Annotated in this window: 42 protein-coding genes (2 of these 42 running past the window's edge); 23 read left to right on the top strand and 19 right to left on the bottom strand. The window is 71.8% G+C overall.

Annotated elements, in window-relative coordinates:
• From RFN52_RS05060 to RFN52_RS05035, 6 genes are all read left to right on the top strand, one after another.
• Positions 1-409, top strand: the 3' end of a protein-coding gene (locus RFN52_RS05060; protein ID WP_184842918.1) for a SpoIIE family protein phosphatase. 2,654 nt of this gene lie to the left of the window's left edge; 409 of the gene's 3,063 nt are visible here — the last part of the coding sequence; its start codon lies beyond the left edge, outside the window; the stop codon is at positions 407-409.
• 165 nt (positions 410-574) lie between these two features.
• Positions 575-2,125, top strand: coding sequence for a sugar ABC transporter ATP-binding protein (locus RFN52_RS05055; protein WP_184842915.1), 1,551 nt, complete (start codon positions 575-577; stop codon positions 2,123-2,125).
• Positions 2,122-3,177, top strand: coding sequence for an ABC transporter permease (locus RFN52_RS05050; protein ID WP_184842912.1), 1,056 nt, complete (start codon positions 2,122-2,124; stop codon positions 3,175-3,177). The genes RFN52_RS05055 and RFN52_RS05050 overlap by 4 nt, the downstream gene beginning before the upstream one ends.
• Positions 3,178-3,224: 47 nt before the next feature.
• The gene (locus tag RFN52_RS05045) at positions 3,225-4,388 is read left to right on the top strand and encodes a substrate-binding domain-containing protein (protein WP_184842909.1); all 1,164 of its coding nucleotides are present in this window, start codon (positions 3,225-3,227) and stop codon (positions 4,386-4,388) included.
• 166 nt (positions 4,389-4,554) lie between these two features.
• Positions 4,555-5,661 (top strand): NAD(P)/FAD-dependent oxidoreductase, encoded by a 1,107-nt coding sequence (locus tag RFN52_RS05040; protein WP_184842907.1) that lies wholly within the window; start codon positions 4,555-4,557, stop codon positions 5,659-5,661.
• A gap of 133 nt (positions 5,662-5,794) precedes the next feature.
• Complete coding sequence (locus tag RFN52_RS05035; RefSeq protein WP_184842904.1) at positions 5,795-7,198, top strand: cytochrome P450; 1,404 nt, start codon at positions 5,795-5,797, stop codon at positions 7,196-7,198.
• Positions 7,199-7,461: 263 nt separating this feature from the next.
• On the opposite strand, the gene RFN52_RS05030 is transcribed toward RFN52_RS05035, so the two are convergent.
• The gene (locus tag RFN52_RS05030; protein ID WP_311240897.1) at positions 7,462-8,067 is read right to left on the bottom strand and encodes a response regulator transcription factor; all 606 of its coding nucleotides are present in this window, start codon (positions 8,065-8,067) and stop codon (positions 7,462-7,464) included.
• Between the two features lie 219 nt (positions 8,068-8,286).
• On the opposite strand from RFN52_RS05030, the gene RFN52_RS05025 reads away from it, so the two are divergent.
• Positions 8,287-9,768, top strand: coding sequence for an MFS transporter (locus RFN52_RS05025; RefSeq protein WP_184853795.1), 1,482 nt, complete (start codon positions 8,287-8,289; stop codon positions 9,766-9,768).
• A gap of 18 nt (positions 9,769-9,786) precedes the next feature.
• Here RFN52_RS05025 and RFN52_RS05020 read toward each other — a convergent pair whose 3' ends face one another.
• The 5 genes from RFN52_RS05020 to RFN52_RS05000 form a co-directional block, all read right to left on the bottom strand.
• Positions 9,787-11,775 (bottom strand): GDSL-type esterase/lipase family protein, encoded by a 1,989-nt coding sequence (locus tag RFN52_RS05020; RefSeq protein WP_184842902.1) that lies wholly within the window; start codon positions 11,773-11,775, stop codon positions 9,787-9,789.
• Positions 11,776-11,933: 158 nt separating this feature from the next.
• Positions 11,934-14,843 (bottom strand): ATP-binding protein, encoded by a 2,910-nt coding sequence (locus RFN52_RS05015; protein ID WP_184842899.1) that lies wholly within the window; start codon positions 14,841-14,843, stop codon positions 11,934-11,936.
• 193 nt (positions 14,844-15,036) lie between these two features.
• A complete protein-coding gene (locus RFN52_RS05010; protein ID WP_229856841.1) occupies positions 15,037-16,041 on the bottom strand; it encodes a (-)-alpha-amorphene synthase in 1,005 nt (334 codons plus the stop codon).
• Complete coding sequence (locus RFN52_RS05005; protein WP_184842896.1) at positions 16,025-17,500, bottom strand: cytochrome P450; 1,476 nt, start codon at positions 17,498-17,500, stop codon at positions 16,025-16,027. The genes RFN52_RS05010 and RFN52_RS05005 overlap by 17 nt, the downstream gene beginning before the upstream one ends.
• 374 nt (positions 17,501-17,874) lie before the next feature.
• Positions 17,875-18,333, bottom strand: coding sequence for a carboxymuconolactone decarboxylase family protein (locus RFN52_RS05000; protein ID WP_184842892.1), 459 nt, complete (start codon positions 18,331-18,333; stop codon positions 17,875-17,877).
• Between the two features lie 83 nt (positions 18,334-18,416).
• On the opposite strand from RFN52_RS05000, the gene RFN52_RS04995 reads away from it, so the two are divergent.
• Positions 18,417-19,292: a sigma-70 family RNA polymerase sigma factor gene (locus tag RFN52_RS04995; protein WP_184842889.1), complete on the top strand. Its 876-nt coding sequence runs from the start codon at positions 18,417-18,419 to the stop codon at positions 19,290-19,292.
• 157 nt (positions 19,293-19,449) lie between these two features.
• On the opposite strand, the gene RFN52_RS04990 is transcribed toward RFN52_RS04995, so the two are convergent.
• Positions 19,450-22,311 (bottom strand): glycosyl hydrolase 115 family protein, encoded by a 2,862-nt coding sequence (locus RFN52_RS04990; protein ID WP_184842887.1) that lies wholly within the window; start codon positions 22,309-22,311, stop codon positions 19,450-19,452.
• Between the two features lie 351 nt (positions 22,312-22,662).
• On the opposite strand from RFN52_RS04990, the gene RFN52_RS04985 reads away from it, so the two are divergent.
• Positions 22,663-23,289, top strand: coding sequence for a chorismate mutase (locus tag RFN52_RS04985; protein ID WP_184842885.1), 627 nt, complete (start codon positions 22,663-22,665; stop codon positions 23,287-23,289).
• A 10-nt stretch (positions 23,290-23,299) separates the two neighbouring features.
• On the opposite strand, the gene RFN52_RS04980 is transcribed toward RFN52_RS04985, so the two are convergent.
• From RFN52_RS04980 to RFN52_RS04965, 4 genes are all read right to left on the bottom strand, one after another.
• Positions 23,300-23,770 (bottom strand): SRPBCC domain-containing protein, encoded by a 471-nt coding sequence (locus RFN52_RS04980; RefSeq protein ID WP_184842882.1) that lies wholly within the window; start codon positions 23,768-23,770, stop codon positions 23,300-23,302.
• 9 nt (positions 23,771-23,779) lie between these two features.
• Positions 23,780-24,184 (bottom strand): DUF779 domain-containing protein, encoded by a 405-nt coding sequence (locus RFN52_RS04975; protein WP_184842880.1) that lies wholly within the window; start codon positions 24,182-24,184, stop codon positions 23,780-23,782.
• 177 nt (positions 24,185-24,361) lie between these two features.
• Positions 24,362-26,401 carry a CocE/NonD family hydrolase gene (locus RFN52_RS04970; RefSeq protein ID WP_184842877.1) on the bottom strand — a complete coding sequence of 680 codons (2,040 nt, stop codon included), beginning with the start codon at positions 26,399-26,401 and terminating at the stop codon, positions 24,362-24,364.
• 16 nt (positions 26,402-26,417) lie between these two features.
• Positions 26,418-27,731 carry an ATP-grasp domain-containing protein gene (locus RFN52_RS04965; RefSeq protein WP_184842874.1) on the bottom strand — a complete coding sequence of 438 codons (1,314 nt, stop codon included), beginning with the start codon at positions 27,729-27,731 and terminating at the stop codon, positions 26,418-26,420.
• A 270-nt stretch (positions 27,732-28,001) separates the two neighbouring features.
• Between RFN52_RS04965 and RFN52_RS04960 the strand changes: the two genes are divergently transcribed.
• Complete coding sequence (locus RFN52_RS04960) at positions 28,002-28,133, top strand: hypothetical protein (RefSeq protein ID WP_311240896.1); 132 nt, start codon at positions 28,002-28,004, stop codon at positions 28,131-28,133.
• A gap of 6 nt (positions 28,134-28,139) precedes the next feature.
• On the opposite strand, the gene RFN52_RS04955 is transcribed toward RFN52_RS04960, so the two are convergent.
• Positions 28,140-30,545 carry a SpoIIE family protein phosphatase gene (locus tag RFN52_RS04955; protein ID WP_184842868.1) on the bottom strand — a complete coding sequence of 802 codons (2,406 nt, stop codon included), beginning with the start codon at positions 30,543-30,545 and terminating at the stop codon, positions 28,140-28,142.
• Between the two features lie 161 nt (positions 30,546-30,706).
• Positions 30,707-31,333, bottom strand: a complete 627-nt coding sequence (locus RFN52_RS04950; RefSeq protein WP_184842865.1) for a LysE family translocator — start codon at positions 31,331-31,333, stop codon at positions 30,707-30,709.
• Positions 31,334-31,444: 111 nt separating this feature from the next.
• Here RFN52_RS04950 and RFN52_RS04945 point away from each other — a divergent pair, with 111 nt between their 5' ends.
• A complete protein-coding gene (locus tag RFN52_RS04945; RefSeq protein WP_161369706.1) occupies positions 31,445-31,897 on the top strand; it encodes an Lrp/AsnC family transcriptional regulator in 453 nt (150 codons plus the stop codon).
• A 21-nt stretch (positions 31,898-31,918) separates the two neighbouring features.
• On the opposite strand, the gene RFN52_RS04940 is transcribed toward RFN52_RS04945, so the two are convergent.
• Entirely contained in the window at positions 31,919-32,857 is a 939-nt protein-coding gene (locus RFN52_RS04940; protein WP_229856851.1) for an aminoglycoside phosphotransferase family protein, read from the bottom strand.
• 182 nt (positions 32,858-33,039) lie between these two features.
• Here RFN52_RS04940 and RFN52_RS04935 point away from each other — a divergent pair, with 182 nt between their 5' ends.
• The 3 genes from RFN52_RS04935 to RFN52_RS04925 all read left to right on the top strand — a co-directional run bounded on the left by RFN52_RS04935 (position 33,040) and on the right by RFN52_RS04925 (position 35,753).
• Positions 33,040-33,876, top strand: a complete 837-nt coding sequence (locus RFN52_RS04935) for an alpha/beta fold hydrolase (RefSeq protein ID WP_184842858.1) — start codon at positions 33,040-33,042, stop codon at positions 33,874-33,876.
• 147 nt (positions 33,877-34,023) lie between these two features.
• Positions 34,024-35,037 (top strand): helix-turn-helix domain-containing protein, encoded by a 1,014-nt coding sequence (locus tag RFN52_RS04930; RefSeq protein WP_184842855.1) that lies wholly within the window; start codon positions 34,024-34,026, stop codon positions 35,035-35,037.
• A gap of 47 nt (positions 35,038-35,084) precedes the next feature.
• Complete coding sequence (locus RFN52_RS04925) at positions 35,085-35,753, top strand: DUF5701 family protein (RefSeq protein WP_184842852.1); 669 nt, start codon at positions 35,085-35,087, stop codon at positions 35,751-35,753.
• Between the two features lie 6 nt (positions 35,754-35,759).
• Here RFN52_RS04925 and RFN52_RS04920 read toward each other — a convergent pair whose 3' ends face one another.
• Complete coding sequence (locus RFN52_RS04920) at positions 35,760-38,084, bottom strand: helix-turn-helix domain-containing protein (protein ID WP_184842849.1); 2,325 nt, start codon at positions 38,082-38,084, stop codon at positions 35,760-35,762.
• A 74-nt stretch (positions 38,085-38,158) separates the two neighbouring features.
• Between RFN52_RS04920 and RFN52_RS04915 the strand changes: the two genes are divergently transcribed.
• Positions 38,159-38,626: a MarR family winged helix-turn-helix transcriptional regulator gene (locus RFN52_RS04915; protein WP_184842846.1), complete on the top strand. Its 468-nt coding sequence runs from the start codon at positions 38,159-38,161 to the stop codon at positions 38,624-38,626.
• A gap of 57 nt (positions 38,627-38,683) precedes the next feature.
• Here the strand turns inward: RFN52_RS04915 and RFN52_RS04910 are convergent, their stop codons facing one another.
• Complete coding sequence (locus RFN52_RS04910; RefSeq protein WP_311240895.1) at positions 38,684-39,178, bottom strand: carboxymuconolactone decarboxylase family protein; 495 nt, start codon at positions 39,176-39,178, stop codon at positions 38,684-38,686.
• A gap of 86 nt (positions 39,179-39,264) precedes the next feature.
• Between RFN52_RS04910 and RFN52_RS04905 the strand changes: the two genes are divergently transcribed.
• Together RFN52_RS04905 and RFN52_RS04900 are read left to right on the top strand one after the other, a co-directional pair.
• Positions 39,265-40,251, top strand: a complete 987-nt coding sequence (locus tag RFN52_RS04905) for a pirin family protein (protein WP_184842840.1) — start codon at positions 39,265-39,267, stop codon at positions 40,249-40,251.
• Between the two features lie 65 nt (positions 40,252-40,316).
• Complete coding sequence (locus RFN52_RS04900) at positions 40,317-40,655, top strand: GNAT family N-acetyltransferase (RefSeq protein WP_184842837.1); 339 nt, start codon at positions 40,317-40,319, stop codon at positions 40,653-40,655.
• A gap of 48 nt (positions 40,656-40,703) precedes the next feature.
• On the opposite strand, the gene RFN52_RS04895 is transcribed toward RFN52_RS04900, so the two are convergent.
• The 3 genes from RFN52_RS04895 to RFN52_RS04885 all read right to left on the bottom strand — a co-directional run bounded on the left by RFN52_RS04895 (position 40,704) and on the right by RFN52_RS04885 (position 43,153).
• Positions 40,704-41,825 (bottom strand): AI-2E family transporter, encoded by a 1,122-nt coding sequence (locus RFN52_RS04895; protein ID WP_229856856.1) that lies wholly within the window; start codon positions 41,823-41,825, stop codon positions 40,704-40,706.
• A gap of 142 nt (positions 41,826-41,967) precedes the next feature.
• Positions 41,968-42,747, bottom strand: coding sequence for a polysaccharide deacetylase family protein (locus RFN52_RS04890; protein WP_184842835.1), 780 nt, complete (start codon positions 42,745-42,747; stop codon positions 41,968-41,970).
• Positions 42,748-42,937: 190 nt separating this feature from the next.
• Entirely contained in the window at positions 42,938-43,153 is a 216-nt protein-coding gene (locus tag RFN52_RS04885; RefSeq protein ID WP_184842832.1) for a hypothetical protein, read from the bottom strand.
• A 204-nt stretch (positions 43,154-43,357) separates the two neighbouring features.
• Here RFN52_RS04885 and RFN52_RS04880 point away from each other — a divergent pair, with 204 nt between their 5' ends.
• The 6 genes from RFN52_RS04880 to RFN52_RS04850 form a co-directional block, all read left to right on the top strand.
• The gene (locus RFN52_RS04880) at positions 43,358-44,143 is read left to right on the top strand and encodes a class I SAM-dependent methyltransferase (RefSeq protein WP_184842829.1); all 786 of its coding nucleotides are present in this window, start codon (positions 43,358-43,360) and stop codon (positions 44,141-44,143) included.
• A gap of 276 nt (positions 44,144-44,419) precedes the next feature.
• Positions 44,420-49,645: a family 43 glycosylhydrolase gene (locus RFN52_RS04875; RefSeq protein ID WP_184842826.1), complete on the top strand. Its 5,226-nt coding sequence runs from the start codon at positions 44,420-44,422 to the stop codon at positions 49,643-49,645.
• Between the two features lie 611 nt (positions 49,646-50,256).
• On the top strand, positions 50,257-50,580 hold the full coding sequence (locus RFN52_RS04865) for a hypothetical protein (protein ID WP_311241267.1): 324 nt from the start codon (positions 50,257-50,259) through the stop codon (positions 50,578-50,580).
• Between the two features lie 166 nt (positions 50,581-50,746).
• Positions 50,747-52,168, top strand: a complete 1,422-nt coding sequence (locus RFN52_RS04860; protein WP_184842822.1) for a DEAD/DEAH box helicase — start codon at positions 50,747-50,749, stop codon at positions 52,166-52,168.
• A 489-nt stretch (positions 52,169-52,657) separates the two neighbouring features.
• Positions 52,658-55,975: a putative bifunctional diguanylate cyclase/phosphodiesterase gene (locus RFN52_RS04855; RefSeq protein WP_184842819.1), complete on the top strand. Its 3,318-nt coding sequence runs from the start codon at positions 52,658-52,660 to the stop codon at positions 55,973-55,975.
• A 123-nt stretch (positions 55,976-56,098) separates the two neighbouring features.
• Positions 56,099-57,671, top strand: the 5' end (the start) of a protein-coding gene (locus RFN52_RS04850) for an amino acid adenylation domain-containing protein (RefSeq protein WP_184842816.1). 1,658 nt of this gene lie beyond the right edge of the window; the window shows 1,573 of its 3,231 coding nt (coding positions 1-1,573); its start codon is at positions 56,099-56,101; the stop codon falls past the right edge of the window.

The following is a 57,671-nucleotide window of genomic DNA, read 5'->3' as shown; positions in this document are numbered from 1 at the left end:
CCTGCTCGTCGCCCGCGTCCACGCCATGGACCCCGGCCGGATCGCCAACTGGGAGCTGTCCGCCGACCCGGCCCGCGTCGGCGAGGTCCGGGCGTCCGCCATGCGGTGGCTGTCCGACCGGGGACTCGACGAGACCGGGTTCGCCGCGGAGCTGATCCTCAGCGAGCTGATCACCAACGCCATCCGGCACGGAGCCGCGCCGATCCGGGTGCGGCTGCTCTACGGCAGGACGCTGATCTGCGAGGTCTCCGACGCCAGCAACACCGCACCGCATCTGCGCCGGGCGGCCAGTACGGACGAGGGCGGACGCGGTCTGTTCCTCGTCGCCCAGCTCTCGCAGAGCTGGGGCACCCGCTACCTGCCCGAGGGCAAGGTCATCTGGGCCGAATGCGATCTCGACGCGGCATGAGGCTGCGTGAGGCGGCGTGACGTGGGGTGAGGCGGCGTGAGGCGGCGCGACGTGTCCACCGGCCCGGTCCGGCTGCCCGCCGCTCCCGCGCCGGCCGCCCGGAGGGCGCGTCTCATTGGCGTCGCAGCGAGCCGAAAAATGCCCGAAATGCTGTAATTTGATCGAGTGCGCGACGCTCCCGACACGCCCCCGGAGGCGGCTTCACCCCCCGGGCCGGAACCCCTGGTCCGGATCCGCGGACTCAGCAAGCGGTTCGGCGGAACCGTCGCGCTGGCCGGGGCCGACCTCGACGTCCGCCCCGGCAGTGTCCTCGCCCTACTCGGGCCCAACGGCGCAGGGAAGTCCACGCTCATCAAGATCCTCGCCGGAGTCCATCCCGCCGACGCGGGGCGGATCACCGTCGCCGGGGAACCCCTCGGCAGCCCCACCGCCACCCGGACCATGTCGTTCATCCACCAGGACCTCGGTCTCGTGGAGTGGATGACCGTCGCCGAGAACATCGCCCTGACCATCGGGTACGGGCGCCGGACCGGGCTGATCTCCTGGCGGCGCACCCGTGCGCGCTGTGTCGAGGCCCTGGGGATCGTCGCCGCCCACCTCGACCCGGACACGCCGGTTTCCGGCCTCGCACCGGCCGACCGCTCGCTGGTCGCCATCGCCCGCGCCCTCGCGGCACGCGCGCGGCTCATCGTCCTGGACGAGCCGACCGCCCGCCTGCCCGCCGCGGACTGCGCCCGGCTCTTCCGCGTCCTGCACGACCTGCGCGACCGCGGGCACGCCGTCCTCTACGTCAGCCACCGCCTGGACGAGGTGTACCGGGTCGCCGACCTCTTCGCCGTCCTGCGGGACGGCCGGGTCGTCAGCCACGGACGGCTCGCCGGCCACAGCCCGGCGCGTCTGGTCCGCGACATCGTCGGCGAGGCGGACGAGCCGCCCGTCCACCGCCCCGCCAGGACCCCGGCCGGCGCAGCGCCCGTCCTGACCCTCGACGGTGTGCGCACCGCCCGGGCCGGACCCGTCCGTTTCGAGCTCGCGGCCGGGGAGGTCCTCGGCCTGGTCGGCCTCTCCGGCGCCGGGCACATGGACCTCGGCCGCGCCCTCGCCGGCGCCCGGCCCCTCCTGGACGGGCGGGTCCTCCTGCACGGGCGGCCGTACCGGCCCCGCACGGTCGCGGAGGCCGTCGCCCTCGGGGTCGGCCTGGTGCCGGGCGACCGGCTGCGGGAGGGCTGCCTCGCCGAGCTGACCGTACGGGAGAACCTCCTGGCGAACCCCCGCGCGGGCGGCGCGGCGGCTGCACGCTGGATCGGCCCCCGCGGTGAACGGGCCCGGGCCGCCGCCCTGATGGACCGCTTCTCGGTGCGGCCCCGCGACAGCGAGACCCCCATCGCCACGCTGTCCGGCGGGAACCAGCAGAAGGTCATGATCGGCCGCTGGCTGCGGACGGACCTGCGGCTGCTGATCCTGGAGGAGCCGACCGCGAGCGTCGACGTCGGCGCCAAGGCCGCCGTCCACCGCCTCCTGAACGAGGCGCTGGAGGCGGGCCTCGCGGTACTGCTGCTGTCCACCGACTTCGAGGAGGTGGCGAGCGTGTGCCGGCGCACGCTGGTCTTCGTGCGCGGAACGGTGACGGCCGAACTCAGCGGCCCCGCCCTCACCGTCGCCGGACTGACCCGGGCGGCCTCGGCCATGCCCCCGTCCACAGCCGGTCACCCGTGACGCCGCGCCGGCCGCGCCACCGCCCCGGCGGCCACCACGTCGGCGCCTACGGCCTGCTCGCCCTCACCGCCCTGCTCTACCTGGTCTTCTCCCTCGCCCTGCCGGACACCTTCCCCACGCTGGACACCGTCGACTCGATCCTGTCCACCCAGTCGATCCCGGCCGTCCTCGCGCTCGCCGCCATGGTGCCCGTCGTCACCGGCGCGTTCGACCTCTCCATCGGCTACGGCCTCGGCCTGGCCCATGTGATGGTGCTCCAGCTCGTCGTCAACGCGGGGTGGCCCTGGCCGCTCGCCTGCCTGGCCGTGCTCTCCGGAGGGCTGGTGGTGGGCGTCCTCAACGGCGTCATCGTCGAGTTCGGCCGGATCGACTCCTTCATCGCCACCCTCGGCACCGGCAGCATGATGTACGCCGTGACCGGCTGGATCACCGACGGCGGCCGGATCGTCCCGGGCCCTCAGGGCCTGCCGCCCGCGTTCACCGACCTGTACGACTCCTCGTTCCTCGGCCTGCCGGTCCCCGCCTTCTACGTGCTCGCCCTCGCGGCCGTCCTCTGGCTGGTGCTGGAACGGCTGCCGCTGGGCCGGTACCTGTACGTCGTCGGGTCGAACCCACGCGCGGCCGACCTCGTGGGCATCCCGACCCGCAGGTACACCGTCTACGCGTTCGCCGCCTCGGGCCTGATCGTCGGTTTCGCCGGCGTGCTGCTCGCCGCCCAGCAGCAGATCGGCAACCCGAGCGTCGGCCTCGACTACCTGCTGCCCGCCTTCGTCGGCGCCCTCCTCGGCTCCACGGCGATCAAGCCCGGGCGGCCCAACGCCCTCGGCACGGTCGTCGCCGTCGCCGTGCTCGCCGTCGGCCTCACCGGCATCGCCCAGCTGGGCGCCGAGTTCTGGACGGTCCCGCTGTTCAACGGCGGGACCCTGCTCATCGCCGTGGGCCTGGCCGGATACGCCGCCCGCCGCCGGCTGCGCGGCGGCGCGGCCCGCGACGCGCCCGCCGCGCAGCCGCCGTCCTCCCCGGCGGGGGCGGACGGCACGGCCCCGCCCTGACCCCTCTCGGCACGCCCCGCCGCGTCGATCCCCTCACTGGAGTCCCCGTGCACCGAACCCGCAAGGCCGCCCCCGCAGTCCGCACCGCGCGGCTCGCCTCCTGCGCCCTGCTGGCCACGGCCGCCGCCCTCACCGGCTGCGAACGCGGTTCATCCGACGGCGCTGACGAGACCGCAACGGGCCCGAGCGGCTGCCCCACCGTCCAGGCCCGGGCCCGGGAGGCCGTCACCCGGGCCGAGCGGGCCGACATCCCCTGGGGAGGACCCACCAGCGGCCCCGAGGCGGTGTCCGGCAAGAGCATCGTCTACGTCGCCCAGACCATGACCAATCCCGGTGTCGCGGGCGCCGCGAACGGGGTACGGGAGGCCGCGCGGGCCATCGGCTGGAACGTCCGGGTGATCGACGGCGGCGGCACCCCGGCCGGCATCCAGGCCGCCATGAGCGAAGCCGTCTCCCTGCGGCCCTCGGGCATCGTCATCGGCGGGTTCGACCCCGACTCGACGGCCCAGCAGGCCGCCCGGGCCAACGCGCAGCGCATCCCGCTCATTGGCTGGCACGCCGTCCCCGACCCCGGCCCCAGCCGGCAGCCCGACCTCTTCACCAACGTCACCACCCGCGTCGAGGACGTGGCCCGCATCAGCGCGCAGTGGATCATCTCCGACTCCGACGGCCGCGCCGGGGTCGTGCTCATCACCGACGCGTCGATCCCCTTCGCCCGCAACAAGTCCGACCTGATCCGCAAGGAGCTGACGAGCTGCCAGGGGGTGCGGCTGCTCTCGGTGGAGAACATCCCGATCCCCGACGCCAGCACCCGCACCCCCCGGGAGATCTCCTCCCTGCTCTCCCGCTTCCAGGACCGCTGGACCCACTCCGTGGCCATCAACGACCTGTACTTCGCCGATGCGGCCCCCGCCTTCCGCGCCGCCGGCGAAGAGGGCTCCGGACCGCCGTTCAACATCGGGGCCGGAGACGGCGACCCGTCCGCCTTCCAGCGCGTCAACAGCAGGCAGTACCAGGCCGCCACCGTGCCCGAGCCGCTGTCCCTGCAGGGCTGGCAGATCGTCGACGAGTTCAACCGCGCCTTCGCCGGCCGTCCCGACAGCGGATACGTGGCCCCCGTGCACATCGCCACGGCAGGCAACAGCGAGGGCGCCACCAGCTGGGACCCGTCGGGCTACCGCGAGGCCTACCGGACGATCTGGGGGAGATGACGGCCGGTCAGGCGCCGATCCCTTCACGGAACATGCACGGAACCTCAGGATCTCTTTAACTTTCAAGGGCTACTCTCGCGTCAGTCGAGTGGCCGCCGGGGGTCGACCCGAGCGGGGCCCGTCCGCGGCGGCCCTCGCTACCCCCACCAGCACAGGAGACCCTGTTGTGTACGACGGCGACGTAGTGGTGATCGGCGGTGGCTACGCCGGTGTCCGGCTGGCCAGACGGCTGGACGACACGGCCCGGGTCACGCTGGTGGACCGTAAGGAGGTCTTCTTCCACCGCATCGCCTCCCTGCGCGCGGGAGTGCGCCCCGAGTGGACCCACACGCCCTTCATCCCCTACGACCGGCTGCTGCGCCACGGCCGGGTGGCCACCGGCAAGGCCGTCCGCATCGACACCGCCGAGCGGCAGGTCGTCCTCGCCACCGGCGAGCGGCTGCCGTACGACGTGGTCGTGATCGCCTCCGGCGCCGACTACCCCGACCCGGCCCGCTTCACCGGCACCACGACCGAGGAAGCGGCCAAGTCCTTCGCCGAGCACCAGCGCAACGTCGCCACGGCCGAGCACGTCCTGGTCGTCGGCGGCGGCCCCGGCGGTGTCGAACTCAGCGCCGAGATCCGTCTCGCCCGCCCGGACGCCCGGGTCACCCTCGCCCACTCCGGGCCCGCCCTGCTGGACTCGACGGGCAGTGCCCGTCCGGGGCGCAAAGCCCTGGCCTGGCTGGAGTCCCACGACGTGGAGGTGCGGCTCGACTCCTTCATGTCGCCCGGCAACGACTTCGGCACCTACCGCGACGCCCGAGGCACGGTCATCGAGGCCGACCTGTCCTTCTGGGCGACCGGCACCACCCCCAACACGCTCTGGCTGCGCCTGGCCGGACACGGTGACTGGCTCAACGGAGCCGGGCATGTGAAGGTCGACCGGACGCTCCGGGTCGAGGGCAGGCTGGACGTGTTCGCCGTCGGCGACGTGAACGACGTCAGTGAACTCAAGATCACCCCCGCCGCCCTCGCCCAGGCGGACATCGCCGCCCACAACATCCGCGGCTACCTGCAGAGTTCCGGCAAGCACCGCAAGGAGCCGCGCCTGTACCGCCCGGTCCAACGCACCCCGCTGATCGTGCCCTTCGGCCCCGCCGACGGACTGACCGTACTGCCCGTGCCGGGGGGAGAGTCCGCCGTCCTCGGCAGTCGCACCACCACCCTGACCAAGGCGAAGAGCCTCATGACGCCCTACATGCGCCGTCAACTCGGTTACACGGCCGCCTGACCCGCGGACCGGGCCTCCACACCACCCCACCCCCGTCGTTACCCGCGAGTTCGGCCTGGGGTAGGGTCCCCACCGTTTCCGGCTACCGGCTGATGGTGGGCCGGTACAGGGCGTGTCGGAGGGTGGCAAGACGATGGAATCCCAGCGGGGTGACGGCGGATCCGTGGACCTGGACGGCACGAGCCTGGAGACGCTCGCTCCCGAACCGCTGCTGACCAGGGACTACGAGGTGCGCCCCGCGCTCGTGTACGAGCGGCTGCGGCAGCAGCACGGCCCGGTCGCGCCGGTCGACCTGCTGGGGGTGCCGGCCTGGCTCGTCCTCGGCTACCGCGAGTCCCTCCAGGTGCTCCAGGACGACGAAGGCTGGCCCAAGGGCCTGGAGAACTGGCGGGCCCGCACCGAGGGCAGGGTGCCGCCCGACTGGCCGCTCGGGCCGTCCCTGGAGGTCAACCACATCCTGATCCAGGGCGGCCCCGGCTACCGGCCGCTGCGCACCGCGTGGGACGTCGCCCTCAAGCCCTTCCAGGACCCCCGCCACCCGCAGGCCAAGCGTCTGAAGGCCGCCGTCACCGCCTACGCCGACGAACTGATCACCCTCGTCGGGCAGGGCGGCGCGACCGGCGTGGCGGACCTGTCCGCGCAGTTCTCCAGGCCGCTGCCGCTGATGGTGGCCAGCCATCTGCTGGGCTTCCCCGGCTCGCAGGGCGACGACGCGCTGATGGACATGTGGCGGGTGCTCGACGCCGGCCCGGACGCCGAGGCCGCACTGGAACGCCTGCTGGCGACGCTGGCCGAACTGGCCGCGCTGAAGCTGGAGAAGCCGGGTGACGACTTCCCCTCGTACCTGCTGGCCGCCCACCCGGACCTGTCGCTCGACCAGCTCGCCCGCGAGCTGTTCATGCTGCTGGGCATGACCTCCGACCACGTCGGCATCCTCATCTCCAACACCGTCGTGGAAGTCATCTCGGGCGAGGGCAGCGTGCGCGCCAGCCTGTCCGCCGGCATGGTCAGGGAGAGCATGAACCGGGTGGTCATGCGCAAGCCGCCCCTGGTCAACTTCGTCCCGCGCTTCGCCGCCCGGGACACCCCGCTCGGCAACTACACCATCCGGGCCGGCGATCCCGTATGGGTCTCCCCGGGCGCCGCGCACGCCGACCCGCTCTTCGCCGACCACGTCGCCTCGGGCACGACCATCAGCACCCGGGCCCACCTGTCCTGGGGAGCCGGACCGCGCCAGTGCCCGGCGCGGGAGCTCGCCTCGGCCGTCGCGGCGGCCGGTGTGGGGCGCCTGTTCGAGCGGTTCGACTACCTCGACCTCGCGCTGCCCGCCGACCAACTGCCGTGGCGCTCATCGCCGTTCATGCGGGGCCTGCGTTCCCTGCCGGTGCGGTACGAACTCGCCTCCGTGCCGCCCCCGCGGCCGTGGGCGGACACCCCCGCCCCTGGCGTGGCCGAGGAGGTCCTGCCGGACCCGGCCGCGCGGCAGCGCTCCTCGCTGTGGCGCTATCTGACGGGCCTCATCCGCGGCGGCCGCTGACCTGGAAGGACCGAGTCGAACGCCCATCCCGCACCAGCGTTCGTCACGGTCCCGGGATGACGCTTTCACGCCGCGCACGTGACAAAAGGTGCTGGTCCACGGGGTGCTCGCTCTGCGATGCTGGTGAAAGATCCCGGGACAGGGCGCGAGGGCCCACGGGGGCCGGGCAGGTACACCTCGATGACCTGCCCGGCCGTTCTGCTGTCAGGGCGTGGGGCGGGGGCGGGACGGCGCGGAACAGGGCGCGAACCGGCGTGCGGGGCTCACACCCAGCCCGACTCCGTGGCGATCCGGACCGCGTCGATCCGGCTCCGGCCGCCCGTCTTCCGGGTGATCGCCGACAGATGGTTGCGGACCGTGGCGGCGGACAGACACAGCCGCTCGGCGATCTCCCGCGTGGGCGTACCGTCGGCCGTCAGCCGCAGCACCTCCACCTCCCGCGGGGTCAGCGGGTTGGCTCCCGCGTCCAGCGCGGCCAGCGCGAACTCGGGGTCGACGAACCGCTTCCCCCGCACCAGCTTGCGGACACCGTGCACCAGCCGGTCCGGCGGGGCGTCGGTGCTGATGACACCGGCGGCGTGCAGATCCAGGAGGCGACGCAGCCGCTCGGGTGTCGTCGAGGCCATCATCAGCAGCATCCGGCACTCCGGGAGCCGCGCTTGCAGCTCACCCCCGACGGCGATCTCCTCGCCCACCCTGGAGTCCACGCCGATCACCGCCACGTCCGGCCGGCACGCCACGGCGCGCTCGACCACGTCGCCGTCGCCGTCGGCCTCCGCGACGACCTCGATGTCGTCCTCCCGCGCCAGCAGGGCGGCGAACGCTCCCCGCACGAGACGGGTGTGCTCGACGAGAAGAACGCGGATCACTGTCGCTCCCTCTCCGCCGTACGTGGCCCGCCGGGCCACCTTGAACGGATTATCTCCGCACACCGTGGGATTTTCAGGTCGGGCCACGGCACGTCTGATCGAGTGGTGAGGCCTGGGAGCCGGGCGTACCGTCGAACGGTGGACACCGCAGGCAGCAGCCCGCAGCCGGCTTCACCACAGGCGACCACCACCAGGGAATCCGGTGGTGGCGGAAGCGCGATGGCACTGCTGGTCATCGCCTCCTGCCAGTTGATGGTGGTCCTCGACATCACCATCGTGAACATCGCGCTGCCGCACATCCAGAGCGACCTGGAGTTCTCCACCACGAGCCTGTCCTGGGTGGTGAACGCCTACACCCTCACCTTCGGCGGCCTGCTGCTGCTCGGTGGCCGGGCCGGAGACATCCTGGGGCGGCGTCGCGTCTTCGTTTTCGGCGTGCTGCTCTTCGTGTTCGCCTCGCTGCTCGGCGGATTCGCGCAGAACGCCGGCCAACTCCTCGGCGCCCGCGCCTTGCAGGGCGTCGGCGGCGCCATCGCCTCCCCGACCTCCCTCGCCCTGATCAGCACCACCTTCCGCGAGGGGCCGGAACGCAACCGCGCCTTCGGCGTCTTCGCCGCGGTCTCGGCCGGCGGCGGCGCGATCGGCCTGCTCGCCGGCGGCATGCTGGTGGAGTGGCTGAACTGGCGCTGGGTGTTGTTCGTCAACGTGCCCATCGGCCTGCTCATCGTGCTCGCCACCCCGCGCTACATCAGGGAGTCCGAACGCCACCCCGGGCGCTTCGACGTCACCGGCGCGCTCACCTCCACCGCGGGCATGGTGCTGCTCGTCTACGGCTTCATCAGAGCCGCGCAGGACGGCTGGCGGGACCCGCTCACCCTGGCCTCGTTCGCCGGAGCGGTCATCGTCCTGGCGGCCTTCATCCTGATCGAGCGTCGTTCGAAACAGCCCATCACGCCGCTGCACATGTTCGCCGACCGTAACCGCGCGGGCACCTACGGCATCATGCTGTGCCTGGCCGCCGCCATCTTCGGCATGTTCTTCTTCCTCACGCTCTTCGTACAGAACGTGCTCGGGTTCAGCCCGCTCGCGGCGGGCCTCGCCTTCCTGCCGGTCAGCGCGGTCATCGCCGTCGGCGCCGGACTGGCCTCACGGTTCCTGCCCGTGTACGGGCCCAAGCCGTTCATGGTGGTGGGCGCGATCCTGGCGGCGGCGGGCCTGGCCTGGCTGACCCTCACCGATGTGCACTCCACCTACGCGGGCAGTGTCCTCGGGCCGATGCTCGTCTTCAGTCTGGGCATGGGCATGGAGTTCGTGTCGCTGACCCTCATGGCGCTGTCCAACGTGCCCACGCCGGAGACCGGCGCGGCCTCCGGCCTCCTCAACGCCACCCAGCAGGTCGGCGGCTCCCTGGGCCTGTCCATCCTGGTCACGATGTACGGCACGGCCAGCACCAACGAGGCGGACAAGCAGATCCCGGACTTCCTCCAGCAGGCGACCCCGGCCGAGCGCATCCGGTTCGAACGCACCGGGCAACTGCCCAAACCCTGGTCCGACGAGATCCTCACCGCCGGTGTCTCGGCCGCGTTCATCATGGCGGCGATCTTCACCGCCGTGGCCGCGCTGATCGCCCTGCTCGTCATCCAGGTCCGGCCCTCGGACCTCGAACGTCTCAAGGGCGGAGCGGGCCCCGGCCCGATGTGAGGCCCGCCCCCGGAGCCGCTACGCCCCGATCCTCGCCGCGATCACCGGTGCCAGCCGGTCGGCTATGACCCGGTGCCCCCGGTCGTTGGGATGCACCGAGTCCGTCAGATCCCCCGACCCCAGCCAGCCGGTCGTGTCCACGAAGGACACCCGCGCGTCACCCCCGGCGACGGCGGCCTTCACCGCGGCCTCGGTCTGCGGGACGAACCGCCCGCGGAACGTCTCCAGGGCGAAGATCCACGCCTGCGGATAGGCGGCCCGCACCTTGCGCAGCAGACTGCTGTACGCCGACTGGAACTGCGCCGTACTCACCCCGTGCCCGACGTCGTTGGTGCCGAGGTTGATGACGACCGCGTCGGCCCGGTAGCGGGAGAAGTTCCAGTCGGGCGTGGCCGCGTTCGGGTTGAGTTTGGTGAACTGCCGCTCCAGCCCCACGCATCCGTCCGCCGCGGCCACCAGGCACGCCCCGCCCTGCGCGATCTGCGTGTGCTCGACGCCCAGCCGCTCCCCGATCAGCCAGCCGTACGCGGTACGGGCGTTCTGCGAGCTCGTCGTGCCCACGGTGATCGAGTCGCCGACGAACTCGACCGTCCTGGCCGGGGCCGGCGGTGCGAACGTCGTCGCGCCGCTGTCCAGGACCAGCCCCTGGAAGACCGCGTCGCCCTTGTACGACCCGGCCACCACCTGGTAGTTGACCTGGAGTGTGTGGTTGCCGGGGGAGAGGGCCGTCGGGGTCAGGTTCACGGTCCCCTTGACGTCGTCGTAGAACGTCACGGGGCCGTTGTCGATCCGGGCCCACAGGTCGATGGTGCCGCGTTGTTTCAGCTTGACCGTCCGGCCGGTGAAGCCGGCCCGGTAGTAGGCGCCCGCCCAGTACGGGGTGTAGGCGGTGGAGGAGCTCGTCGTGTCCCAGCGGCCGATGAACTTGATGTTCGGGTCGCCGGGCTGTCCGGGAGCCGCCGCCTTCACCGTGGCGCCGCTGCCGAGCCGGGAGCGCACGACCGGGGCCAGGCGCTCGGCGAACCTGGTGTGACCCGCTTCGTTCGGATGCCCGTTGCCGTCCTCGTAGTCGGCGCCGTCCGTGAGCCAGCCCGTGGTGTCGACGAAGTGCACCCGCGCGTCACCGGCGCTGTTGCGTGCAGCGACGGCGGCCCTGGTCTCGCCGGCGTAGCGCTTCTTCAGCGTCTGCACCGCGAAGAGATGCGCCGTCGGGTACTTGGCGCGCACGTCGCGCAGGAACGCGGTGTACGCCGACTGGAAGGCGGCGCCGGACACGCCGTGCCCGATGTCGTTGGTGCCGAGGTTGATGACGACGGCGTCGGCGCGGTACCGGGAGAAGTCCCAGTTCGTACCGCCTGTGCTCGCCGTCCTGAAGAACTGCCCGCTCAGCCCGGTGCATCCCGACTGCGCGACGAGGCAGTAGCCGGACCGGGCGATCTGCGTGTGCCGCATGCCCAGCCGCTCGCCGGTCTTCCAGGCGTACGAGTCCAGTGCCAGCCGGTCGGTGAGGGCCCCGGCCGTGATGGAGTCGCCGACGAACTCCACCAGCCCGGCCGGGGCAGCGGCGGCGACGGTCCGGGCCCCTGGGTCCAGGACCAGGCCCTGGAAGACGGTGTCGCCGGAGCGGTAGGCCAGACGCAGGGTGTGGGTGCCGGGGGACAGCGGCCGGGGAGTGAGGTTCACCGTGCCGCGCGCGCCCGCGTGGAACACGTCGGGGCCGCCGTCGATGCTCGCGTAGAAGTTGACCGCGTTCCTGGCCTTGACCTTGACGGTGGTGCCGGTGAAGCCGGTCTGCAGATACGCGCCGGTCCAGTTGGGTACCGCGGCGGAGGCCGCGGAGGTGTCCCAGCGCCCGACGTACGCGATGTTGGGATCGGACACCGAGCCGTCACCCGGCGCGGCCCGAGCGGGAGAGGCGCCGGCCCAGGACAGCAGACAGGCCATGAGCGCGGCCGCGAGCAGGGCCGGGAGGGCGCGTCTCGGGGAGGTGCGGGGGGATGTCTGCACGGGGTTCCCTTCACGTGGGGGTGGGGTGGGAGCGCTCCCAAAGCAGTCTTCCGAGAGAACCAGTGAAACGGTTCAGCGTCAAGTGGTCGGTGGGAAAGGACAGTTGAGGTGCCGACGACCGATGCCTACCGGGGTGGCCTCCCCGCCGCCGGTACCGGTCACGGCCGTGGCCGGGGGAACGTCTCCAGGGCCTCGGCCAGGCCCGCCGCGTCCGTGCCGATCTTGCGGTACACGGATGAGAGCAGTTGCCGCACACCCTGCTCCGTGAGGTGCAGCTCCCTGGCGACGACCGCCGGGGTGTGGCATTCAACCGTCATCTCGGCGGCCTTGCGCTCCTGCGCCGTGAGCGTGTCCGTCTGCGCGTACCGCAGGGGCAACGGACGCAGTCCCGCCGCGGACAGTTCCCGCCTCGCCCGGGCGGCGAGGCCCTCGGCACCGCAGTGCACCGCGCCCTCCAGGCCCTGGTAGAGCCGGTCGGCGGCGTCGTGCAGGCGGCCGGCCCGGGCCAGCGCGGCGCCGTGACCGACCAGGGCACGGGCCAGTTCGTACGCGGCGGGCGACTGCTCCAGGTGGTCGACGGCCTGCGCGTGCAGATGGAGGCCCGCCTCACCGCCCGTCACCTCCGCCTCGGTGTGCAGCGCCTGGCCGATCGCGGATGCCGCGCCGAAGTCCCGGGCCCGCTTCACGGCGTCCTGCGCGTGGCGCACGGCCCGGTCGGGAGCACTGCGGGACAGAGCCGAGGCCAGTCCCAGCTGCCAGGGACACCAAGCGGGGTTGCGCCAGTCCCGGCCCTCCAGCCACTCGCCGACGTCGGACAGCAGGGGAGCGGCGTCCTCGGGCCGGCCCTCCGCCAGGAGCAGCTCGGCGTAGACGGTGCGCGGGTCGGGGTAGATGACGGCGTTCGGGATGACGTCGCCGTAGTGGTACTTGTCGGCGAGCCGGCGTGCCGCCACGACGCGGCCGCGGGCCAGCAGGGTCTGGATCAGGATGCCGATGGCGAACCACTGGGCGGGCACCGCACCCTCCACCCGGTCGGCGATGCCCAGGCCCTCCCGTACCAGGTCCTCGGCCTCGGCCAGGCAGCCGCGGCGGTACCGGATGTACCCGGAGAGCGTCTGGCCGAGGGCCAGATGGGAGCCGCGCCAGCCCTTCGACTCGCACTCGGCCATGCCCTTGGCGAACAGTTCCTCGGCCCGCCGCGGCCGGTCGCAGTACATGAACACCAGCGCGACGGAGACGGGCACCTCGAAGCCCCGGTTCTCATGGGTCCAGCTCAGCCCGCCGCGCAGGGCCTCGCCGGCGTACGCGAGGGCCTTCTGCCGGGGCTCGCCGCACATCATGGCGTCCCAGGCGCGCAGCCCGAGGATGTAGCGCTCCTCCAGACTGCGGCCGGGCAGCCGGTCGGCGAGCCGGGCCAGCGCCCGCGAACGGCCCGACGAGTCCGCCTCGTCGGTGCGGAACGCACTCCACACGAAGTGATCGGCCTGCATCCGCAGCCGGATACGGGGGTGGGCGCCGGCCCGCCGCGACTCCTCGTCGGCCACCGTCGCGGCCTCCGCCGTCCGGTCGGTGTGGGCCAGCGCCTGGGTCAGCCGGTACACCATCGAGGCACGCAGCTCGGGGTCGATGCCCGGGTCCGCCAGTGCCTCCCGCAGATACGCCACGGTGGCGGTGGGCTTGATGAGGAAGGTCGCGCAGGCGAGTTCGTGGAGCAGCGCGGGGCGTTCCTCCGGCAGCGGCGGCTCCTGCAGGGCCCGGCTGAGCAGCCGCCGGGCCGCTTCCGGGGCACCGGAGTGCAGGGCTTCCCGGGCGGCCTCCCGCAGACAGGCGACGGCTTCGGTGCTGCCCTCGCAGGGCACCTCCAGCAGGTGCCGGGCCGCGGCGGCCTGGCCGAGCCCCGCCGCCCGCACGGCCTCCGCGGCCGAGTTGTGCATGCCCTCCCGCAGGCTCGGCCTGATGGACCGGTAGATCGTGGTGGCGATCAGCGGGTGGAGGAACTCCAGACTCTCGCCGGGCCCCTCGCCGTCGGCCAGGATGCGGGCGGCACGCAGCTTCTCCGTGGCCTCGGCCGCCGCCGTACTGCCGATCGCCGCGATACGGGCGGCCAGTTCCGGCGAGAAGGCCTGCCCGAGGACGGCCGCGGCGTAGGCGAAGCGGACGGTCGTGGTGCCGAACCCATGCAGCCGCTCGATCAGCCCGGGTCCCTTCACCGCGGCGGCCAGATCGCGCATCGCCGGCAGGTCCGCGCTGGTACCCCTGAGGTTGCGCTCGCCGAGCCGGATGGAGAGTTCCACCGCCTCGAACGGGCTCCCTCCGGTGGCCTCCCAGCATTCCTCGCAGAACGCGTCCTCGGCCTCCTCGCCCACCTCGTCCCGGACGATCCGCGCCACGGCCGTCGCACTGAGCGGCGCCAGCGTGAAGGGACGGTTCCCCAGGTCGGCGGACGGGGCGCTGAACGCAGCCGCCTCAAGGGGCAGTTCGGGCCGGAAGGCGACGACGATCAGCAGCGACAGATCCACGGCCCGGGGCGCGAACGAGGCCAGCCAGGTCAGTGACTCGACATCGGCCCAGTGCAGATCGTCCAGCAGCAGGACCAAGGGCGTCTTCATCACCGCCAGGCGCGTCATCACCCAGTCCAGACCGTCACGCACCCCGGTCGGGTCCGGAACATGGCCGCTCGGCGCGGCGACCAGGCCGAGCGCGGCGGAGACGATGTCGTACCAGCCGCCCAGGAACGTACGGAGCTCCTGCTCGTCCATCGACGCCAGCGCGGGCTGGACGACCTGGCGCACCACGTGGAACGCCAGCTCCTGCTCCTTCTCACCGCCCCTGCCCGACAGCACGGTGAACCCCCGCGCGCGGGCGCGGGCCCGGGCCTCGGTCAGCAGAGCCGTCTTGCCCATCCCCCCGGGCCCGGTGAAGGCGAGGAGTCCCCCGCGGGGCGCCTGGGGTACGCCGCCGACCGTGTCCCGCAGGGCGTTCAGCGCCGAGTCGAGCGCCCGGAGCTCCTTGCGGCGCTCGAGCAACGGCCGGTTCTCGGGCGTGGGTTGCCGCAGCTCATTCGCCATGTGCCGTACCGCTTCCTGTCGTCGGCCATCGGGAGGCAGCGCGAGCGTACGCCTCCCGACGACCACCGTTCCGGATTCTGGAACGGGCACGACGAAGAAGGGTGAATGACCAGCTAAAGCCGCGTGAAGTGCGGGTTCCGCGGGTACCGTCGCTCGAATGGGCACCCGCCCCGCTGCCTGACGAAGCGCCCCCTCACCGCAGGGCCGGGACCGCGGCGTCCGCGTAGCGCGGCACGGTGCGGGACCAGTAGTAGCAGCCGCGGATCCACCCGGCCATGCCTTCCACGTAGCCGACGCCCGAAGGGCTCAACTCCGGTTCGATCTCGGCGTAGACCCTCTCGAACTCGCGGATCGTGCGGTTGATCTGCTGGATGGCCAGGGTGACGGCCACCGGCAGGGGGCACTGGTGGGCCCGCTGGTAGGCGAGCGCCAGGTTGATCATGCCGCCGGAACGCTGCTCCTTGACCGCGGAGAAGAGGTCGGGGATCCACACCGCCGCGTCGGCCGACAGCCGGCTCAGGTGCCGCATGAGCGGGTGATGGAGTTCCCCGGGGGGCAGCTCGCACGGCTGGGCTGCCTCGCACAGCGGGTGGAAGGGCTCGACGCCCGCGGTGAGGGACCGTATCGAGGTGCACAGCCCGGACCCCAGGGGGGAGGGGTGGGTCTGGGCCACCGACTCGTACAGCAGTCCGTGCACGTACTCACGGCTCTTCCAGGCCCAGCGCGCGGCCTGGGCCGGTGTGCACCGGTCCCGGACCTGCCGGTAGAGGTCGGACAGGGCCCCTCCCAGCGGGGTGGAGGGCGATGCGCCGTCGCGCAGGATCGCGATGCTCTCGCACAGCATGGGCAGCAACTGGCCGGGCCGGTGCCGGCCGACCTCCTCAGCCCGGTCGTCGAAGACGAACTGGTAGGCGATCTGGCGGGCGACGAGCTGCAGAAGGCCGGGATCCGCGTCAGGGCTGTTGTAGGACGCGAGCTCTGCCGGGCGGGTGTGGGAGATCATGGCCGGGACCCCCGGCTCCTCGCTCAGCCCGGTCGCGTGCAGCCAGTCGTCGACACCTGCCGCGGCCGTCGCCTCGTGAGGACTGCGCCGGAACGGGAACGGCATGTAGAGGTGAGCGTCGATCAGCTCACCCAGGGTGGTGGCGGGCATCACCGGCTGCGCGACGGCCGCCCTTTCCTCATGCGTGGTGGACACCGTTGTCACCGTCCCTCCGGGTCTTCTCCGGCCCGGACTCCGTCGTCGGGGAACCGGGCGCGAGCGCCACGGCGTGCGGCGCGGTGCCGCCCGTCGCGTCCCCACGTGCCGTGCAGATCATCGTCAGCGACCTCGGTCCCAGCGTCGCCCCCGGGCGCGGGGGCGCAACGCGCCCGGCCGGATGCCGGAGCCGCCAGCGGCCGGCGACGGTCGCGAGGGTCACTGTCATCTCGGTCATGGAGAACAGGTCGCCGATGCACTTGCGGCTGCCCGCGGCGAACGGGATCAGCGCCCCGTGCCGACCGGCGGCGGTCTCGCCCTCCAGCCAGCGCTCGGGCAGGAACCGGTCGGGCTCGGGGAACGACACCGGGTCGTGGTGCAGGAGATAGGGGCTGTAGAGGACCGTCGTCCCCCGCGGCAGCAGCCGTCCGGCCAGCTCCGTCTCCCGGGTCGTGACCCGCGTGAAGAGCCAGCCGGGCGGGGAGTGGCGCAGCGTCTCGGTGAGGACGGACCGGGTGTAGATCAGACGCGGCAGGTCGTCGGCGTCCGGTAGCCGGCCTTCGAGGACGGTGTCGACCTCGGCGTGCAGCCGCCGCTCCACCTCCGGGTGCCGGGCCAGCAGGCTGAAGGCGGAGGCCAGACACATCGAGGGGCTCTCGGAACCGGTGAGAAGGAGGGACACCAACTGGTCGTGCACCTCCCGGTCGCCGACCGGGATCCCGCCGTCCTCGGCCTCGGCGGCGGCCAGCAGGAGTCCCAGCAGGTCGTCGCGGGGGGTGCCCCGGCGGCGCTCGGCCACGGCCGCGTCGATGAGTTCGCGCACCCGCTCCACCGCACGCCCGTAGCGGCGGTTCGCGGGCGTGGGAAGCCGGAACAGGGCGTCGACGGGAAGGACCGTGCGGACGAACAGGCCGCGGACGATGGCGGCGAGGCAGTGCCGCACCTCGTCGGCCGCGGCGGGGGAGAGCGAGTCGGACAGCAGGAGCCGGCTGATCAGCCGGGTCGTCAGACCCAGCGTGGCCGCACTGACATCGACCCGCTGCCCACTGCGCCAGCCCCGGCACAGCGACTCCGCCTCCTCGGCCATCACCTGCGTCTGCGCGGCGACCCGGGCGGGGCGGAAGGTCGGTTGCAGGAGCCGGCGCTGGCGCCGGTGCTGCGCATGGGGGCAGGTCACGACGCCGTCGCCCATCAGTACCCGCAGCCTCTCGTACTGCGGCCCGCCCTTGTCGAACGTGCGGGTGTCCCGGAGTATCCGGTGCACCAGTTCCGGGTGACACACCATCCAGGCTCGCTGGGGGCCCAGGCGAATCTCGACCAGATCGCCCTGCTCGGGAAGAGAATTCAGAAACTCCAGCGGCCGACGGAACAAGGCGATACCTTGGCCGATGGATGGGAATATGCCTGGAGCAGTACCAACCGTCCATGCCTGTTCCGATTCAGGAACGCAGCCGTTCATCGAATACCACCTGCTTCAGTCGACTGGAAAAACGGTGACGTTTCACCGAGGTGGGGCTTGCCCCATGTCCTGCCCAGTCCGAGCCCGCCGCCGACTTGGCGAACCCTTTCTCCAGGGGGCGCACTGGTGCACAGGGAAGGCGCTGGGGGAATCACTTCCGATGCACGTCCGGAACAGATGGTCTTCTTCCGCCACTCGGGCCGGCCTGGGCGTTCCGACGTCTTTTCCGTATGCGCGGATCCGGAGAGGAATGCCGTTGTGAGTGAGGTTCCCTCAAAGAAGATCATTTCCAGTGCTGCCAGGGCTTCACGCCTGCCCGGCCTCGTGGCTCTCACCCACTGGCGAAGCCTCGGTGGGTGAGAGCCATGCTGGGCTCAGCCCCAGGTCTTGCCGGCCGGTTCCTTGATGGTGCGGTTGATCCGGTTGAAGAAGTTGGTCAGCGCGATCTCCAGGTTGATGGCGCCGATCTGCTCCTCGGTGAAGTGGGCGTTGACCTCTTCCCAGATCGCGTCAGTGACGCCCGGCGCACCGTCCTGCAGTCGGGTTGCGGCCTCGGCCAGCGCCAGCGCCGCGCGTTCCGCGTCGGTGTAGAACGGCGCCTCGCGCCACGCTGCGACGGTGTGCAGCCGCTCGTCGGTGTCACCGGCCTTCTTCCCGCCGGCGACACTGGCGTAGACGCACGCCGAGCAGCTGTTGATCTGGCTGGCACGCAGGTGGACGAGCGCGAGCAGCTTCGGGTCGACACCCCCTGCGGCGATCGCCTTCTGGAGGTGCTGGATCGCGGTCCACACATCGGGGCTGTTCGTGTTCTTGCTCTTGAGCCGGTTTTCCATGGGAGTGCTCTCCTTCATCGGTTACGTCGCGGCGCCTGTGCGCGTCATCCCTATGACGGAGCAGCTTCCAGAGAGGTAACACCATGGCCGGTACCCATCCCGCGGACCCGATCACCGATGCCTTCGAGTCCCACCGTGACCGGCTCCGCGCCGTCGCCTACCGCATGCTCGGATCACACGCCGACGCGGAAGACGTGGTCCAGGAGGCGTGGCTGCGTCTGTCCCGCCAGGACACGGACACCATCGACAACCTCGGCGGCTGGCTGACCACCGTCGTCGGCCGCATCAGCCTCGATGTCCTGCGGTCGGGCCGAACGCGCCCAGAAGTCTCCTACGACGACCAGTTGCCCGAATTCACCGTGACGCTCGACGACGCTCCCGCTCCGGAAGACCTCGCGGCGCTCGGGGACTCCGTCGGCCTCGCACTCCTCACGGTCCTCGACTCGCTGCGCCCCGACGAACGGCTGGCGTTCGTGCTGCACGACGTGTTCGCCGTGCCCTTCGCAGAGATCGGCACCATTCTCGGCAAATCCGCCGACGCGACCAAAATGACCGCCAGCCGCGCCCGCAGGAAAATGCGAGCCGCCCAGCAGCCGACAAGCGCCGGACGGCAACAACGCGAGGTGGCCCAGGCCTTCCTGACCGCAGCCCGCGACGGTCGCTTCGAGCAGCTGATGCAGGTCCTCCACCCCGAAGTGAAGTTCACCGTCCACACCCCGAACGGCACCTTCGTCACGCTCGGAGCCAGCGAAGTCGCCACCCGCGCGCGAGTGGCCGGCAGCGCGGCACGAGGACACGCTGCAATCGTCAACGGCCGCCCCGGCGTCATCTCCTGGAACGAGGACGGCACCCCGCTCTCCCTCCTCGTCTTCACCGTCGCCGACGGCCACATCACCGAGATCACCGCTGTGGTCGACCCGGCCAAGCTCGCGCTCATGGACCTGCCGGACGCGGTGTGACTCCCTACCGGCGAAGGCCGCGCGTACCCGAAGCGGCCCATGCCTGGTTCCGCAGAGACGTTGAACCCGGCCTCTGAGAAGACCTCTGTGGCCGGGAGGCATCCCGTCCGACGAACGGACGGGATGCCGCGCCGGCACGGTGCCGCCCGGCCCCCGGTCAGGTACGGCGGTAACTCTCGGGCGGCGCCAGATACCCGCCCGCCGGCCCACCCGTTTCGATCACGATCTGGTCGACCGCCATCCCCGGATCCACCATGAACACCCGCAGCACATGCTCACCGGGCGCGGACACCGTCACCCGGGCCGTCAGCTTCTCGACCCCCTCCTCCACGTTGCGGGCCCACGCGTCGCCCCGGTTGCCGGTGGCGATCGCCTGGCCGGACAGGACCGTCGGCGGCTGGTCGTCGAGGCCGACCGCGAGGCGCCGCTTGCCGCGTTCGTCCAGGGAGGGCAGCCGGAAGACCGTCACCGGGAACGTGCCGGCCGTGGTGAAGCGGACCCGGTACCGCAGCTCCGGCGAGCGGGTGGTGATGTCTTCGGTGACCGGCTGCGCCGTCGTCGGCACCGCCTCGACTGCGGCCGTACGGCGGCCCAGCCCGCGGACGGTCCGCCAGCGCGCCCCGCCGCGCGGCACCTCGCGGTCGAAGTGCGCGGCGTCGATCGACACATGGCCGTGCGCCTCGACGAAACCGCGGGCCCGCCGGCGGGCCCCCTCCCCGTCGTCGGCCACGAGCAGCGGCACCTCGATGCTCCGGCCCGCTCCGCTGAAGGTCAGCGTCGGACGGTGCGTGCCCTGCGGCACGCGCGGCCAGTCGATCTCGGCCCACACCCGGACCTGGTCGGTGAGTTCTCCTCCCGCCGTGCTCAGCCGGATCCACGGGGCGCTCGGCTCGGCCCGCCACTCCAGCGGCAGGAAGCCGGTGTTGAACACGTCCACGAAACGGCGGTCCCGGGTGTAGGAGGAGAACGACAGCGGGCGGCCGGCGCCCGTCTCGTTGCCCTCGGCGGCCACGCCCAGGCCCGACGTCTCCTGCCGGGGGATCCTGGTCACGGCCGGGCGGCCCGGCGCCTTCGGGATCTCGGAGGGGTAGGGATTGACGATCCCGTCCCACTTCCCGCCCGCGATCTGGGTGTTGTAGCGCCGGGTGATCGCCTGCTCCTCGGCGTGTGCCGCCTCGGCGAGGTCCGCGAAGCGGTTCGTGCCCGCGCCGCGGCCCTGGCGGACGGCGAGCGCGTTGCGGTCCGCCCAGTAGTACTTGAGGTTCATCAAGTACGCGCCGTGCACGGGGTATTCGACAAGCTGGTAGTAGGCGTCCCGGTAGGCCTCGGGCAGTTTCGCGCCCAGCCGGCGCGCACGGTCCAGCAACTGCTCGTAGTCCGTCATGCGCCGGCCCGCCTCGTCGCCGTGGTGCACCGTCGAGAAGACCGCCTTGTCGATGAACTCCGGGCGCCGCTGCGCCGCCAGGCGGTAGTACTCGGTGCGGATCGCGGCGATCTCCGCGCCGTACCGCCGGCCGAACTGGCGCCCGGCCCACTCCACGAGGAAGGCCTCGACATCGCCCGGGCCCCAGCGGTCCACGTCCCAGGCCATGTCCAGGCAGAAGGACAGCCCCGTCTCGATCGACTTGATGTCCCCCACGTTGAAGATCCACATGCGGTCCGCCTGGTGCTCGTGGACCCGGCGCAGCTCCTGCCACACCTTGCTCAGCTGGGTGGTGTCCAGCCACAGATAGCTCCGCGGGCGCCCCCAGTAGGAGAGGTGGTAGTAGATGCCGTTGCCGCCGGGGCGGCGGCGCTCGGACTCGTCCGGGAGCTGGCGCATGTTGCCGTGGTTGTCGTCCGGCCAGATCAGCGTGACATCGCCCGGGACCTCGACGCCCGCGTTGTACAGCTCCAGGACCTCCTTGTAGGGGATGAAGATCTGCGGCTCGGCCGCCGGGCCCACCTCCTCGGCCAGGATGCTGCGCTGGTCGGCGATGATGTCGTTCATCACCGCGACCTTCTCGGGGACGGTGGTGGCGTGCTTCGTCTCCAGCGCGGAGTCGTGCAGACCGCGCATGCCGATCGTCCAGCTGCTCTCGTAGCCGGCGTTCTGACGGGCCCGGGCCCGCCAGTAGCCGGAGATGACGGCCGGGTTCACCGTGTAGTCGTAGACCGGCAGGGTGCCGTCGGGGTTGCGGTGCTCCTCGGCCCACGGCTGCCACTCGTGCACGCCGTTGCGCAGCATGGCCTCGGGGTGGCTGGAGCCGACCACGATGCCGTAGCGCTCGGCCAGTTCGGGGTTCTCGCGGTGCTTGTTGAAGAAGTCGGAGTAGGGGTGCATCGCGGGCCAGAGGTAGTTGGCCTTGAGGCGGAGCAGCAGCTCGAAGACCCGCTCGTAGGTCTTCGGGCCGATGTTCTTGTCCGGCTCCTGGGTGCGGCGGGACCAGGTGGTGAGGTTCTGCTCGTCGTTGATGAAGACGCCCCGGTAGCGGACGGCGGGCTCCCGGCGGACGAAGGGGCCCGCCGGGACCGTCACCGTGTCGCGGCGGACCACGGGGACGTCGGCCCACCAGTACCAGGGCGAGACGCCGATGCGTTCCGAGGTGTCGTACACCCCGTAGACGGTGCCGCGGCGGTCGCTTCCGGCGATGACCAGGGCGCGCCCCACACCGGGCAGCGGGCGGTCCACGACCTGGGTGACGGACGCCTCCCAGCGGTCCTTCACCCGGGAGACGTCCAGGCGCCGCTGTGCGATGAGGCGGTCGATCACCGGGCTCGCGCCGATCGTCCCCACCAGGACGAGGAGTTCGGTGCGCGGCGGCACGGTGTGCACGAGCCGTGGGCGCACGCCGCCGACGCGCTCCACGTCGGCCTGGAGGTCACCGGCCGCGCGGATGACGGCGGGGTCGTCCGCTGCGTCCACGAACACGTCCACGGCGGTGCCGTCCTGGAGCAGGGGGAAGTCGGGGCGGCGGACGGAGGGAGCGGCCTCGGCGGCGGTGACGGGTAGCAGGGGAGCGGCGCCTGCGGCTGCCATTCCCCGTAAGAAGGACTTGCGGGTCACGGACGGGAACGACGGTCTCTGCGGCACTGGGCACTGCCTTTCCGCGCCGGCTCCGCGGCGGTTCCTCGTACGGGCCGTCGGCGGGGCTGCGCGCACAGGGGATTGGCATGGGCAGGCTAGAAAGCGCTTGCCGCTGCACCCTAGGCGAGGCCATGTGAGGGCGTCCAGATGGGGGCGGTGGGTCCGCTGATGCACCGCGGCCGGCACGGCAGTCCGCGCCGGCGGCCCGCTGTGCGGCGCCACTTGACGCGCCGGGCCCCGTCGCGCCCCCCGGGGTGATCGGTAGGTTGGCGCCTGCCTCGCCCCCCACGGAAGGTCAATCCGGTGCGCCCTCGACGTCTCCGTTCCGCTCTCACCGTCCTCGGCGCCGCGGCGACGGCGACCGCTCTGGCCGTCGGCCCGGCCGCCCCGGCCACCGCCGGCACCCATGGCCCCGCCCCCGCCGGCCGGGCGGCCACCGCCCACGGTCTCACCCCGGTGACCGACCTGCTCGCCCAGCGGCTGCTGCTGGCCGACAAGGTCGCCGCCGCCAAGTACGGCACGGACACGCCGATCGACGACCCGGTGCGCGAGGCGCAGATCCTGGACGACGTCCGGGCCCGGGCATCCTCCCTCGGACTCGAACCGGATGCCGTGGCCGCCGTGTTCCGGGATCAGATCGAGGCGAACAAGCTGGTGCAGCGCGCTCTGTACGCCCGCTGGGACGCGCACCCGGCCGAGCGCCCCACCGAGCGCCCCGACCTGGCCAAGGAGGTCCGCCCGGCCCTGGACCGCATCACCACCGGGCTGCCGGCCGCGCTGCGGGACACGGAACGGGCCCGGACCGCGCCGACGTGCGGCCCGCGCCTGGCCACGGCAGCCGGCTGGTCCGCGTACACGCATCGGCTCGACGCCGCGCACCTGGAGGGAATGGGCCGGGCGCTGCCGTCGGTGTGCGCCGCCCCCCGGTAGTCCCCGTCCGTCAGGAAAAACCGTCGGCCTCGACGAACCGGGCCAGGTTCGCCAGGGCCATGCGCGTGCCCGTCTCGTTGTCGGCGGCGGGCACGGCGTCGGGGATGCCCTCGTGGACCATGAGCACGTCGGTGCCGCCGCCCCGCGCGTCGGTCAGCGTGGTCGTCAGCGTCATGGCGCCGCGCAACGCGGGGTCGACGGCCTCGAACTCCAGCACCTCGACCACCTGCTCGTCGGGCACCAGCCGCGCGAAGTGGCCGTGGTAGGTGTCGGTGTGCGCGGCCGACTTCCCCGAGGCGTCCGGCGTTTCGTAGGTGAGCGAGACACGGAACCTGCCGCCCTCGCGGGCGTCGAACTCGTGCACCTCGCCGCTCATCCCGTCCGGCACCCGCCAGCGCGCGATCGCCTCGGCGCTCATCAGCGCCCGGTAGACGGCGGCACGGGGCGCGTCGACATGGCCGGAGACCCGGGACGTGTACATGGGCCCACCCTAGGCGCTGTGGTCCGCCCCGTCCGGCAGGGGCGGCTCCGCGTCGAGGCGGCGCAGTTCCTCGTCGGTGAGGAGGCGGGAGCGGAGCAGGAAGCGGACGCCCTCCGGCGCCTCCAGCGAGAAGCCGCTGCCGCGGCCGGGGACCACGTCCACCGTGAGATGCGTGTGCGACCAGTACGCGAACTGGTCCGCGCTCATCCAGAACGGGGTGTCCCCGGCCACGTGCCCCAGCAGGACGTCCGAGGCGCCGACCCGGAACTCGCCGCGTAGGTAGCACATCGGGGCGCTGCCGTCACAGCAGCCGCCGGACTGGTGGAACATCACCGGCCCGTGTGTCCCGGTCAGCCGCCGCAGCAGTTCCTCGGCGGCGGGGGTCAGTTCGACACGTCCTGTGCGCACGGTCATGTGGTCCTCCAGGCGGTGACGGTGGGGTCCGGAACCGGTCCGTATCGCGAGTCGTCCAGTATCCGCCCGCGCACGGACGGGGGCCACAGGCGGGAGCGGCACCGGTCCGCTCCCGCCCCGCCGCGGGGTGCTCGGATCAGGCCGGCCGCCGCGGCCCCCCACCGCCGACGACCCGGCCTACAGCAGGTCGCGGGGCACCGTCTCGTTCCAGGTGCGGGAGAAGACCCGGCGGTCGCCCTCGTAGGCGTCGAGGGTCGCGTCGACGAAGAAGTCCGTCTCGTCGCAGGTGAGCCGGGTGCTGGTGACCACCTGCACGTCCCAGTCGTCCCGGTGGAACCGCATGGTCCACGTGGTCTCGCCGCCGACCGAGGTGAAGTCGTCGGCGACCGCCGTGTAGCGCTCGTGGGCGCGGCGGCCGGCCTCCAGGCCGATGTCCTCGAAGCGGACCGTGCCCCGGTCCTTCACGATGTCCAGCTCGGAGCGGTAGTCGATCAGGTCCCGCTTGACGTCCCAGCGCTCCTCCGGGGGCGTCACCTGGGTCATGGCGAGCGGGGGAGTGCCCTCGGGCTCACCGAAGGGCGACGACGCCACCTCGTCCGGCTCGTTCACCGGCCGCACCGGCAGGGTGAGCGTGCTGGAGTGCTCGTGGACGCCGAGCAGGGCCGGCTTGGGTGCGGGCCAGGCCAGCGGCCAGTAGGACGTCGACAGGGACAGCCGGATGCGGTGGCCCGGCGGGAACGACTGCGCCACACCGTTCAGCGGGATGGTGGCCCGGTAGCGCCGGCCCGGCTCCAACGGCTCGGGGGATTCGGTGCTGTCACGGCGGGTCAGGTTCAGGATCCCGTACGAGACGCGCGTCGCGGCGCCGTCGGGGCTCACGTCGGACAGCCGCGCGGCCACCAGGGCGACCGGCTCGCTGACCGTCAGGTCGAGCTCCACGCTCGGCGAGCCGAGGATCTCCACCGGCTCGGCCAGCGGTTCGCTGTCGAAGACGAGCGAGCCGCCGTCCTCCTCCCGCTGGTCGTAGGGCAGGTCCGGGGGCGCGTTGTAGGAGGCCCACTTGCCCGCGAACTGGCCGACGGACAGCGGCGAGCGCACGGTCATGGCCGCGCCGCCCTCGGAGGGCGCGGCCGTGGCCTCCTGCGCGGGTCCGATCGTGTGCCGCGTGAGCGGGTGCGTCTCGGGCCGGATGTGCGGCGACGGCCAGTCCGGCTCGCCGACCCAGCGGCCCGGCCGCTCCTCGTAGGACGTGGAGGGCGGCACGCTGTCCTGCATCCACGCCAGCAGCATGGGGCCGTCCATGACGCCGTTGTCGACGCCCTTGAGCCAGTGGTCCCACCACCGCACCAGCTCCTGGAGGTAGCCGATCGCCGGGCCGGGCTCCCCGAGGTGGGGGAACTTGTGCGACCAGGGCCCGATCAGCCCCTTGCGGGGCACGTCCAGGTTCCCGAGCAGCCGGGTCACGGCGTTGGAGTAGCCGTCCGCCCAGCCGCTGGACGCCAGGACCGGGCAGCGCACGCTCGCGTAGTCCTCGCACACCGAGGCGTGCCGCCAGTAGTCGTCGCGCCGCTGGTGACGCAGCCACTCCAGCACCCACGGCTCGGTGTTCTCCAGCCGCTCGTGCCACATCCCGCGCCAGCGGTCACCGACCACGGCCGGGTCGGGCGGGCAGGTGCCGTAGGCGAACATGGTGCCCGCCTCGGCCAGGTTGTCCGACAGCAGAGCGCCGCCCATGTAGTGCATGTCGTCGGCGTGCCGGTCGTCGGTGAACGAGGCGATGGCGATGGCCTTCAGGGACGGCGGCCGGCGGGCCGCCACCTGGAGCGCGGCGAACCCGCCCCAGGAGATGCCCATCATGCCCGTGCCGCCGTCGCACCAGGGCTGCTCCGCCAGCCAGGCCAGGACCTCCTCGGCGTCCGCCTGCTCCCGCTCCAGGTACTCGTCGCGCAGCACGCCCTCGGAGTCGCCGGTGCCGCGCAGGTCGACGCGGACACACGCGTAGCCGTGCCCGGCGAGGTAGGGGTGGTGGATCGAGTCCCGTACGGCCGTCAGGTCGCGCTTGCGGTACGGGATGTACTCCAGCACCGCCGGCACCGGTTCCTGGTCCGAGGAGGTGGGGCGCCAGATGTGCGCGGAGAGCCGGACCCCGTCGGACATCGGGATCGTGGCGTGCTCCTCCTCCTTCGTCTCGTACGGCAGGTTGGTCACGTAACGCATGGAACCCACGTGCTCCTCACTTCTCGGCTGCGTCGGCCTCGGCCGGGGCGTCCTCGAAGGCCAGGCCCAGGGCGGCCACGCAGTGGTCGAACTTCTCCCGCAGCTCCGCCTCGTCCGCGCCGCCGGTGTAGATGTGCGCCAGCTCGTAGCTGTAGCTGTCCTGACCGGGGAGGTCCGAGAGCCGGTCGCCCTTTGCGGGGATCACCTCGATGCGCACCCCGGGTGTCTCCCGCTCGATGCGGGCGATCTCCTCGGGGCCCGGCACCCGGCGCACCACACCGTCGGTGAACCAGCGGTGGTACCACTTCGCCGCCATCGCGTACGGGCCCTCGCGGTGCGGCATGTGTGGGTCCTCGCCGAGGGCGAGACGGACCATGCAGTGGTGGTTGGGCACGCCGTCGACGTACTGGAACAGCTCCGCGTGCGACTGGGAGTGCCGCGGGTTGATCTCCAGCAGGTTGATCTCCTGGGTCCGCGGGTCGTAGAAGTACTCGATGCTGAAGGTGGCCGAGTCCATCCCGATCTGGCGCATCACGCGCTCGCTGACGTCGTGGAGCTGGGCGATGACCGGCGGCGGCAGCGTCGAGGGGTACTGGTGGCGCAGGAAGCAGGGGGAGTCCGGGTACTGGATGGAGTCCAGGACCCCGTAGACCGTCACCTCGCCCTGGTGGACGTAGCCCTCGACGGCGACCTGGACGCCGGACATCGACTCCTCCGCCAGGCAGACCCGGCCGCCCACACCGTTCATCTCCGGAGGCAGGTCGATGCGTTCGAGGATGTGCTCGAAGGGCCGGCCGATGCGGGACATGCCGTCGCGGATCTCGGAGACGGCCTTGTGGAACTCCTCCTCGTCACCGACCCCGAAGGCGAGCTCCGAGGAGTACGAGAGGGCGGGCTTGAGCCACATCGGGAAGGTCACGCCCTCCGGCGGGCGCGGCGGCTCGGCCGACAGGTCGACCTGGCCGAAACGCGGGTGCCGGTCGGTGACCTTCTGCTGCTCCAGCCGGCTCCAGTACTTGTGCTCGCACTTGACCACCGACTCCAGGCTGGTGCTGCGGGTGCCGTAGCGCTCGCTCAGCATCGGGACGAGGGTGCTGACCGGGAAGTCCCAGTAGCCCACGATCGCGTCGATGCTGCCGTCGAACGCGTCGAGCACGCCTTGGGCCTTGTCGAGCAGCGTGGGCAGGTGCACTTCACCGACCTGGAGCTCCTCGATGGTCAGCAGCTGGTGAAAACGCAGCCGGCCGGCTCCCGGGACCTGCTGAAGCGTGGGCAGATTGGCCTCGTCGAGCCCGATCACGAAGACGTTCTTCACCGTCTCGTCAGACACGGTTCTCCTTCCTACGGCGGACGGCCCGAAGGCCGGCTTGCAAGATCGTCGGAGTACCCGTCGTGCCTGCCGGCATGCCGGTCCGGGCATCGCGCCCGTACCGGGCGGCCGGGACCTGCCACCGGTGAAGCGGGCCGGGCGAGGACGGCGCGACCGGTGAAGCGGGCCGCGCCGTGGACGACACACGCAAAGGGGCGCCGCCGCCGCCCACCTCAACAGCGGACCGGAGCGGGGGCAGATGGGCAGCAGCACGGTGATCGACCATGCGGCGTGCGCGGTCTTGGAGCCCAGCCCGAGGAGGTCGCGCCGACCTGCGCCTGCCTTGCCCCCCCCGACGTCGACTCCAGCTACACCGTCGGCGAGGTCATCGCGGTGACCGGCGGCATCGTCGACACGCGGTAGCCCCGCTCACACCCCGGCGGGCAGGGGCTGCTCCGCCCAGATGGTCTTGCCCGTGGCCGTCTGGCGGCTGCCCCACCGCTCGGCGAGCTGGGCGACGAGCAGCAGGCCCCGTCCGCCCTCGTCGAAGACCCGGGCCCGGCGCAGATGCGGCGCGGTGTTGCTGCCGTCGGACACCTCGCAGATGAGGGTCGAGTCGCGGATCAGCCGAAGCTCGATGGGGGCGCCCCCGTACCGCAGCGCGTTGGTGACCAGCTCGCTGACGATCAGTTCGGTGGCGAACTCCACCTCCGTCAGGCCCCATTCGGCCAGTTGCTCGCCCGCCATCTTGCGGGCCCGGGCCACGGCCGCCGGTTCCGGGGGCAGCTGCCAGGTGTGGACCTTCGCGGCGTCGAGCGCGGCCGTCCGTGCCAGCATCAGCACGATGTCGTCCTCGGGCCGGCCGGTCAGCACCGTGCGCAGCACCCGGTCGCAGGTCTCGTCGAGCGTGCCCCCGGGAGTGCTCAGCGCTCGGTGCAGCAGGCCGATCCCGACCTCGATGTCGTGGTCGGGCGCCTCGATCAGGCCGTCGGTGTAGAGGGCGAGCAGGCTGTTCTCCTCCAGTTGCACCTCGGAGGCCTCGAACGGCAGGCCGCCCAGACCCAGCGGCGGCCCGGCCGGCAGATCCAGGAACCGTACGCCGCCCCCGGGAGTGACCAGCGCGGGAGCCGGATGCCCGGCGCGCGCCATGGTGCAGCGTCGGGACACCGGGTCGTACACCGCGTACAGACAGGTGGCGCCGACCTGCCCCGACGCCTCCTGGGCGCCGCGCACCTCAGGGCCCTCCTCCCGGTCCAGCCGGATGACGAGGTCGTCCAGCTGGGTGAGCAGCTCGTCGGGCGCGAGATCGACGTCCGCGAGCGTCCGCACGGCCGTCCGCAGCCGGCCCATCGTGGCGGACGCCTGGATGCCGTGGCCCACCACGTCGCCCACCACCAGGGCCACGCGGGCGCCGGACAGCGGGATCACGTCGAACCAGTCGCCGCCGATGTCCGCGCCGGCCCCGGTCGGCAGATAGCGATAGGCGACGTCCATCGCCGCCAGCTCCGGAGGCCGCTCGGGGAGCAGGCTGCGCTGGAGCGCCAGCGCCGTGCGGCTTTCCCGGGTGTACCGGCGGGCGTTGTCCACGCTCACCGCCGCCCGGGCGACGATCTCCTCCGCGAGCAGCAGGTCGTCCTCGCTGAACCACTCCGGCGTCCGGTGCCGGAGGAAGTGCACCAGGCCCAGCGTCACACCCCGGGCGCGCAGCGGCACCATCATCACCGAGTGGATCAGGTACCGGGACACGGTCTCGGCGCGGGCGGGGGAGGACTTGAGCCACTCCTGCAGCTCCGGGTCCCCGGGCCGGTGCCGGACGCCCCGGCCGGCGTCCAGGATCCGCAGCGGCAGTGTCCCCACCGGGTAGCGGGTCGTCTCACCCGAGGCGACCACCGACTCCGGGCAGCCCCGGAGCACCGACAGCTGCGCAGTACGCCGCACGGTGACCGGTGTGTCCGGCGGTAGCGGTCCCGGCTCGTCCCCCAGGGCGACGGACTCCAGCAGATCCACGGTGACGAAGTCCGCGAACCCGCCGGTCACGGCCACCTCGGCCATCTCCTCGGCCGTCCGGGTCACGTCCAGGGTGCTGCCGATGCGCAGACTGGCATCGTTGAGCACCGCCAGCCGGCGGCGGGCCCAGTACTGCTCCGTCGTGTCGAACACGGTCGCCGACATGCCGTGGACCGCGCCGGTCTCGTCCTTCAGCGGCGACAGGAACATGGACCAGGCGTGCGGCCGGGTCTGGCCCGGGGCCTGCGCGTGCTCCTCGTGGAAGATCATCTCGCCCGTGCGCAGGACCTCGCGCTGGAGGCGGTCGTACTCGTCGAAGGGCGGGTTCGGCTCGATCTCCCACAGGGTCAGGCCCTTCATGTCCTCCGCGGACCTGCCCATGACCTCGGTCATGATCTCGTTGGCGGCCACCAGCCGGGCATCGCGGTCGTAGACCGCCACCGGCACGGGGAGCTGGGCGAGGGTGAGGTCCCACAGCGGCAGGGTCGTCCCCGGTTCGGCCGGGGCCGCCGGGTACACCGGCACGGTTCCGGTCACGAGCCAGTGCCGCCCGCCCCCGGCGTCCGCCAGCGGCGTCCCCTGCAGCCGGACCACGACGTGGTTGCCGTTCCGGTGCCGCAGCGCCACCTCACCGGCCCAGCGCCGGCCGTCGGCCGCGTGCCGCCGTGTGGACTCCGGGAGCCGGGCGGCGAGCAGGTCGGTGACGGGCTTGCCCAGGAGCTCGGCGGGTTCGTAGCCGAGCAGATGGCGAGCGCCGTCGCTCCACACCGTGATCGCCCCGTCGGCGTCGACGACGACCACCAGGTCCTCCGGTACGCGTCCCTCCACGGTGCCTCCGGGTGTGCCGCCGCAGCCTGCTCACGATTCCCTGCACCGATTGTCCCGCTACCGACCCCCTGAGGCTCGTCTGCCGCAGGGCGCTGAGGTGACCAGGGCGAACACCCGGACGGCCGGGCGGATCCCCTGCTCGAACCCCCGGCGGGGGGCCGTCAGCCGGCCAGACGCTCCACCAGCAGGAACCCGCCGATGACGATCATCATCGCGCCGGAGACACGGGTCACAGCCCGGGCCGCGGCGGGCCTGGTCCTCAGGACCGTGCGGGCCAGGACTCCGACGGTGAGGTAGACGACGGCGCAGGCGGTCATGTGCAGCGAGCCGAGCAGGCCGGTCTGGCCGGCGACCGGCCAGGCACCCGCGGGGTCGATGAACTGCGGGAACAGGGAGAAGTAGAGCAGCAGGGCCTTGGGGTTCAGGCCGCTGATCCCGATGCCCCTGAGCATGACCCGCAGACGGGAGGTGCCCTCGGGGCCCGACTGCTCCCCGGCGGCCGTCAAGGTGGCCGGCTGCCGCAGCACTCCCCAGCCGAGCCACACCAGGTAACCGGCCCCGGCCACGGTCAGCGCGGTGAGCAGCGTCGCCGAACTCGCCACGATCACCACCAGCCCCGCCACGGCGAGCAGGGTGTAGCCCGCGTATCCGGCGACCAGCCCGGCGACCGCCGGCACCACCGACCGGTCCCGCAGGCCGGACGTGATCGCGTAGGCCCAGTCCGCGCCGGGGGTGAATATCAGCAGCAGATCCACTGCCAGGAAGGCCGCCAGCGTGGTCGTGTCCATCGATCGTTCCCTCTCACATGCCGTGGTGCGAGAGGAAGGTTAGGCCGGATCGAACCGAAGGTGTTCCCTTCTTTACTCCTTGACCGTGCAGTCTGAGGCAGAATCTTCTCCATGGATGCCCTGGACCGGAAAATTCTTACCGAGCTACAGCTGGACGGCCGTCTCACGGTGACCGAGCTGGCCGCGCGCGTGAAGCTGAGCGTCTCGCCCTGCCACCGCAGACTGCGCGACCTCGAACGCGAAGGCGCGATCCGCGGGTATCGGGCGGTGGTGGACCCGTCCGCCGTGGGCCTCGACTTCGAGGCGCTCGTCTTCGTCACCATGCGCCTGGAGGACGCCGACACCGTCTCCGCGTTCGAAGAGGCGGTGGCCGCCGTCCCGCACGTGCTCCAGGCCCAGCGGCTGTTCGGCGACCCCGACTACCTCCTGCGCGTCGCCGCCACCGATCTGACCGCCTTCCAGCAGCTCTACGACCAGCAGCTCGCCCGGCTCCCCGGCGTCCAGCGCCTCAACTCCACCCTCGTCATGAAGCACGTCGTCGACGACCGGCCGCTGCCCGAGTGAGCGGCCCGCGGGCAGCCGGTCTCAGCCGCCCAGCCCCCCGGCGAACGGCATCGACCGCCACTGCTCGACCGCCGGCTTGAGCGCGTCCACCAGCAGGGGCAGCTGCGGCGCGAGCGCGAGACAGGCCACCGCGCGGGACATGCCCACCGCGTTGACGACCCGCAGCACGTCCTGGTCCAGCCGGCGCAGACCCAGCCGCCCGGCCGCTTCGTCGTAAGCGGCCTCGCACTCGGGGCCGAGAGCCGCAAGGTCCCACTCGACCGGCCCGAGCGTGGTCAGTTCGAAATCGGAGTACAGGACGCCGTCCGGACCGGAGACGATGTTGGCCGCCGGGGCGTCCCCGTGGACGGGCTGCAACCCGATGCCGGGGAACACGGCCTCGAACCCCGCCCGTGAGGCGACGACCGGCTCCAGGACCTCCCACTCGCGCCGCGCGCGGTCGAGATCGGCCGGCTCCAGGAGATCGGGGCGCGCTTCGAGCGCGGCGAGCCCCTCGGTGACGAACCGCGGTTCGGCCGCCGAGAGGAACGGCAGCTCACCCGGGTAGGAGCGCAGTGCGACGTGCAGGTCGGCTACCAGCCCGGCCTGACGCACGAAATCCGGCTCGGCGCTCTGGTCCAGCTCCACGAACTGCCAGAACGTCATCGAGAAACCGTCCCGCAGCACCGGCTCCCGCGGCACGAGCGGGCTCGGCGGGATCACCGGGTGCCCCTGATCCGCGAGCCACCCCGCCACGGCCAGCTCCTGTCGCTGCCGGGCGGCCCGGTATCCGGCGTCGGCGTAAGGCGGCAGGACGGTCGGCACCCTGACCACCACGGGTGACGGAGCCAGGTGCACCACGACGGAGAACACGTCGTAGACGACCCTCGCGTCGGACACGTCGAGCCCCAGATCACGCCCCGCGGCGACGGCAGCGGCCAGGGCACGGGAGGTGCGGGCGGACATCTGATCAGGTGTCATGAACCCTTCCATGGCGCCGATGCTGTCACGCCGGACACAGCGGGCGCACCAGGTTGAGGACCACCGGCCGCCTGTGCGCACCGGGTCAACACCGGTGCGCTGTGGGGCAATCGGTCCGCTCCCGTCCGTCCTAGCGTGGCCGGGTCCCTTGCACCAGCCGCTCGGAAACGAGGAAGCAGCACATGCCGTACATCACCGTGGGCCAGGAGAACTCCACCCCCGTCGACCTGTACTACGAGGACCACGGATCCGGGCAGCCGGTCGTCCTCATCCACGGCTTCCCGCTCGACGGCCACTCCTGGGAGCGGCAGAGCGCGGTGCTGCTCGACGCCGGCTACCGCGTGATCACCTACGACCGGCGCGGCTTCGGGCAGTCCTCCCAGCCGACGGCCGGCTACGACTACGACACCTTCGCCGCCGACCTGAACACGGTGATGGAGACCCTCGATCTGCGCGACGCCGTCCTCGTCGGATTCTCGATGGGCACCGGCGAGGTCGCCCGGTACGTGTCCGCGTACGGCTCGGCCCGCGTCGCCAAGGTCGCCTTCCTCGCCTCCCTGGAGCCCTGCCTGCTCAAGTCCGACGACAACCCGGACGGGGTCGCCCCGAAGGAATTCTTCGACGGGGTCGTCGCGGCGGTGAAGGCCGACCGCTACGCCTACTACACGGCCTTCTACAACGACTTCTACAACCTCGACGAGAACCTCGGCACCCGGATCAGCGAGGAGGCCGTGCGCAACAGCTGGCTCGTCGCCGCGCGCGGCGGATTCTTCGCCGCGGCCGCCGCGCCCGCGACCTGGTACACCGACTTCCGCGCCGACATCCCGGCGATCGACGTGCCGGCCCTGATCCTGCACGGCACGGGCGACCGCATCCTGCCCGTGGAGGGGACCGCACGGCCGTTCCACAAGGCCCTTCCGGCCGCGGACTACGTGGAGATCGAGGGCGCCCCGCACGGTCTGCTGTGGACCCACGCGGAGGAGGTCAACGCGGCGCTGCTCGCCTTCCTGGCGAAGTGATCCGGCGAATCCCGGCGAAGCGATCCGGCGAAGTCATCCGATTCTTCCCCCGATTCTTCCTGGACCGCCCCTGGGCGGCGTGGTGACATCGTCGAGGCGGCAGCAGAGACCACCTGCCGGCCTTGATGATGCCCAGGGGGAATACAGGTGCCCGTCGTCCTTTCCACCGCGTCACTGTCAGCGGCCGAACGGGGGGAGCGCTGGCACCACGCGGTGAGCCGCACCTTCATCCCGCTCGACGTACGACTCCTCGAGGACGATCCGTCGCCCGGCAGCATCGTCAGCAACCGCCTGGGTTCCTTACAGGTCTCGCAGGTCGAGGCCGGTCCGCAGGTCGTGACGCGCAGCAGGCGGCTGATCGCCCGGGACGGCAAGGAGTTCCTGATCCTGACCCTCCAGCGGCGGGGCAGCGCCCTCAAGGAGCAGGACGGCAGGGAGGCACGCATCGGACCGGGCGACTTCTCCCTCTCCGACTCCTCCCGGCTGTTCCGGAAGAAGGTGGAAGGCGCGTTCTGCTTCACCTCCTTCCACTTCCCCCGCCAGGATCTCCGGGTGCGCGACGAGGACCTGCGGGCGCTGACCGCCACGGCGTTCTCCGGCCGGGAGGGCAGCGCCGCCCTGGTGGCCGCCTACTTCGCGCGTCTGGCCCGCGAGGCGGCACACCTCGACGCCGTCGCGGGCCGGCAGTACGCCGCCACGGCGCTGGACCTGCTGGCGCTGCTGATCGACGAGCGCTCCGGCCGCTTCACCCCCCAGGCCCCGGAGACCGCCGCGGCCACCCTCGTGCGCGTCAAGGACCACATCCTGCGCCACCTCGCCGACCCCGGCCTCGCACCGCCCGCGATCGCCGCCGCGCACTTCGTCTCGGTCCGCTACCTGCACAAGCTGTTCCAGTCGGAGGGCGTGACGGTCGGGGAGTGGATCCGGACGCAGCGGCTGGAGCGGTGCCGCCGGGATCTGCTGCGCTCCCCGGCCCCGGGGGACGGGGTCGCGGCCGTCGCCCGGCGCTGGGGGTTCACCAGCCCCAGCCACTTCAGCCGCACCTTCCGCGCGGCCTACGGGGTGGCGCCCCGCGAGTGGCGGATCCACGGCCTGGCCGGCGAAGCGGTGACGGACGCGGCGGAGCGGGAACGTCCCGGCGGACCGGCTCGTTGCCCCTGAGTTCGCCCACGTCCGAGTCCGTCCGCGTCGCCGACCCAGGGAGCACCGTGCCCGAGACCACGCCCGACCCGTCCACCGTTGCGACCGCACTCCCGGCCCTGAGCGCGCAGGCCGAGCGGCTGATCGAGCTGGGGGTGCACGAGTTGGCCGGCCTGTCCGCCGAGGAGATCCGCACGTTCGCCGCGCGGGCCGAAGCCGGGGCCGACGCCCGGGGTGCCCTGCTGGCCGTGCACCCGGACCGGGCCCCCGCCTCGGCCCTCGCGCCGCTGCTCCGCCGCGCCGGCAAGCCGGGCTTCGTCGTCGTCGACATGGCCGACGTCGACGCGTTCACCCCCTCCGCCCTCGAACTGCCCGGCGCCCCGCTCTACGTCGTCCACGGCATCGACCGGGGCGACCACATGGCCAACTGGTCGCCGGACGAGGCCCTGCCCGCCCTCACCAAGGAGGACCGCACCCCGCTGGTGCTCACCGAGGGCATCCACTGGGTGCTCCAGCAGCCCGGGGCCCTGGAGCGGAACCTCTGCTTCATGACCATCGGCTCCCGGCTGCGCAAGCCCGACGGCAGCTTCGACGCCCGCACTCCGGCCATCTGGATCAGCAACGGCACCGGCCGGGACGGCCGCGAGCGCCGCAACGCGCCCAAGGTCGGATGGTGCTGGTGGAACAACCGGCACACCTGGCTGGGCTTCGCCTCCGCGACGGGCCGCCGGGGCTGAGTCCCGTCACTGCGCGAACCGGGTGAGCGGCGCCGGCCGCCCCGCGGTCAGCGCGGCGAGACCCGCGCGGGCCTCGTCCCGCACGTCCGCGGGCACGCGGTCCTCCAGGGCGAGCACGGCCCGGTACTCCGCGGCGGCCTCGGCCCGCTCGCCGAGACACGCCAGCGCATGGGCCAGATGCAGGTGCACCTTGCCTGCCTGCTTGTGCCATCCTCGGGCGTCGAACTGCCCGCGGGTCGAGCGCAGCGCGTCGACGGCGTCCTGCCACCGCCCCTCGTCGAGATGGACGAACGACACCGCGTAGAGCGCGGTCAGGACGGTGAACTCGCGGACGTTGTCGGGGATCCGGTCCCGGTGGCGGGGATCCGCGAGCGCGTCCATGATGCCCCGGCAGGTCTCCACGGCCGCCTCACCGCGCCCCGCCCCGCGCAGCACCCGGATCATCCCGCAGGACACCTGGAGGTAGCCGTTGACGTCGTCCGCCTCGGTGAACAGCGCCATGGCACGGTGATAGTGGTCGGCCGCGGACGCCGCCTCGCCGACGGCGTCCCGCAGCCAGCCGAGGTACGCGTGCGCCCACGCCTGCTGGAGGACGTCCCCGGCCGCCCCGGCGAGACGCAGCGCGTCCGTGGCCGACTCCACCGCCTCGTCGTGCCGGCGTGCGCAGGCCCAGTACGCCCAGGCGAGGTAGTTGCGGTGGGTCGCCTCCAGCGCGGCGTGACCCAGGGCCGCCCCGGCCGCCGCGGCACGCTCGTAGACCTCGACCCAGTGACCCCAGGACACCCAGTGGTCGGAGAACCAGTGCATGGCCTCCGCGACCTCGGCGACCCGCGTGTGCTCGCCGTGGGCCGCGGCCTCCCGGAACGCGGCCAGCCAGAGGTCGCCCTCGGCCCTGATCCAGCGCGCCGCCTGCTCACGGTCGTCCAGGGCGACCAGCCGGCCGGGATCCGCCGGTGGCATCCCGTAGTCCGGCTCGTGCCAGCGTCCGGCGAGGACGGCCGTGTCCAGTGCCCAGTGCCGTAACCGGGACCGCGCGGCGAGCGACCTCTCCTCCCCGTCCTGCGAGCGGTGCCGGGCCGCCGCGTACAGGCGCAGCAGGTCGTGCAGCCGGTAGCGGTCCTGACGGGACGTCATCAGCAGCCCGGCCTCCAGCAGTTCCTCCAGGAGGTCCTCGGCATCGGGCAGGGGCACGTCCGCGACCACGGCGGCAGGGGCGGCGCTGAAATCGCCGCCCGGCAGGAGCGACAGCAGCCGGAACATCCGGGCGGCCTCGGGAGCGAGCCGGGAACACGACAGCGCGAAGGCGGAGTTGACCCGCAGATCACCCGCGCTGAGCGCGTCCAGCCGTCGGTCCTCGTCGGCGAGCCGGCCGGCGAGCCGCTTCAGGCTCCAGTGGGTGCGGGTGGCGGCCCAGTTCGCGGCCACCCGCAGCGCCAGCGGCAGATGCCCGCACAACGCGCCGACGGCCTCCGCGGCCCCCGGCTCGGCGTCCACCCGCCCGGCGCCCACCACGGCCCGCAGCAGGACGGCGGACTCCTGCCGGCTCAGCACCCCGAGCCCGACGCGCCGCACCCCCTCCAGCCCGGCGAGCGTACGGCGGCTCGTCACCACCACGAGCAGCCGCCCCGCACGCGGCAGCAGCGGCCTGACCTGGGCCTCGCTGCCGGCGTTGTCCAGCACCAGGACCGCACGGAGCCCGGCGGCGAGCTCGTGGTAGCGGGCGAGACGCTCCTCGGCGGTCAGCCGAGCCAGCTCGGCGTCCTCCACACCCCACGCGCTCAGGAGCACCGCCACGGCCTGGCCGGCGGGCAGCGGACGATCGTCCAGACCCCGCATGTCCACCAGGAACGCCCCGTCGGGACAGGGCGATTCGGGCTCCTCGGCCAGCCGGACCGCCAGCGAGGTCTTGCCACTTCCGGGCGGGCCGGACACCACAGCTGCGGGCGGTGCCACTCCTCGGCCCTCGGCGGCCTCCCGCGCGAGAGCGCGCAGCACGGTCAGTTCCGCCTGCCGGCCGACGAAGTCCCGTACACCTCTCGGCAGGGTGAGGGGCGAGACCCTGACGCCCTCGGCGGGCCGCGCCCCGGCGCGGGCCGCGCGGGCGGCCGCGAGAAGCTCCGCGTACGCCGACTCGTCCAGGTCCAGGCCCTGGGCGAGCGCCGTGATGGTGCCCCGGTGCGGACGCCGGCTCCGGCCCCGCTCCATGTCGCCGATGGCACGCCCCGAGACCCCCGAGGCCTCGGCCAGCTCCTCGATCGTCAGCCGGCGGCTGTGCCGCAACGCGCGCAGCAGCCGGCCGAACGGCGCCGTGATCCCCACCCCAGTGCCCACCGCGCGATGATACGTCCGGCCCGTGACGCCTTCCCCTCATTCGGTGACGCATCAACCATGCCTACACTTTCCCCATGACGGAGACAGTGCGATGGCTGACGCCGGAGGAGCAGCGCGCGTGGCGCGGCTTCGTCCGGCTGCACGAGCGGCTCGGGGGGCGGCTGGGGCGTTTGCTGCAGTCGGAGTCGAAGGTGTCGCCTGCGGATTACGCGGTGCTGGTGCATCTGACGGACAGTCCGGAAGGGCGGCAGCGCCACCAGGACCTGGCCCGGGCGCTGGAGTGGGAGAAGAGCCGGATGTCCCACCACATCGCGCGGATGGCCGGACGGGGCATGGTCGTCCGGGAGGAGTGCCCCGAGGACGGGCGCGGCGCGTTCGTGGTGATCACGGACGCCGGGCGCGAGGCGATCGAGGCCGCCGCGCCCCGCCACGTCGAGGCGGTGCGTGAACTGTTCCTGGACCATGTCACGCCCGCCGAACTGCGGGTGCTGACCGAGATCTCCGAGCGTGTCATCCGCAGGATGGACGAGGACCCGTCCTGACCCGGAAGGAGCCGGGCGGATGCGCGCGGTGCCCCCGGTGCACTGCCCTCGGTGCGTTCACGGCTGGTCCGTCGCGTGCGGCCGCACCGGATGCCGGCTCAGGATCGACACGCGGTTGAACGCGCCGATGGTGATCGCCACCCAGATCGCGGCGGAGATCTGGTCCTCGGTCAGGACCTGGCGGGCCGCCGGGCAGGCGTCCGTCTGCGCGGCGGTGTCCCCCGGATCGTTCGTCGCCTCCGCGAGTTCGAGCGCCGCGCGCTCGACGGGGGTGAACACCTCGGTGTCCCGCCAGGCCGGCAGCACGGCCAGGCGCTGCGACGACTCGCCCGCGCGCAGGGCCTTCCTGGTGTGCAGGTCGAGGCAGTAGGCGCAGCCGTTCAGCTGGGAGACGCGAAGGTTGATCAGTTCGACCGTCGTCCGGTCGAGCCCCGCCTCGGCGGCCGTTGCCCGGACCGCCTCCGAGGTCTGCACCAGGGAGTGGAAGGCCTTGGGGCTCTGCTTGTCGATGAAGATCCTCCGGGACGCCGGACCGGTGGTTCCGTCGCTCACTCCACAACTCCCTGCGCTCTGGCCGTCCGTCTGCCTCCATGACATCATAGTTGATGTGACAACTAGAGTGGTGAGAGGTGGTCCCGGTGAGCAATGTCGAAACCGACCCGGTCGCGCTGAGGTGCGGGACGGCCGTCGACGGCGACCGTCCGGCCACGGCACCCCGGGTCGATGTGCTGTCGGCGCGCGAAGTGCCCCTGGGCGGACCGCGGGCCCTGCTCGTGCGCCGGACACTGCCGCAACGGGCCAGGACACTGATCGGGGCCTGGTGCTTCGCCGATCACTACGGCCCGGTCGACGCCGGTGGGACGGGCATGGACGTGCCCCCGCATCCGCACACCGGCCTGCAGACGGTGAGCTGGCTGTTCAGCGGGGAGATCGAACACCGCGACTCCCTCGGCACCCACGCCCTGGTCCGGCCCGGCGAGATGAACCTCATGACCGGCGGGTACGGCATCGCCCACTCTGAGGTCTCCACCCCGCGCACCACCGTCATCCACGGCGTCCAGCTGTGGGTGGCACTGCCCGAGGAGCACCGGAACGCCGCCCGCGACTTCCAGCACCACGTCCCGCGGCCCGTGCGGGCCGACGGCGCCGAGATCAAGGTCTTCCTCGGCTCCCTCGCCGGCAGCACCTCACCGGTGCGGACGTTCACCCCCCTGCTCGGCGCCGAGATCGTCCTCGAACCGCACGCCACGGTCACCCTCGCCGTGGACACCGCCTTCGAGCACGGCCTCCTCGTGGACAGCGGGGACGTGCGCCTCATCGGCACCCCGCTGCACCCGGCGGAACTGGGCTACGTCCCCTGCGGCACCGACACCCTGACGGTGGCCAACGAGTCCGGCGCGCCCGCGCGCACCGTCCTGCTCGGCGGCCCTCCCTTCGAGGAGGAGATCGTCATGTGGTGGAACTTCATCGGCCGCAGCCACGAGGACATCGTCCGGGCCCGGGAGGACTGGCAGGCCGGCTCCGACCGCTTCGGCGCCGTCGAAGGGCACCCCGGACGCCGCCTGCCCGCACCCGCCCTGCCGAACGCCGTCATCACACCACGCGGGAACCCCGCCCGCCGCTGAGTTCCCGACGGTTCGGGAACCCACGCCGCCCCGACACCCCTGCCAGGCCACCTGAAAGGCACCCGATGAGCCAGTCCTCCGCCGTTCCCTCCGTCCAGCGGTCGGACACCGAGCAGCTGTACGCGATCCTCGTCGACGGACACCGCGCCGGGCTGACGGCCTACCGCGACCGCGGGGAGCAGCGCGTCTTCTTCCACACGGAGATCGACGACGCCTTCGCCGGCCGGGGCCTGGCCGCGGAGCTGGTCCGGCAGGCGCTCACCGACGTGCGCGCGTCGGGCAAGCGGATCGTGCCGGTCTGCCCGTACGTCGCGTCGTACCTCAAGCGCCATGACGGGTTCGCCGGCATCACCGACCCCGTGACACCGGACGTCCTGACGTGGCTTGAGGCGCAACTCCCCTGAGAACAGGGGCTATGGGGGAAGCCGGACCGAGGCCGGGACCGCGCCGGCTCAGTCCGCCGGAGCTGCGCCCCGGGCCGGACCGCCCGTACCGCCCCGCAGCGCCTGGTACACGGACCACACAACAGCCACCAGCGGTACGGCCACCACCGCACCGATCACCCCCGCCGCCACCGCCCCGCCGACCACCGCCAGGGCGACCACCACCGGGTGCAGCCGGACGGCCCAGCTCATCACGATCGGGTGCAGGAGGTGGCCCTCGATCTGGCCGATGACCACGATCAGGGCCACGACCACCAGGGCGACGAGCGGCCCCTTCGACGCCAGGGCGACCACGGCGGCGACCGCCAGGGCGATGGGCGAGCCGATCAGCGGGATGAACGCCGCCAGGAACTCCAGCAGGGCCAGCGGCACGGCCAGCGGCACCCCGAGGGCGAACAGCGCGATGCCCACGAGGACCGCGTTGGTCGCCGCCACCAGCAGGATGCCGTGCGTGTAACCGGTGAAGGTCCGCCAGGCCGCCCCGGCCCCGACCGCGAACCGCTGCCGGGCACGGTCGGGGAGCTGGTCGCACAGCCACTGCCACTGCTTGTCGCCGGAGTGCGTGAAGAAGACCGCGCAGAACAGGGCCAGCGCGAGCACGGTCAGCACCTCGACCAGCCGGCTGGCGCCGCTGACCGCCGTGCTGATGATGGTGGAGCGGTGGTCCGACAGGAGCTTGCCGATCCGGGACTGGAGATCGTCGAACGCGTCCGCGGGCAGCCGGAAGGGAGGTTCCTCCAGCCGTCGCTCGATCCGGTCGATCCCCGCCACGAACTCCTTCTCCAGCCCGGTCCGCTGGTCCGCCACGGTCTCACCGACCAGGGCCAGCGCCCCGAGGACGAGGACGATGCCGCCGATGAGCGCCGCGGCGACGGCGAGCGGCCGGGGCATGAACCGGGCCAGCAGACCGGCCACCGGGCGGAGCACGGCGGTGATGACGAGACCGAGGAAGACGGCGACAGCGATCCGGTGGAACTGCCCGAGCACGGAGAAGGCGACCCGGACGACGACGCCCACCGCGATCAGCCGCCACGCGTACGCGGCCGCGGTCCGCAGCACGCCCGGTACGCGCGACTCGGCGTCGTTCAGGCGCGGCAGCGCCGAGGCGGATGGATCGGGGGGCGTCGACATCTCATGCCCGTACCACCACGGGGCAGGCGAGCCGCCGGGCGGGCCCGGAATTCCCTCGAAGGCCGGTACCGGCCGGTGGAGCGGCCCGGCGGGTTTCCGCGACACGCCCGCGCCAGACTTGGGGCGTGCCCGAGCTCGGACGTCAGCGCACCGGGAAACCGAAGGAGTACCCCTGCTCCTTCAGCCACGGCAGGAGCTCCCGCAGGGCGGCGACGGTCTGCGAGCGGTCTCCTCCCGCGTCGTGGAAGAGGAGGGTCGGGCCGTTGGAGATCTCGTTCTTGACGGTGGCGACGATGGCGTTCGTGCCGGGGCGCTCGAAGTCCTTGGAGTCGACGTTCCAGCCGAGTGGGCGCATGCCGCGGGACGCGGCGAGGTGACGGCTGGAGGGAGTGAAGGCCCCTCCGGGAGCCCGGTAGTACAGCGGGCGGACGCCTCCGGATGCCTTGGTGATCATGCGCTCGGCGTCCCTGATCTGCTCCGACTGGTAGCCCTTGGACTTGTGATCCATGGTGACGTCGTGCGAGACCGTGTGGTCGCAGAGCCGGTGCCCGGCTGCCACGACCGCCTTGACCAGGTCGGGGTGGGCGCGAGCCTGCGTACCCACCATGCAGAACGTGGCCTTCACACCGTTGTCCCGCAGCACCTGGAGCACTTCAGGTGTCCAGACGGGGTCGGGTCCGTCGTCGATGGTGATGTTGACGCCCCGGGCACCGGCGTCCGAGGCGTGCACGATGCCCGCCGGCACGGGCGCCGCCTTCCGGCCCTGCGACGGGGCGGGGGGCGCCGCGACGCCCCGGTCGGGCCGGCCCTCGCCGGAACCGAGTTGCGCGTTCCAGAACGAGGTCAGGCCGGCCACCGCGGTCACCCCGAGCGCCGCTGCCAGCACCTTTGCGTACCATCCCCGTCCGCCGCTTCCCACCATGTCTTCTGTTCCTTCGCCGTCGCCGTGGAGCCCGTGCATACGGCAAGAGGGCGGACGGCGGCCGGCGGATCCGCCTGTTACCGATCACGGACAATCCCGCTGCCCGGCGGTAGCACGACGGCCCTGCGGCAGTCTCGAAGCGGTGGTGGGGCGGTGGCGGGGCGCTGAGAGGTTCTGCCTCCAGCGCGCCTCAGCCGGTCTCGCGGTCCAGCACGCGGCGGGCCGCTTCGGCCTCTGCCGCCGGGGGCGAGAGCTCGTCGAGGGTGTCGAGTTCGTCGTCCGCTTCCAGCTCCCGTTCCCAGGCAGCCGCGAGCCGTTCCTGCTCCTGACGCGGCCTGGTCCCGATCGCTTCGCGGTGCTCCGGGTCGAGAGCCGCCAGGAATCGTGCGAGGGAATCCGTGGGCATGCGGGGCTCCTTGTCGTGGGGGAGGGGTGCCACCTGCCCCAGCATGGCTGAACCCCTCCGCGTCGGCCGCTCGACACAGCCGGGGGACACCGCGTCGCCCGGGCGGTGGTCAAAACCCCGGTTTCGGTCCGGAGAACCGGGTTCCCGGTCCTGATCGATGCCGGATCCTGGAACCACGACCAGCCAGGGGAATGGAGACCCGCCATGACCAGCACGTTCCGGCCTGACTTCGGACTCACCGCGCAGGACTACGGCCGCCACCGCGCCGGATTCCCACCCCAGATCGTCACTCACCTGTACCGGCACGGCATCGCCTTTCCCGGCAAGGACGTACTCGACCTCGGGACCGGCACCGGCGCCCTGGCCCGGCTGCTCGCGCAGGCAGGGGCGCGGGTGACCGGCCTCGACCCGGCAGCGCCGCTGCTCGAGCAGGCCCGGGAGCTCGACCGGGAGGCCGGGGTGGAGACCGGCTACCGCGTGGGCACGGCGGAGTCGACGGGGCTGCCGGACGGCTCGTACGACGTGGTGGCGGCCGGCCAGTGCTGGCACTGGTTCGACGCGCCGAGGGCCACGGCGGAGATACGGCGGCTGTTGCGGCCGGGCGGGCGGGTGGTCGTCGCCCACTTCGACTGGCTGCCCCTGCCGGGCAACGTGGTCGAGGCGACCGAGGAGCTGATCCTCTCCTTCAATCCGGCCTGGACCCTGGGCGGCGGCACCGGTCTGTATCCGCGCTGGCTGACCGACCTGGCCACCGCGGGCTTCACCGGCATCGAGACCTTCTCCTTCGACCTGGCCGTGCCCTACCCGCCGGAGGCGTGGCGGGGGCGGATCCGGGCCAGTGCCGGGGTGGGGGCGAGCCTGCCGCCGGACGAGGTGGAACGCTTCGACGAGGCCCTCGGCCGGGTGCTGGGCGACCGCTTCCCCGGTGAGGTGATCCAAGTCCCGCACCGCACCTGGGCCGTTGTGGCCACGAGGGGCGAGGAGGGCTGAACCGACCCGTCCGGCCCGGTGAACCGCCACGAGCCGGACGGGGGCACCGGTTGGCCCGGTGAACCGCCACGAGTCGGACGGGGCTGTTCGGCCTGTCGGACATTGTTCGAAACCTCTTGACGCTGGCCCGGGTACCGACTGAAACTCTCGCAACACACGTCACCTGCGTGTAACGGCAGGCCCACGGCAAGGACTTGCCGTCGCCTCGTCGGCTCCCCCCTTTTCCGTACCGCTGCCTTGTCCGTCATCAGCCATGCCTCAGCAGGGAACCTCCACATGACGCACGTCGCACGACTTCGCAGCCGCGCGAGACGCCGGGCGGGCCATCTCGCCGGACTGACCGCCGCGTCGATGCTGCTCACCCTCGCCGGACCCACCGCTTCCGCACACGCGGCCCCGACGGCCCCGGCGGCTTCGGCGGCCGAAGCTGCGGACATCACCGACGGCCTGGCCCTCTGGTACAAGCTCGACGCGCCCTCGGGCGGCACCGTGACCGACGCCTCCGGCAACGGCCGCAACGGCACGGTCAGCGGCACCGCCGACTGGTCGGCATCCGGTCAGGGGCTCGCCTTCAACGGGTCGGACACCTACATCAAGGTGCCGGACGACGTCATGAAGGGCATGGACGCGATCACCGTCTCCATGGACGTACTGATCGACCCCACCCAGAGCACGCCCTACTTCCTCTACGGCTTCGGCAACACCAGCGCGGGCAACGGCAACGGCTACCTGTTCACCACCGGCAACTCCTTCCGCACCTCCGTCGCGACGGGCAACTGGTCGACCGAGCAGACCACCAAGCCGTCGGACTCCCACAACCTGACCCGCGGAGTGTGGAAGCACATCACCTACGCCCAGAGCGGCTCCACGGGCGTGCTCTACGAGGACGGCGTCGAGGTCGGCCGCAACACCTCCGTCACCACCACGCCCGGCGGCATCGGCTCCGGCACCACCAAGGCCAACTACATCGGCAAGTCCGTCTACGACGGCGACAAACTCTTCAAGGGCCGGATACGCGACTTCCGGGTGTACGACAGGGCCCTGGACGGCTCCGAGGCCGAGCAGCTCTCCCTCCCCGTCGCCACGCAGGGCGTCGCCGACGACAAGGACGCCCTCAGCCTCGGTGACACCAGCGGCGTCACCTCCGACCTGGACCTGCCGAAGACCGGCCCGGCCGGCGGCTCCGCCATCACCTGGGACAGCGACAACCCGTCCGTCGTCTCGGACACCGGCAAGGTGACCCGCCCCGAGGCCGGCTCACCCGACGGCCGCGCCACCCTCACGGCGACCCTGAAGAAGGGCACCGTGACCGGCACCAAGACCTTCGACGTCACGGTCCGGCCCGCCCTCGACGACGCGGCCGCCACCCGGGAGGCCGCCGAGGCGCTCACGGTCCACAACCTCGACGACGCCCGCGGCAACCTCACCCTCCCGAGCACCGGCAAGTACGCCACGACCGTCACCTGGTCCTCCGCGAAGCCGGACGTCGTCTCCGCCGACGGCGAGGTCCACCGCCCCGCGCACGGCGACGGCGCCACCACCGTCGAGCTGACCGCCACCGTCACCAAGGGCGAGGCGAAGGCGACCCGCGTCCTGACGGCCAGGGTGCCCGAACTGCCCGCCGACGCGGCCCTCAAGGGCTACATGTTCAGCTACTTCACCGGTGAGGGCACCTCCGACGGCGAACAGCTCTACGCCGCCCTCAGCAAGGGCGACGACCCGCTGCACTGGCGCGAACTGAACGACGGCAAGCCGGTCCTCACCTCCACGCTGGGCGAGAAGGGCCTGCGCGACCCCTTCATCATCCGCTCCCCGGAGGGCGACAAGTTCTACCAGATCGCCACCGACCTGAGGATCTACGGCAACGGCGACTGGGACGCATCCCAGCGCACCGGCAGCAAGTCCATCATGGTCTGGGAGTCCACCGACCTGGTGCACTGGACCAACCAGCGCCTGGTCAAGGTATCGCCCGACAGCGCCGGCAACACCTGGGCGCCGGAAGCCTTCTACGACGCCGAGCGCGGCGAGTACGTCGTCTTCTGGGCGTCGAAGCTGTACGACAACGCCGACCACTCCGGCGACACGTACAACCGCATGATGTACGCCACCACCCGCGACTTCTACACCTTCAGCGAGCCCAAGGTCTGGATCGACCGCGGCTACTCGGTCATCGACTCCACGATGATCCGCCACGACGGCACGTACTACCGCCTCTCCAAGGACGAGCGGAACAACACCTCCTCCACCCCCAACAGCAAGTTCATCTTCCAGGAGAAGAGCGACTCGATCCTCGACCCGTCCTGGACCCCGGTCGCCGAGGGCATCGGCAAGGGTGCGATGAACGCCGCCGAGGGACCGCTGGTGTTCAAGTCCAACACCGAGGAGAAGTGGTACGCGTTCCTCGACGAGTTCGGCGGCCGCGGATACATCCCGTTCGAGACGACCGACCTCGATTCCGGCACCTGGACCCCCTCCACCGGCTACGACCTTCCCGCCAAGCCCCGCCACGGCACCGTGCTGCCGGTGACCCAGGCCGAGTACGACCGTCTGCTGCGCGCCTACCAGCCCGACCAGATCGTGAAGAGCGTCGAGGACGTGTCGGTGAAGACCCGGGTCGGTGACGCCCCGGTCCTGCCGGCCACGGTGATCGCCGAGTACGCCGACGGCGCCAAGCGGCCCGTCTCCGTCGACTGGGAGGACGTCCCGGCGTCGAAGTACGCCCAGCCCGGCACCTTCACCGTCACCGGCAGCCTGCCCGGCGGCGCCGCGATCCCGGTCCGGGCCGAGGTCACCGTGTCCGAGGAGGGACCGGACCTCCCGGCCGGCCTGCTCCTGCACTACGACTTCGACGAGACGGGCGGCAGCATCGCCCGTGACTCCAGCGGGCACGGCTACCACGGCACCTATGTGCGCACGCCCGACTTCGGCACCGGTGTCGACGGCGGCTCGTTCAAGATGTCCGGCGGCTCGGGCTCGCCGTACGTGAAGATCCCGAACGGTGTGCTGAAGAACGCCGGCAGCGTGACGGTGTCGACGTACGCCAAGTGGAAGGGCGGCAGCAGCTTCCAGTGGCTGTTCGGGCTCGGACCCGACAGCGACAAGTACCTGTTCGCCACTCCGTCCAACGGCGGTTCCAGCCTCTACTCGGCCATCACCAAGGCCAGTTGGTCGGCGGAGTCGAAGCTCACGGCCGGCTCGCAGCTCACGCCCGGACAGTGGCGGCACGTCACGGTGACGCTGGACGGCGCCACCGGCACGATGGTCCTCTACGCCGACGGCATCGAGGCGGCCCGCACCACGACCACCATCAAACCGTCCGAGCTGTACAGCGCGGCCAAGGACTACAGCGGCTACATCGGCCGCTCCCTGTACGAGGCCGACCCCTACTTCGGCGGCGAGGTCGACGACTTCCGCATCTACGACCGTGCCCTCACGGGCACCGAGGTCATGCGGCTCAGCGGCAACACCGCGGGCATCGCCAAGGCGACGCACCCGGCGCTCAAGGTCGACGCGCTCGTCGACAACGCGGTCGGCACGATCACCCTGCCCATGAAGGCGGGCACCGATCTCACCGCCCTGGCACCGGAGTTCACCCTCGCCGAGGGTGCGACGATCAGCCCCGCCTCCGGCAGCGTGCGCGACTTCACCAAGCCGGTGACGTACGAGGTCACCGGGTCGGACGGCAAGAAGCGGACCTGGAAGGTCTCGGCGCTGATCATGAAGACCCCGGTCCTGCCGGGCCTGAACGCCGACCCGAACATCGTGCGCTTCGGCGACACCTTCTACATCTACCCGACGACCGACGGCTTCGAGGGCTGGAGCGGCACGCAGTTCAAGGCCTACTCCTCCAAGGACCTGGTCCACTGGAAGGACCACGGCGTCATCCTCGACCTGGGGCCGGACGTCGGCTGGGCGGACAGCAGGGCCTGGGCACCGGCCATGACCGAGAAGGACGGCAAGTACTACTTCTACTTCTGCGCCGACGCCAACATCGGCGTGGCCGTCTCCGACTCGCCCACCGGGCCGTTCAAGGACGCCCTGGGCAAGCCGCTGCTCAAGGCCGGTGACTTCCGCGGCCAGATGATCGACCCGGCGGTCTTCACCGACGACGACGGCAAGCAGTACCTCTACTGGGGCAACGGCCGCGCCTACGTCGTCCCGCTGGGCGACGACATGACCTCCATCGACACCGCGCAGGTCAAGGACATCACCCCGAGCGGCTACAACGAGGGCACCTTCGTCATCAAGCGCAAGGGCACCTACTACTTCATGTGGTCGGAGAACGACACCCGGGACGAGAACTACCGCGTCGCCTACGCGACCGGCCCCTCGCCCACCGGCCCGTGGACCAAGCAGGGCGTGATCCTGGAGAAGGACCTGTCCCTGGGCATCAAGGGCCCGGGCCACCACTCCGTGGTCCACGTCCCGGGCACCGACGACTGGTACATCGCCTACCACCGCTTCGCCATCCCCGGCGGTGACGGCACCCACCGCGAAACCACCGTCGACAAGCTGGAGTTCGGCTCCGACGGCCTGATCGAGAAGGTCGTCCCGACCCTCGGCGGCATCGACCCGGTCACCGTCGTCCACGCCGGGCCGGACGCCACCGGCACCGAGGGCGCGGCGATCACCCTCGCCGGCACCGTCTCCGGGGCGGGCACCCCGAAGTGGACCGTCCAGGACGGCGCCCCGTGCGCGGTCGAGGACCCCGCCGCGGCCCGCACGACCCTCACCTGCACCGACGACGGCACCTTCCAGGTCACCCTGACCGGCGGGCGCGGCAGTGACACCGCGAGCGTCGAGGTCTCCAACGCAGCCCCGTCGATCACCTCCGCCAAGGGCCCCGGCTCGCCCCTCCCGGTGGGCAAGTCCGCCGTCGTCACCGCCTCCTTCGACGACCCCGGCACGAGCGACCGCCACACCTGCGAGGTCGACTGGAAGGACGGCAGCCGGCCGACGACCGGCACGGTCACCGACTCCGGCTGCCGGGCCGCACACGTCTACGACGACGCGGGCATCCACCGCCCGGTCGTCACGGTCACCGACGACGACCGCGGCACGGACACCACCACACTCCCGGAACTGATCGTGTACGACCGGGCGGCCGGACCCGTGGCCGGCGCCGGCACGATCACCTCGCCGGCCGGTGCCTACCCGGCCGGGCCGGGGCTGACCGGGAAGGCGGCGTTCACCTTGGCCGCCCAGTACCGGAAGGGAGCCACCGTCCCCACCGGCACGGCCACGTTCGTCTTCGGCCCGGCCAAGCTCACCTTCCGCTCCACCGGCTCCGACTGGCTCGTGGTGAACGGCTCCCGGGCCGTCTACCAGGGCACCGGCACCGTGGGTGGCAAGAGCGGCTACGCCTTCAGAGTCACCGCCACCGACGGCCCGGACACCTTCCGCATCAAGATCTGGAAGAAGTCCACCGGCGACGTCGTCTACGACAACAGGACCGGCGCCGGCACCAAGGGCGTCATCACCCTGGGAACTCACCGGCGTTAGCCCGGTCCTCCGGCACCGGTAAGGCGCCTGACGGACAGTTGTCCGTCAGGCGCCCTCCTCTTTCGTGACACCCGCGTCTTCGTGACCACCGCCCGCTACGGGGTGAAAAGCCCCACGGCGGCCTCCGGCGCGGTGCTCGACATCCCCGTACCGGTCAGGGGCACGACGGCCTGCTCCCGGCGCGGCCAGGGCTGAGGCCCCGGCATCATGGCAACTCCCCCGAGGGCACGGGCAGGGGGGCGCCGAGCCCGCCCTGGACGCGGCGAGCCCGCGCGCCGAGTCGAGCCTGCGCGCGCCCTGGTACGCCGTGTCCTGCTGTCCGACCAATGTGGCGCGGACGCTGGCCCAGTTGCCTGCATACCTGGCGACGGCCTACGACCACGGCGTGCAACTGCACCAGTACGCCGACATGGAGATCGCCACCTCTCTCCGGGGCGGCCACGGCATCGCGCTCCGCGTCCGTACCGACTACCCGTCCGGCGGAGCCGTGACCGTGCGCATCACCCGGTCGGCGGCGGACCTTCCGTGGACCGTGGGAGATCCGGCTCGAACTGCCCGTACGGCCGCGGGGGGTCACGGCCGACCCGCGCGTCGACGCCGTCCGGGGCACGGTGGCTGTCCAGCGCGGACCGCTGGTGTACTGCGCCGAGTCCGTGGACCTGCCGGACGGACACGACGTCGACGAGATCCTGGTGGACCCCTCCGCCCCGCCGGAGGACGGGCCGGACGGCACGGTGGTATCCGCCGGGCACATCACCGCGGACGACGGACAGCGCGACGACGCCTGGCCGTACCGTCCGCTCGACACGGCCGCCGCCACGGCGCCTGCCGACCGTACGGGGATCGCCCTGGTCCCCTACCACTCCTGGGCGAGCCGCGGGCCTTCGACGATGCGGGTGTGGCTGCCGAGCGTGGAACCGGGCGGCGACCGATGATCCGTGGCCGATGACGCACGACCCTGGGAGAACCAGGCGCCTTGCCCCATGGTAAGGTTCCCTGTTTGCAGTGTCGCTGTGTCGGTGCTCCGTTCGGCGTCCATGGCCGGTGACCGCGTCCCCGCCGCGCCTTCCTCGGTACGGTCCCTTCGGAGGAAGGCTCTCTGTGAGTGAATCAGCACGTGCCGATGCCCGGCGGCAGGATCATGGGCCCGAGGCTGGGGGCGCTGCTTCGGCGCTGCCCACGGGGGCGTCCTTCGCAGATCTGGGGCTGCCGGCCGAGATTCTGAGGGTGCTCGACGAGCACGGTGTGACGGTGCCCTTTCCCATTCAGGCGGCGGCGCTGCCGAACGCGCTGGCAGGAAGGGACGTTCTGGGCCGGGGCCGCACGGGTTCCGGCAAGACGCTCGCCTTCGGCCTGGGGATGCTAGCCCGGACGGCCGGACGGCGTGCTCAGCCCAAAGAGCCGCTGGCGCTCGTCCTGGTGCCCACCAGGGAGCTGGCGCAGCAGGTGGGTGAGGCGCTCACCCCGTACGCCGAGGCGCTGGGACTGCGGCTCGCGACCGTGGTGGGCGGAGTGTCCATCGGACGGCAGGCCACCGCGCTGCGGGACGGCGCCGAGATCGTCGTCGCCACGCCCGGCCGGCTGCACGACCTCGTCGAGCGCAACGGCTGCCGGCTGGGACGGGTGCGCATCACGGTCTTGGACGAGGCCGACCAGATGTGTGACATGGGGTTCCTGCCGCAGGTCACCGGGATTCTGGACCAGGTGCGATCCGACGGGCAGCGGATGCTGTTCTCCGCCACTCTCGACCGCGACGTCGACCAGCTGGTGCAGCGTTACCTGCGCGACCCCGCAGTCCACTCCGTGGACCCCTCGTCCAGCGCGGTGTCCGCGATCGAGCACCACGTCTTCGTCGTGCACGGCCCGGACCGGTACGCGGTGACGACGGAGATCGCCGCCCGGGACGGCCGCGTGCTGCTGTTCCTGGACACCAAGCACGGCGTCGACCAGCTCACGCGGCACCTGCGGGCCAACGGCGTGGCCGCCGCCGCCCTGCACAGTGGGAAGTCCCAGCCGCAGCGCACCCGGACCCTGGCCCAGTTCAGGAACGGGCAGGTCACCTCGCTGGTGGCGACGAACGTCGCCGCACGCGGCCTGCACGTCGACGACCTCGACCTCGTGGTCAACGTCGACCCGGCCACCGATCCGAAGGACTATCTGCATCGCGCGGGCCGCACGGCCCGGGCCGGGCGCTTCGGCACAGTCGTGACCCTCGTCCTGTCGGGGCAGCGCCGTGAGACGAGCCAGGTCATGGCCGACGCCGAAGTTGTTCCCAAAGTCAGTAAGGTGCGGTCCGGCGAGGCGGAGCTGAGCCGGATCACCGGGGCCAGGGCCCCTTCAGGGGAGCCTCTCGACGGCGGGCCGGCCGCATCGCGCCCCAAGAACCACAACGCCCCGTTCCGCGGCCTGGGCAGCACCAAGGACGCGAAGAGCGGCTCCGGTGGCCGGTCGTCCCGTAAGAGCAGCGAGGCCCGCAAGCTCGCGGAGGCCCGCAGGGCGGCCCGGGTACGGCGCGGCGGCTGAGCCCGGCGCTCGAACCACCGGGCGGGTGTCTTCTTCGCCGACACTGCCGTGACGGACGGACCGCCGGCCGGGGTACGCCCCGCCGCCGCGCCATGGCTCCAGGGATGACGGCCAGTTCGGGCGCCTGACCGCCGAGCTGTGACAGCGTCATGACTGCGCTGCCGATCATGAACATCGGAAGGCGCGACACGACGGCCGCCGCGGAAAAGAGCCAACTACCCGAAGGAGGAGAGGTTCTGCGGCAGTCGGGGACGGGTCTGCACCCTTCCGTCAGGAGCCGGCCGTCGCAGAAACCGGACCGGGTCCGGTCTCCGCGCCCTGCATTTTCGCGCATGTCGTGCTATTCCGCGAGGCGACGCCTTATCTCGCTGCAAGAGTGCGAGAAAGGGCAATCCCGGTAAGCTGGATGAGGGCACGTCGATGCCCCGGTGCAGAAGTAGCCAGCATAACGGTGAGCGGGTATACCGGAGGCCATGTTCACCGGAAAACGTGTTCACAGGCGATCAGGGCCGAGTCCCGGCCCGGGCCGGGGAATTCTCCTTCGTCAGCACGGTCCCACGGGCCTCTTCGCCGCACCGGTGCCGTTCGCCCAGCTCACCCCGCCCGACAAGTGGTCCTCTCAGGAGGTTGGTTGGGATGAACGCGCGACTGCGAAGCCAGACCGCGATGGTCGTTGTCAGCTCATGTATCGTCGTGCTGACGGCGCTCTACTACGTATATCCGGAACAGCGGCTGCTCTTCGTCGCCATTGGAGCGACCGGCGTCATCGGTATCGTCCTCGGTGTCTTTCTCAACCATCCGGCGCATCGACTCCCCTGGCTGCTTCTAGCCGCGGGGAATTTCGCCTTCGCCGCAGGCCAGGCCACCCAGATCATTCTCATCCAGTTGCTCAACGAAGAGATCCCGTTCCCGTCGATCGCTGACGGCTTCTATCTAGCGGCATATCCGCTCTATGCGGCAGGCCTGCTGGGCTTTGTGCACTGGCGCACGAGTTGGCGCGACCGGGCGAGCCTCGTCGACGCACTGACGCTGACCGTCGGCCTGGCCCTGCTGTCGTGGCTCTTTCTCATCGATCCGTACGCCCGCGCCGAGGGTCTCACCTGGGTGCAGAAGGCGTTCGCCATCGCCTATCCGCTCGGCGACATCCTTGTCCTGGCGATGCTGCTGCGGCTGCTCGTCGGCCGCGGCGGCAAGAGCCGCTCGCTCATGCTGCTCACCGTGGGCACCGTCGGCCTGCTCACCGCCGACGTGCTGTACGGCCTGATCCAGCTGAACGGAACGTGGCGCACCGGTAGCGCGGTCGAACTCGGCTGGGCCCTCCTGTACGGCGCCTGGGCGCTGGCCGCGCTCCATCCGTCCATGCGCCTGCTGACGCAGCCGCTGCCATGGCGAGCCGAGACCGGTACGGGCCGGCTGGCCCTGCTCACCCTGGCGTCGCTCATCGCGCCCGCCATCCTCCTGACGGAGGCGGTGCGCGGCGTGAGGTCCAACGTCGGCGTCATCGGGGTCTTCTCCGCGGTGCTCTTCCTCCTCGTGCTCTACCGCCTGGCGGGGGTGGTGGCGACCCACCGGCGGGCGGTCGGCCGGGAGAAGGCGCTGCGCGACGCGGTGTCGTCGCTGGGCGGAGCGGGCGAGCTGCGGGACGTGGCCGCGGCAGTCCACTCCGCGGTGACGCAGCTGATGCCGGTCGGCCCGCCTCGTTCCGCGCTGCTCACCCTGCCGGACAGCACACTCTGGGTGAACGGGCCCCACAGCGTCCTGCGTGGGCCCCTGGCCACGCGGGCGACCACAGCCGTACGGGAACTGATCGCGTCCGGCGAGAACCGCCTGGTGGCCCTCGACGGGGTGGGGCCCGCCCTTGTCGACCACCTCAAGGTGGAGCCGCCCCGCAACGACCACGCTCTGGTCTGCCGGCTCACCGCGCAGGGTCACCCCTCGGACGATCCGCTGATCGGGGTGCTGATCGTGGCGGGGGCGGAGCACGACCTGCTCGTGCTCCGCGACACGCTGGTGACTCTCGCCGCACAGGCCGCACTTGCCACGGAACGGGTCACCCTCGCCCACGAGGTCAACCGGCGCAACAGCGAGATGTACTTCCGCACGCTGGTGCAGAACGCCTCGGACGTCATCCTGATCCTCGACGAGGACGACCGCGTCCGTTACGCCAGCCCCTCCGCCGACCAGGTCCTCGGCCTGCCGGACCTGGAGGGCACCCTCCTCGTCGATCTGGTGCCACCACAGGACAGTCGCGCGGTGGTCGAGAAGCTCGGCCGGATACGCAGGGGCGAGCCGCAGACCGCGCGCGAACACTGGCGCGTGGTCCGCGGCGACCGGTCGTCCATCGAGGTCGAGCTGAAGTGGAGCGACCTGCGGGAGGAGGCGACCGTCGGTGGAGTGGTGCTCACGTTGCGGGACGTGACCGAACAGCGCAAACTCGAACGCGAACTCACCCACCAGGCGTTCCATGACTCGCTCACCAATCTGGCCAACCGCGTGCTCTTCCAGGACCGGGTCAACCATGCCCTGGCGCAGGCTCAGCGTGACGGGACGGTGGTCGGCGTGCTCTTCATCGACGTGGACGACTTCAAGGTCGTCAACGACATGCACGGCCACGGTGTGGGCGACGAACTCCTGGTCGCGCTGTCACTCCGGCTGCAGACGACCGTCCGTGCCTCCGACACCGCCGCACGCATCGGCGGGGACGAGTTCGCCCTGCTGGTGGAGGGCTCCGTCGGGACGGAGGGCGTGGAGCGGTTCACCGAACACGTGATGACCGTGTTTGACGAGCCGTTCCGGCTCAGTGTGGGTCCGATGAGCACGTACGCCAGCATCGGCGTGGCGACGACGGAGGACAGCATCGACTCGGTCGAACTACTGACACACGCCGATCTCGCCCTCTACTCGGCGAAGACGGCTGGCAAGCGCCAGTGGCGCCGCTACCACCCGGAACTGCAGAGCGGCATGGCCGAGCGCGCCAATTTGCAGGAGGCCCTGGACAGTTCGTCGATCGAGACGTCGTTCCTGGTGCTTTACCAGCCCATCGTGGAGCTGGCCAGTGGTCAGGTCGCCGGCTTCGAGGCGCTCGTTCGCTGGCCCCACTCCACGCGTGGCATGGTGCTGCCGGAGCAGTTCATCACGCTCGCCGAGGAGAGCGGGCAGATCGTCCCCCTCGGCGCCTGGGTGCTCGACCAGGCCGCGGCCGAGGCGGTCCGGTGGGAGGGCTCCGTCCTGCGCGACGGGACGGCCGGTCGCAAACCGCCTTACATCAGCGTCAATGTGTCGCCGCGTCAGTTCCGGGACGACGACTTCTACAACGTGGTCCGGCGTGCACTGGATCTCTCCGGCATCGAACCGGCTTCTCTCGTACTCGAACTGACCGAGAGTGTGCTGATGTACAACGACGAGCGTATTCTGGGCGAGATGAATGCGCTCACAGAGCTCGGCATTCGTATCGCGATCGACGATTTCGGAACGGGCTACTCGTCGCTGAGCTATCTGCGTGAGTTCCCCATCTCGATACTCAAGATCGACAAGTCGTTCGTCGACGAACTCGGGCGATCGCCGGAACAGTACGCCCTTGTCGAGGGCATCGCACATCTCGCGGACACGCTCGGTCTCACGGTCATCGCCGAAGGGGTGGAGAACGTGAGGCAGCAGGAGTTGCTGATCTCCATGGGCTGTCAGTTGGCGCAGGGCTATCTTTTCGCAGAACCGGTCAGTGCCGAGGAGGCGGGGCAACTGGTCCTCGCACCGCCGCTCGGCCGCCTGGCCGAAATGCCTGTGAGGCCCGCCGAAGGGAAGCAGTGACGGCGGCGGCCCCTTCCCGCCAGGAGCGCAGATCGTGCTCCGCAGGACGCCGCGCGAGGCAGGAGGCTCGAGGTGACGGAACGTGATCCTCGGACGGCAGAGTCGGTTGCACCGTGCGTCGTGTTGCGCAACGACGAAGAGCAGTACGTGGTCTGGCCCGCAGACCGCCGGATTCCGGCAGGGTGGCATCGGATCGGCGGACCGCAGTCCGACTCGGCGTGCGGGGCTCTGGTCGAGCGCCTGTGGACCGATATGCGGCCCGCGAGTGCCCGCGCCGAGCGGCCGGCGGAGGCCTGGCCGGGCAGCGTGCCCGAGCTGGTGCGGGAGCGGGCGCGGCGTGAGCCGTCCGCTCTCGCGGTGCTCTCGGACGACGGCCGGCTCAGCTACGCCGAGCTGAGCGGTCGCGCCGACCGGCTTGCCGATCGGTTGCGGGAGCGGGGCGTCGGCCCGGAGTGCGTCGTCACCGTGTGCCTGGACCGCGTGCCCGAGCTGATCGTCGCCCTGCTGGCGGTGCTGGGATCCGGAGGCGCGTTCCTGCCGCTCGACCCGGCGACCCCGCCGCAACGGATGGTCGCACTGGTCGGTGAGACCGGTTCACGCCTCATCGTCACGAGCCGCGAGCACGCCCCGATGTTCGCCGGGTGCGAGGCACGGATCGTCCACGCCGAGGCGGCCGAGGAACCGGCTGCGCAGGCGCCGTCGGAGGCGTCGCGGCCGGCACCCGGCCCCGGTCCGGACGACCTCGCCTACGTGATCTACACCTCCGGTTCCACCGGGCCGCCCAAGGGGGTGATGATCAGCCACCGGTCGCTGGCCCACTCCCTCACGGCGGTGGTCCGGGCCTACGAACTGACGCCCTCCGACCGGGTGCTGCACGCCGCGGCGCTCGGCTTCGACACCTCACTGGAGCAGATCTTCGCCACGCTGATCAGTGGCGCGACGCTCATCCTCGCCGGAACCCCGACGTGGGCGCCCACCGACCTGCTGCGCCGCCTGCCCGAGTACGGGATCACCGTCGCCGACCTGCCCCCCGCCTACTGGCACCGGGTCGTCTCCGTCGCGGACCGCGGCGAGATGCTCGCGTCGCTGAGGCTCACCATCGTCGGCGGTGAGATCGTCACCGCGAAGGACTGCCGCGCCGTTCTGCGCAAGATCCCCGGCGTGCGGCTCGTCAACGCCTACGGGCTCACCGAGACCACCATCACCTCCACGCTCTGCGAACTGAATCAGGAAGTGCTCGCCGCGCCGGATACTGCCGTCGCCCCCATCGGCCGGCCCCTGGAGGGGACTCACGTCCACGTGCTCGACGCCGACCTGCGCCCGGTGCAGCCGGGCGAGCGCGGCGAGATCTACATCGGGGGGCAGGGTCTGGCGCGTGGTGTCTGGCGGCAACCCGCCCTGACCGCACGGCAGTTCCTGCCCGATCCGCACGGCGGGGCGCCGGGAGACCGTATGTACCGCACCGGGGACCTGGGCCGCCGGCGCCCGGACGGCAATCTGGAAGTTCTGGGCCGGGTCGACGACCAGATGAAGATCCGCGGGTTCCGGGTCGACCCGGCGGAGATCGAGGCCGCGCTCGTCTCCCGTCCGGAGATCGGCCAGGCGATGGTGGTGGCCCGCACGCGTGACAGCGGCGACCGGGACCTGATCGCCTACTACACGCCCGCCTCGCCACCGGCCGGCGGCGAGGCGGTGC

The organism is Streptomyces collinus (genome assembly GCF_031348265.1).
Lineage (GTDB): Bacteria > Actinomycetota > Actinomycetes > Streptomycetales > Streptomycetaceae > Streptomyces > Streptomyces collinus.
This window is presented reverse-complemented; position numbering and strand designations above follow the sequence as displayed.

Bases quoted from the DNA above. Each gene is read 5' to 3' on its own strand.
- RFN52_RS05035 (WP_184842904.1), top strand. From the start codon at position 5,795: ATGGAATCCCAGCGGGGTGACGGCGGATCCGTGGACCTGGACGGCACG.
- RFN52_RS05025 (WP_184853795.1), top strand. From the start codon at position 8,287: ATGGCACTGCTGGTCATCGCCTCCTGCCAGTTGATGGTGGTCCTCGAC.
- RFN52_RS05015 (WP_184842899.1), bottom strand. From the start codon at position 14,843: ATGGCGAATGAGCTGCGGCAACCCACGCCCGAGAACCGGCCGTTGCTC.
- RFN52_RS05005 (WP_184842896.1), bottom strand. From the start codon at position 17,500: ATGAACGGCTGCGTTCCTGAATCGGAACAGGCATGGACGGTTGGTACT.
- RFN52_RS05000 (WP_184842892.1), bottom strand. From the start codon at position 18,333: ATGGAAAACCGGCTCAAGAGCAAGAACACGAACAGCCCCGATGTGTGG.
- RFN52_RS04995 (WP_184842889.1), top strand. From the start codon at position 18,417: ATGGCCGGTACCCATCCCGCGGACCCGATCACCGATGCCTTCGAGTCC.
- RFN52_RS04990 (WP_184842887.1), bottom strand. From the start codon at position 22,311: ATGGCAGCCGCAGGCGCCGCTCCCCTGCTACCCGTCACCGCCGCCGAG.
- RFN52_RS04980 (WP_184842882.1), bottom strand. From the start codon at position 23,770: ATGTACACGTCCCGGGTCTCCGGCCATGTCGACGCGCCCCGTGCCGCC.
- RFN52_RS04975 (WP_184842880.1), bottom strand. From the start codon at position 24,184: ATGACCGTGCGCACAGGACGTGTCGAACTGACCCCCGCCGCCGAGGAA.
- RFN52_RS04970 (WP_184842877.1), bottom strand. From the start codon at position 26,401: ATGCGTTACGTGACCAACCTGCCGTACGAGACGAAGGAGGAGGAGCAC.
- RFN52_RS04950 (WP_184842865.1), bottom strand. From the start codon at position 31,333: ATGGACACGACCACGCTGGCGGCCTTCCTGGCAGTGGATCTGCTGCTG.
- RFN52_RS04945 (WP_161369706.1), top strand. From the start codon at position 31,445: ATGGATGCCCTGGACCGGAAAATTCTTACCGAGCTACAGCTGGACGGC.
- RFN52_RS04940 (WP_229856851.1), bottom strand. From the start codon at position 32,857: ATGACACCTGATCAGATGTCCGCCCGCACCTCCCGTGCCCTGGCCGCT.
- RFN52_RS04935 (WP_184842858.1), top strand. From the start codon at position 33,040: ATGCCGTACATCACCGTGGGCCAGGAGAACTCCACCCCCGTCGACCTG.
- RFN52_RS04915 (WP_184842846.1), top strand. From the start codon at position 38,159: ATGACGGAGACAGTGCGATGGCTGACGCCGGAGGAGCAGCGCGCGTGG.
- RFN52_RS04900 (WP_184842837.1), top strand. From the start codon at position 40,317: ATGAGCCAGTCCTCCGCCGTTCCCTCCGTCCAGCGGTCGGACACCGAG.
- RFN52_RS04895 (WP_229856856.1), bottom strand. From the start codon at position 41,825: ATGTCGACGCCCCCCGATCCATCCGCCTCGGCGCTGCCGCGCCTGAAC.
- RFN52_RS04890 (WP_184842835.1), bottom strand. From the start codon at position 42,747: ATGGTGGGAAGCGGCGGACGGGGATGGTACGCAAAGGTGCTGGCAGCG.
- RFN52_RS04885 (WP_184842832.1), bottom strand. From the start codon at position 43,153: ATGCCCACGGATTCCCTCGCACGATTCCTGGCGGCTCTCGACCCGGAG.
- RFN52_RS04880 (WP_184842829.1), top strand. From the start codon at position 43,358: ATGACCAGCACGTTCCGGCCTGACTTCGGACTCACCGCGCAGGACTAC.
- RFN52_RS04875 (WP_184842826.1), top strand. From the start codon at position 44,420: ATGACGCACGTCGCACGACTTCGCAGCCGCGCGAGACGCCGGGCGGGC.